This is a genomic window from Microcoleus sp. T2B6 (genome assembly GCF_036700475.1).
GTDB lineage: Bacteria > Cyanobacteriota > Cyanobacteriia > Cyanobacteriales > Microcoleaceae > Microcoleus.
On the sequence record NZ_JAUBOZ010000037.1, the window covers coordinates 1 to 57671 of the forward strand.

The window sequence follows — 57671 nt, forward strand, 5'->3', positions numbered from 1 at the left end:
GCTGCAATGAATGATGAATACATGATGCTTCTTCTCAAATCCTTTTGTCAAGGCTGATTGAGATGCTCTTACCCTGTTTATAAATTGTCGGTCATTGTTATGTATGGTTTGTGAACCCGCCCCTACAACGTTGTGGTAATTCGAGCGATATCAATATACACAATACCCGTAGATACCGTAGGGTGCGTCGCCACAGATAATCTACTTCCCAAGCTCGAAAATCTAGCAGCTAAGCACCATACAAGGGGCGGGTTTTACCCGAAATATCGATCATCGGTAGCTAAAGATATCGATAAACCCGCCGCCCACAGACTTAAGGAAACAGTTGCGAAATCTGAACTTCTATTTCTGGAAAGGCCAGCATTGACAAAACATCATCTTCATTAAATACTGTTTCTTGTCCGTAGTTTGCCTCGCCCGGTTCGCGAAAAACATAAACTTGCCGCGTGTTAACATCAAGTATCCAATAATCAGTAATTCCCGCTTTAGCATAAGCCGGTGCTTTCCGCTTGCGGTCTGTTTCTAAAGTCGTGTCAGCTATTTCTATTAATAAGAAAATATTGTCTGGTGCGGGATGAAAATCTTGGTACAGCCGAGGGTCAATTTGCACTACAGCAATATCGGGTTCTGGTTCTGAATTTATACTTAGAGTAACCGGGTCTTGGATGCGAATTAAAGCAAGTCCTGCCAGCAGACTTCTTAGATAGTCGGCTGCACAGAGATTAGTTGCTGCGTGGGGAGGCTTTTTTGCACTCCTTGAAATAATTTGCCCGTCAATTAATTCTACTCGTTCATCGGGATTGAGAATGCCAGTTTCGGTCATGCGGCGGTATTCGTCTACAGTCCACAAGCGTAAATCTGTTACAGTCATGGCACCATTTCCTTTGGCGATATTATCTATAGTCCTAGAGGCCGAAACCGCAGGGCGGTTTCATTTTCTTGTAGGGGCAAACCCCCCGTGGTTGCCCCGATGCCTGAAATGTCCATGAAATCATCTGTGGGTGGGGGCGGGCACGGGGGCACCGCCCCTACAAAAGCCTGGTTTTGCGTAGGGGCAATCCCACGCCCGGTTGCCCCGAAACAGCCCTGGCCGAAACCGGGTTTTTTATCAAAATACTCGATGAGAGACTTTAACAATGGTAAAAAATCCGGTTTCTTTGGTAGAGTCCCGGACTACTTTAAATCCAAAATCCCCAATCTAAAATCCCCAACTAAAATTGCTATGTCAGCAATCTAGATTTAGCTGTAATTGCTCCCACACACCACAAAATGGCATTGACAATTTCCGATCGCTGAATATCTTCTGCGTCTAAAAAACTTGCAAACTCTTCCTCAATATTCAAATGGTCTGCAAAATCATAAAGTATGCGCTTGTATTCAGTTGGCATCGGTATTAAAGTAGCTTTCACTAAATCGAAAAGCGCGTTCAAACAGTTGAGGATAGTAGCGGACTCGTCAAAATCTTCGGCATCGAGCAAGTACAGCGTTTCTGCAATGTCGCAAATAGCGTCTATTTGTGTGGGTGGCTTTCCCAGTTCGCTGACATCGATATTGCACAATTGGAGAGCGTTAATCGCTAGTTCTGGACGGGTAAAAAATACAAGTTGACCGCCGGCTACTAAGGGCGGCTCTTGTTCTCCATAGACAATTAGAGTATATAGATTTGGTATTTCGGTGCCGGGGTCGATCCGAAAACCGAACAGCCACAACAATTTTTCTGTATTTGGGTTCGCTGTTTGCAGTGTAGTTGGGAAAATATTGGGTTCTGACATGAATTTTTAATCCCTATAATACGCTCTTAAACTCAGTTTCTACGCAAATTTTTTGTCTTTTAGGACTTACGCAATCATTCCAGGTATGGGGGCAACCACGGGGGGTTTGCCCCTACAAAACACTATATATTGAGGCGGTGCGTAAGTCCTGTCTTTGTGAGAAATCTACAGAGAAACCTGGTTTATAAGGCAAGAGTGCGTAATCTTTTTTCTCCTATAAATTTTGCTGAATAATGTCGCAGCATTCGGCAACAGGTGCTCTTTTTTCCATTGCTGCTACTAGGGCTTCGTAAGCTGATTTGTGGCTTTCGAGCAGGTTTTTTGCTCGCAGCAAACCCCAGTTTTGTTTAAGTTGAATCTCGGAACTTGGACGGCGCAGTTGTGTTAAAATTGCACTAATTTTGGTGCGGTCTTCTGCTCCTCCTTCTGCACTGCCGTAAACAAATTTTTCGGCGACTATTCCGGCCATCCACACGGTGCAGTATTGGTCTAAAAGTTGGGCGGAAAGAGTGCCATTTTGGAGTTGAGATGCTAATTGTTCGTCTTCAAATCGGACGCCGCCTTGGGCTGTTTGACCTTGTTTAAATGCTTCCCAAGCGTTGAGGGCGTAGCTGGTTACGGGAATTCCCAACAGGTACGCTACTAGGAAGTGTCCGGCTTCGTGGTGAAGGATACGATCGCGCTTTTGTTTGGAAGTTCCCCCCAGCCAATCTAATAAAATAGTACCGCCTTGACCTTGCCACTGGAAACTGTCAAGGGTAGCAAGCCCCAACAGGCAAAAAGTGGCGATCGCAGGTACGGCTTCTGGCAAGTTGAATAGGGGCCCCAACAATATTGAAACGGTGATGGCAAAGATAGAAATAGCGATAATATTCAAAGAAGTGTCTTTCATAATGCGGAATTGGTAACTGGGAATTGCTAATGGGTAATTTGTAATAGGGAATTGGTAATGGGAAGGGGTTTTAGAGGTAAACTCAGGTACGATCGCGCGATCGGTTTGGCAGCGTCGGGTCGATCGCAGCAGCCGGGACTTCCGACAAAAACACCATCTTCCAGTTTGACGGAAAATTGTCCCTCCGAAGCCACCGATATTAAAAAGATATTAAAATAAATCAAAGTCCAGTAAAAGTGTTAGTGGAATCCTTCATGTCAGTTTTGGCAGCGATCGCAGTTTTAGGTATCTTGATTGTCGTTCACGAACTCGGCCACTTCCTGGCGGCGAGACTTCAACACATCCACGTCAACCGCTTCTCCATCGGTTTCGGGCCCGTCCTCTGGAAGTACCAAGGCCCGGAAACTGAATACGCCCTCCGCGCCTTTCCCCTGGGAGGTTTCGTGGGTTTCCCGGACGACGATCCCGACAGTACAATTCCCCCAAATGACCCGAATTTGCTCAAAAATCGCCCCGTGCTCGATCGGGCGATCGTCATTAGCGCAGGGGTAATTGCCAACTTAATTTTTGCTTACTTCCTGCTGGTGGTGCAATTGGGTACTGTCGGCGCGGCAGAAATGAACTACCTACCGGGAGTTAAAGTCCCGGAAGTCGCCGCAGAAGTCAGTTCGGCCGCGAAACAAGCGGGAATTCGATCGGGCGACGTTGTTCTGTCTGTTGACGGCAAGGAATTGGGCGCTTCCGGCGAAGCAGTCAAATTATTGGTCGCAGCAATCCAAGATCATCCCAACCAACCCCTAGCGTTGGAAATTCAGCGCCAAGAACAAAAATTTGTGGTGACAGTAACTCCTGAAGAGTCGCCCGACGGCAAAGGTCGCATTGGCGTGCAGCTAACTTCTAACGGCACTGTGGTGCGACAGAGGGCCGGATTTGTAGAGGCGTTTAGCAAGGCCGCCAAAGAATTTGAGCGCATTGTGGTGCTGACGGTTCAAGGTTTCGGGCAGTTACTTAGCAATTTCAGCCAGACTGCCGACAAGTTGTCCGGGCCTGTGGCGATTGTGGCGATTGGTGCAGGGATTGCCAAATCGGATGCTGCCAGTTTGTTTCAGTATGCGGTGCTAATTAGCATCAATTTGGCTGTGATTAATATCTTGCCTTTACCTGCTTTGGACGGCGGTCAGCTAGCTTTTCTGTTAATAGAAGGACTGCGGGGCAAGCCTCTGCCGAACCGCATTCAGGAAAATGTCATGCAGACTGGTTTGGTGTTGTTGCTGGGTTTGGGAATTTTCTTGATTATTCGCGATACAGCTAATTTGGCTGGGTTCGATTTGATGGGCAATCTTAGGCAACAATAGTCAGTAGTCAGTAGTCAGTAGTCAGTATAGCAATCCTCGCATCAGTTTCAATAACTGGTTAACTTCCAAGCTCTGCCTGGGAACCGATGTAAGCGAGGCTCTGCCTCGGCCCAGACTATGGAGGCAGAGCCTCCGGATATGCGTTACCAGGCTCTTCCTGGTAACGAGTATAATCATTTAGGATTGCTATAGTTGGTTGTTATTGGTTATTGATTATTGATTATTGGTTATTGATTATTGGTTATTTGTTGGTTGCCACTAATAACCAATAAGATTAGTCAACAGTTAAAAATTAACAGTCATTAGTCATGACAGCACTTTTGACTAATGACTAATATTCGCTCCTTAAATTTGGCAAAAAAAGCAATGATTACACAACTGCAATATCCAGAAAGATCAAAAATCATCTACCCCGATGACAACGGAGAACCCATGTCAGATAATACCGAACAGTTTCGATTAATCGTCTGGATCAAAGAAAATTTAGAACTTTTATTTGCAAGGGTTGCTGATGTTTTTGTGGCGGGTAACTTACTGTGGTATCCAGTAGAAGGAAATAATAAACTTGCTCAAGCACCCGATGTGCTGGTAGCCTTTGGCAGACCGAAAAGATATCGAGGTTCCTACCAACAGTGGAACGAAGATAACATTCCGCCACAAGTCGTGTTTGAAATTTTGTCCCCTGGCAACCGTCTAACTCCGATGATTCAAAAATTCAAATTTTACGAACGCTACGGCGTGGAAGAATATTACTTGTACAACCCTGAACAAGTGGATTTAACTATATGGCAGCGTCGAGACCAAGAATTAGAAGCTGTAGAATCGGCGGACGGTTGGGTAAGTCCCCGGCTAGGAGTGCGGTTTCAACTATCAGAAACCGCACTAGAAATATTCGGACCAAACGGAGCGCCATTTGTAAGTTTTGTGGAACTCGCTCAACTGCGAGAGCAAGCAGAATTAAGAGCTGAAGAAGAACAGCAAAGGGCCGAACAAGAACAGCAAAGGGCCGAACAAGAACGCCAAAGAGCCGAACAAGAACGCCAAAGAGCCGAACAAGAACGCCAAAGAGCCGAACAAGCAGAAACTTTGCTGGAACAAGAACGATCGCGATCGGAAGCTTTAGAAGCTCGACTCCGCGAAATGGGAATCGACCCCAATCTTTTGTAAAGGACTAATGACTAATGACTAAGGACTAATGACTAATGACTAATGACTAATGACTAAAAAGTTAAGTTTAAAACAACGATCGCTCGAAATTCTGGTTCGCCTCAAACGCCTCTATCCAGAAGCTCCTTGCACTCTCAACTACGAAACTCCCGTGCAGTTGCTGGTGGCGACGATTCTCTCGGCTCAGTGTACGGACGATCGAGTAAATCTGGTAACGCCGGCTTTGTTTAAGCGTTTTCCCGATGCGGTGGCTTTGGCAAATGCTGATTTAGAAGAATTGGAAAGTCTGGTGCGATCGACTGGTTTCTACCGCAATAAGTCTAAAAATATTAAAGGTGCTTGTCAGGCGATCGTCAATAAATTTAACAATCAAGTGCCGCAGCGGATGGAACTGCTGCTAGAATTGCCCGGAGTTGCCCGCAAAACGGCTAATGTCGTTCTCGCTCACGCTTTTGGTATTAATATGGGCGTGACGGTAGACACTCACGTCAAACGTTTGACTCAGCGGTTAGGATTGACCGAACATACCGATCCTACAAGGATCGAGCGGGATTTGATGATATTGTTGCCGCAGCCGGATTGGGAAAATTGGTCGATTCGGTTGGTTTATCACGGCAGGGCGGTTTGTAATGCCAGAAATCCGGCTTGCAATGTTTGCGAACTGGCAGATTTGTGTCCTTCTGCTAATAGTTTGGTGTTGCACCAATGTTAAGTACAGGCAAGATGCCTGTACCACAAAAATGTTGAGTTATTGTGGAACAGGCATCTTGCCTGTTGCTAAAAATGTTAATTTATTGTGGAACAGGCATCTTGCCTGTTGCTAAAAATGTTGAGTTATTGTGGAACAGGCATCTTGCCTGTTGCTAAAAATCTTGTTGACAAAAGAAATAATTCAAATAAAAGAGATCCAAAATGACAAAAATATAGTAAAATAGTAGATTGTGATTAATCTAAGGATATCAACAGATTATGGCTAAGAAGAGCATGGTCGAGCGCGAGAAAAAGCGCCAGAGACTCGTAGACAAGTACGCCGACAAGCGGGAAGACCTGAAAGACCAGTTTGACCAAGCTACCAATCAGATGGACAAAATGGCGATTCACCGCCAACTACAACAGCTACCCCGCAGCAGTTCGCGGACTCGCTTGCGGAACCGCTGCTGGGCAACTGGACGCCCCAGAGGTTACTATCGTGACTTCGGACTGTCTCGCAACATGATGCGAGAAATGGCTCACGAAGGTCTTTTGCCCGGTGTTGTGAAGTCTAGCTGGTAGCACGAAGAAAGAAGGAAGGCACGACACGGATGATGACACGGATACACGGATGATGTTTTTCTGAAATTGTCGTGTTTCTGGAGATTTATTCTAAAGAAAAAGGAAGAAGGAAGAAGGAAAAAAACTTATAAATAATCGGCAAGATTATGTTTGGGGTTGATTCTTGTTTCAGACTTATGAGTTAAATTTTCCTCCTTCTTGCTTCACTGGCCACAGCATTTATCGATGCCTAGACTATCGAGTAACAAGTCGCTGACGGCATTGGCGATCGCAAATTCGCCGTAGAAGCTTTTAGAAAAATCATAGGCCTGCATTTCGGTGACGATCGCAATTACGAGGCTGCCCACGTCATTTTCGCCTTCCATACGCTGGCGAACATAGATTTGGGCAGCTCTTTTAGCTATTTGCTGGTTGGCTGCTTCTGGGATAAACTCGGAGTCTAGCCATGCCAGCAGCGTTTGTTGGAGCCATTGGCCTTCTTGCTCAGGGTTTTTGGCGGGCGGTAAGGTAATAGGTTCAATGGTTTCAGACATGATTATTCCTAATTGCTAATGTTGACTTTGAAAAGTTAACTGAGAAATGACAACTGATAAATATATGCAATATGATATACCGACAATTATACAAGGATATGCCCAAGGCTACTTCTTGATGGCAAATGACGGCGAGGAAAGTTTGGGGTGGTATTCCAGCCGGCAGCGGGCGCTGATTCCCCTGGATGAAAGATTTACCTATCCGAAATCCCTGCGTCGCCAAATCAATCAAAATCGATTTTCGGTGGCTGTGAACCGCGATTTTGGCGCGGTGGTTGAGGGTTGTGCCGATCGCGAAACGACTTGGATTTCTAAGGAGCTCAAGAAGATTTACTGGGGTTTGTATGAGGCCGGTTGGGCTTACAGCTTCGAGACTTGGTGCGGCGACGAATTGGCGGGCGGTATTCTCGGATTGTCGATCGGCGGTGCGTTTATTGGGGAGTCGATGTTTTACCGAATTCCCGAGGGTTCTAAGGTGGCGATGGTGAAGTTGGTGGAGAGATTGCGCGATCGATCTTATCTGATGTTCGACGCTCAAATGAACAATCCGCACTTGGAAAGATTCGGAGCTTATACTGTTAAGGAAAAACTGTACAACACTCTTTTGCAAGCAGCTTTGAAGCGCCGCTGCACGCTATTTTGAATATTCTGTCAGTAGGGAAAGGGCAATGTCATTTTCGGCTCGAATAGTTGCTTCAAACAATAGTATAATTAAGCTCAGATACTTCTCGGATACAACCACTATGCAAGTCACAACCGAAGAAATTATTTATCCCAGCAGCGACGGTCAACCAATGGCAGACAGCACAATACAATACAAATTAATTGTCACAATCAAAGAAGGTTGCGAATCGCTGTTTGAAGATGACCCCAACGTGTTTGTAGCCGCCGATTTACTGTGGTATCCGGTTGAAGGTAGACCAGATATTTCTCAAGCGCCGGATACGATGGTGATATTTGGTAGACCAAAAGGCGAGCGACGTTCATACATACAATCTCGCGAAGATAATATTGCTCCCCAAGTCGTCTTTGAAATTCGCTCCCACAACGATAGTAACACAAAAATGAACAAGAAACTTTCATTTTACTATCGTTATGGAGTCGAGGAGTATTACCTTTACGATCCCGAAAGAAATCAGTTAGAAGGTTGGCAAAGAATTGAAGGAATCTTAGAACCAATTGAACCGATGGAGGGATGGATAAGTCCCAGACTGGGAGTGCGGTTTGAGTTACCAGAAGAAGGGTTAGAAATCTATCGCCCTGATGGAGAAAAGTTTCTTTCCTATTCCGAAATAAATGCAGAGCGGCTATTAGAGCGACGGCGCGCAGAACAAGAATTTCAGCGTGCAGAAGAAGCCTCGCAGCGGGCCGAACAAGAAGCTCAAAAAGCCGAACGTTTAGCCGCCAAACTGCGCGAATTGAACATCGATCCAGATAGCATCTAAGCTCGAACTAGGAGAATAAACCCGGTTTGTCAAAGAAATCGGGTTTCTGGGGATTGCAGTTATTTACTTTTTTCAGGGCGAACCGGGATATTTGGTCGATCGCCCCCCAACTAAAATCACTGATACTACAATATATAATACAGAGATGTGAGCCAAAATCCTTGGTGCTCAGAAAAATCAGAATCGAAGCCCCTTGAATGTGTAAAAATACTGAAGCAAACATTACTAAACCCTGCACGGAGCAATTGTTGTGGATTCCAGATATAACCCCCAATCCATAGAAGAAAAATGGCAGCAGACATGGGCTGAGCAAAACTTAGACCAGATGCCAGAAGATACCCAAAAGCCTAAATTTTATGCCTTATCCATGTTCCCCTACCCGTCGGGAAACCTGCACATGGGGCACGTCCGCAACTACACAATCATCGATGTAATTGCCAGACTCAAGCGAATGCAAGGCTATCGCGTACTCAATCCGATGGGGTGGGACGCTTTTGGTTTGCCCGCAGAAAATGCCGCCATCGAGCGCGGAATTCCCCCGGCAAAATGGACGTATGAAAATATTGCCCAAATGAAAGGCTTATTTCGCCGTCTCGGCATTTCCTTTGATTGGACAAAAGAAGTTACAACTTGTTCTCCCGATTATTATCGGTGGACTCAATGGATTTTCTTACAATTTTTAGAAGCAGGATTAGCATATCAAAAAGAAGCGGCAGTTAATTGGGACCCGATCGACCAAACAGTCTTAGCAAACGAACAAGTAGATAACGAAGGACGTTCCTGGCGTTCCGGTGCCAAAGTCGAGCGCAAATTATTGCGGCAGTGGTTCCTCAAAATTACCGATTACGCCGAACAGTTATTAAACGACTTAGACAAATTGCCAGATTGGCCAGAAAGAGTCAAATTAATGCAAGCTAACTGGATCGGCAAATCAGTCGGCGCTTACTTAGAATTTCCGATTGTCGGAATGGATGAAAAAATCGCTGTTTTCACCACTCGCCCAGACACAGTTTACGGCGTCAGTTACCTTGTTTTAGCGCCGGAACATCCACTAACTCAGCGCGTGACAACCGCAGACAGAAAAGCGGCCGTAGAAACCTTCATCAAAGAAGTCGCCGCCCAAAGCGAGATCGATCGCACAGCCGAAGACAAACCAAAGCGCGGTATCCCCACAGGCGGCAAAGCAATCAACCCTTTCAACGGCGAAGAAATTCCCATTTGGATTGCCGATTATGTATTGTACGAATACGGCACCGGCGCAGTTATGGGAGTACCCGCCCACGACACGCGAGATTTCAAATTTGCCAATCAATATCAACTGCCAATTAAAGTAGTAATTGTGGATGATGATGAGCTGCCATTGAGCGAAGCTTACACCGAACCAGGAATTATGATTAATTCCGAAAGCTTCAACGGCATGGATTCAATTAAAGGCAAAGCAGCGATTATTCACCATGCCGAAAATGCAGGTTATGGCAAAGCCCGCATCCAATACCGCTTGAGAGATTGGTTGATTTCTAGACAGCGTTATTGGGGCGCTCCGATTCCCGTAATTCACTGTCCCACCTGCGGGACAGTACCCGTACCCGCATCGGATTTGCCCGTATTGTTGCCGGAAAATGTACAATTTACTGGCAAAGGTTCGCCCTTGGCAAAGATGGAAGAATGGGTAAACGTTCCTTGTCCGAGTTGCGGGACTGCGGCGAAGCGGGAAACAGATACGATGGATACTTTTATAGATTCTTCGTGGTATTTCTTGCGCTATCCCGATGCTCAAAATCAAGAGCAAGTCTTCGATACGGCAAAGACAAATGATTGGATGCCCGTAGACCAATATGTCGGCGGCATCGAACACGCAATCTTGCACTTGCTGTATTCGCGGTTCTTTACCAAGGTTTTGCGCGATCGGGGTTTGATCAATTGTGACGAACCATTTAAACGCCTGTTAACTCAAGGCATGGTGCAAGCAATGGCCTATAAAAATCCTGTTACTGGCAAATACGTTCCCCCAGCAGATATAGACCCCACAAATCCCAAAGATCCTCAAACTGGCGAAGCTTTGGAAGTCTTCTACGAGAAGATGTCCAAATCAAAATACAATGGCGTTGACCCCTTGCAAGTTATGGGCAAATATGGGGTAGATACGGCGCGGATGTTTATTTTATTCAAAGCGCCCCCAGAGAAGGATTTGGAGTGGGACGACGCTGATGTGGAAGGGCAATTTCGCTTTTTAAATCGCGTTTGGCGCGTGGTTACAGAGTTTGGTGCACCCCCCCCTGCCCCCCCTTCGCAAGGGGGGGAGAAAGAGGTTTTAAGTAAACCTGAGAAGGATTTGCGGCGGGCGATTCACACTGCAATTAAGGAAGTGAGCGAAGATTTGGAGGGCGATTATCAGTTCAATACTGCTGTTTCGGAAATGATGAAACTCAGCAATGCTTTGAATGATGCTAAATGTAAAGATTCGCCAATTTATGCAGAAGGAATTAACACTTTGATTCGCTTGTTAGCGCCTTTTGCGCCGCATATTGCTGATGAATTGTGGCACAATACTGGTAACAGTGAATCGGTGCATACGCAAACTTGGCCGAGTGTGGATGCTTCTGCGTTAATTACCGATGAAATTACGCTGGTAATTCAAGTTATGGGCAAAACTCGAGGCACAATTCAAGTGCCTTCTGGTGCTGATAAAGCTGCGTTGGAAAAGTTTGCTCGCGAGTCTGAATTGGCTAAGCGTCACCTTGAAGGTAAGGAGATTAAAAAGGTAATTGTGGTGCCTGGAAAGTTGGTTAATTTCGTGGTAGCTTGAGGGTAAAAATCGCTACCTGTAGGCAAGCTATCGTTTCTACACAAACACAACCTAATCCCCTTTAAACACTATCGGGCAACTATTATTTACTATAAGAGTAGACAAGTTGCCCTTTTTTTACTAACTTTAAGGGAATTTTAGGATTGTTTAGCGGCTCGTTTCTTAGCCTCACCTTTTCTTCCCATTCTTTAAATTTAGGTTCCAGCATTTCAGGTGTAAGTTTATAAATCTCTTTGAGAGTTATGCCTTCATACAGTCCAATATACCAAGCTTCTACTCGGCGATACTTGTCAAGTATAATTTCATTCAAATGATGGTGAGTAGTGACCCCACCGCTTCTATTGAGAGCAATATTTATTGTTTTAAGTTCGTATTCTTTTCCTTCAGCATCAATAGCATCGTTTCCTTCACGTCCAGGCGATATCCGCAGCCCTAAAAGAATTAATAACTGTAAAGTCTTTCCCCCGTTATCTTGAAAAATATCCGCAATACCATATTCACTAGCCAGATTTTGCAATTCTTGGATGCTTTTCATAGCATTTTCTAGCCGTTTAGCATCTGAAATGCGTTCTGCTTCCGTGGTAACAGCCTCTTCAACAGGCTCTACAACTGACGGAGAAACTGGTTCAGCTATTAGGGTGTTAATGAGAGCTGTACTTTCGCCGCTTTGGCTAAAACTGATTAAATAAGTAGCGGGTACATCGAGCGCTTCAGCTAGAGCGAAAATAACTTCAAAGGATGGCGATCTTTCACCGCGTTCCAATAAGCTGATATAGTCAGTAGTCTTGTCTATGAGTTCTGCTAACTCGTCCTGTGTCATCCTTTTTTCTCTGCGTAACTGACTTACCTTGACTGCAAATTGTTGTCTGGCTTCTTTGTAATTCATACCCCTCACAATTCATAAAAACGAACTGAAAGTTCGCTTTTTGAATGGTACGAAGAATTTATACACAAAACAACGAACTGAAAGTACGGATTTAGTAACACTGAGAGTACGGATTTTGATATAATGACAGTAGGCTGTGTCTTTTGTACCTTAAACTAATCTAAATTAAGCATGAGTAACATTTTGCCCGCTCCAATTTACACCACCCAATACGGTCAATCTTATTTGGGAGATTCTCTTCATCTCCTGAATAGTCTTGCTAGCAATTCTATAGATTTGGTGATTACATCCCCTCCTTTTGCATTGCAACGCCAAAAGAGTTATGGAAATGAGGATCAAGATTTATATGTTGATTGGCTGCTGGGCTTTGCTCCTGAAATTAAAAGAGTTCTTAAGGATACTGGAAGTTTTGTTATAGACCTTGGAGGTGCTTATCAGAAAGGAATACCTGTACGGTCGCTGTATAATTACCGCGTACTTATTAGGTTATGTGACGAATATGAATTTAAACTTGCTCAAGAGTTTTTCTGGTTTAATCCTTCAAAACTTCCATCTCCTATAGAGTGGGTGAATAAAAAGAAAATCCGGGCAAAAGATTCTGTGAATACTGTTTGGTGGCTTTCCAAAACGAATCAACCTCAAGCGAATATTACTAAAGTCAAAGTAGAGTATTCTGAGAGAATGAAAAAACTTTTGAAAAATGCTGATGAATTTTACACGCCCAAAGAACGTCCTTCCGGTCACAATATTAGCGATCGATTTGCCAAAGATAATGGAGGTGCTATTCCATCTAATTTGCTAGAAATTTCTAATTCTGAAAGTAATTCTCAATACTTGCGTTGGTGCAAAGAGTTTAATGTTAAGGCGCATCCGGCACGTTTTCCCCAAAGATTACCGTCATTTTTTATAAATTTTCTTACTGAACCGGGAGACTTGGTAGTAGATATTTTTTCTGGTTCTAATACTACGGGTTTTGCAGCAGAAGAATTATCAAGAAACTGGATAAGCTTTGAAAAAGAAAAACAATATGTTGCTGCATCAATATTTAGATTTTTGCCTCAAGAATCTTTTGGGCAAGCGGATACAATATACAACCAATTGTTAACTGAGGAAGCATCAGGATTGATTTTACCTCAAAATAGGCTAGTTTTTGAAGTTAATAATTATTGTTTTTAATTTGGCTAAACAGCCAAAATTTTATTTGAGTTACCACAATGCTCGAAATACAAAATAGATACAGACATTGTTTGAAGTTGCTATTTTTAATAGGAAAGATTTGGGCGATCGCCTACATTGCTTCCTGTATACTCTTGTTTTTTCTGCAAACTCGTTTGATCTTTCAGCCAACACCTACAATCGCCAAAACACCGGATGCTTTTAACATCCCTTACCAAGAAGTTTGGTTGCCAGTTAAGGGTCGATCGCGCAAAATTGAAAAACTTCACGGTTGGTGGCTGCCCGCCGCAAATCGAAAATCATTAGGAACTTTATTGTACCTGCACGGCAGGGGTTTGAACATCGGTGCGAATATCAGTCAATCTTACCGCTTTCGGCAATTGGGTTTTTCTGTATTGCTGATTGATTACCGGGGTTACGGCCGCAGTCAAGGCAGTTTTCCGAAGGAATCACAAGTATATGAAGATGCTGAAGTTGCTTATAATTATTTAGTTAAGCAGCGGCAATTGTTGCCTAGCCAAATTTTATTTTACGGTCATTCAATGGGAGGTGCTGTTGCTATTGAGTTAGCAATCAGGCATCCAGAAGCTGCTGGCTTGATTGTCCACAATTCGTTTACTTCTATGGTGGATATGGTGGAAAATAATGCTTATATGCGATTTTTTCCGGTGCGGTTGTTGCTGACGCAAAGGTTTGATTCTCTGGCTAAGGTCAAATCACTGCGAATGCCGATTTTGTTTGTTCACGGGATTGCCGATCGTTTTGTTCCTGCTACTATGAGCAAAAAGTTATATGCTAGTTCTCCTGAATATAAAAAAATTTTGCTAGTTCCTAATGCTAGGCACAATAATGGAGATGCTTTTTTTAATAATCCCGAATATCGCCAAACTATTGTGGATTTTGCCGAAAAAGTAATCGATCGAAAAAAACTATGACTTACGCACTCCGCCTTCATAACCGGGTTTTTCACCGCATCTGCTGGTTACAACAAAGTTTTTTCGTAAAAAACCAGGTTTCCGAGCACCCATGCGTATAGCGGTTCTCAATAAAATGAGGTACACACCGCTCACAACTGATGCCCTATGCCCTATGCCCTATGCCCTATGCCCTATGCCCTATGCCCTATGCCCGCGAGAGCACCTCATGTTACTGAGAAAGGCTATAAGTCCTATTTAATTGTTAGTTTCAAAAAGTAATTGCACGATCGCTCCGCATTCCAATTTTAATACAGATTGAGCGCTGCCGCCATTAACGGCAATTTCTACCCAACCGTCAGAACCAGTTATGGCAATTAAATCGCCCGGTTCGGTGTCGCTGTAGGTTTTACCGCTGGGGATGCGAATTGCATCAGAACTATTGCTAATTGTCAATGACCAATTGTTACCTATAATGCAATTATTCGGGATATTAGTAATTAGATTGCCAAAGCGATCGACATATTGAATGCAGCCTGCTGCACCTGTGGCTGTAACGGCACAATTTGGTATCTCTAACTCTACTAAACTTGCAGGGTCGATCGCCCCTCCCAAGTCTTCCAACGCCACCCCGTTGGCCAAGTGAGCGCCCGCTGCTGCAAAAATATCGCGACCGTGAAAAGTGCTGCTGGGTTGAGGTGTGCGCCAGTATTGAGAATTCGTGAGTTCGACAGAGGATCTCGCACTTTCCCGACTCAACACCCCGCTAAACAACCCGTTATCCGGCCCGACAAGAAAGCAATTAGCACATTTAATCGCAACCGGGCGTCTCTTGCTTCCCACCCCCGGATCGACGACAGCAACGTGTACGGTTTCCGGCGGAAAATAAGCAAAAGCAGTCATCAAACAAAACCTCGCCGCCGCAATATTTTGAGAGGGTATTTGGTGCGTAATGTCAATGACTTTTAACTGCGGGTTAATTTGGGCGATCGCACCTTTCATCACTCCCACATAAACATCGCTTAATCCAAAATCCGTAAGCAGAGTTATAATTCTATTTTTAGACATATATCCAAAGGTAAAAATATGGTATCACAATGGGAAAACTTTCTGCAAAACTTGGGAGAATGGCACGGTTCCTTCACTCAGCTATCAACGCGAGGAGAGGTACTTCAAGATACTCCTAGCATTATTTCTCTCGAAGGCTTCAATGACAACAAAACAGTGCGATTGAAACTGCGTCGGTTTTCCCCAAATCCTAGCGGTGTCGGCGAACCGGAAGTCAGCGAACTTGTTCGAGAATATCAAAGTTTGGGACGAGATATCCTATTTTTTGAGAATGGAGCTTTTTCTCAGGGTACTATTCAACTAGCGCCTTTTTCAGAGTGCGGTGCCGAGTTGAGTTTTATCTACAATTATCGTCGGTTGCGCTTCCCTCTGACATACAATACCGACGGCAATTTATCCAAACTTATCTTAATTCGGGAAAAGCAGCTTGATAAAAATGTCCCCGAACGTCCGCCTTTAACTGTTGAAGATTTGCTGGGAGAGTGGGAGGGCGAGGCCGTGACAATGTATCCTGATTCGCGTTCTCCTGACTTTTCTTCTACCAATTTACAATTGCATTTAGAAAGTAGCGATCGCCTAGTGCACAAAATCACTTTTGGCAGTAATGCTAGTGTTATCACTTCTAGCGCCACCATAGACGGTTCAGTTCTGCACTTTAACGAAGGTGCTTCACCCGTGCAAGTTGTGCTCCTTCCTGACGGCGGTTCTTGCACTTTACCTGTCAAGATTGAATCCAGAAAACCTATATTTTTCGAGGCCGGTTGGTTGGTAGAACCTGACTTGCGGTTTCGGATGATTCGCAGTTACAATGAGCGGGGTGAATGGGTAAGTTTGACTTTAGTTAAAGAACGAAAAATTAGTCATTAGTAATTTAGTCATTAGTCATTAGTCATTAGTTAGTAGGGGCGGGTTTTACCCTAAATATTTATAGGTAACTCAGGAAATAGATAAACCCGCCCTTTGGATTTGATGCTCTTCCAGTCCACTTTACGGCGGAGGAAAGTTTATGTAGCAGCTAATTTTATTTGCGGGACTTTGTTTCCTGGGTTTGCGATTGAATCACCGCACTCCAATCATCATTGTTAACAGCCGCTTCCAAATCCTTAGCGCGTTCGCCGTCATTTTTGGCTGCTGTTTCTAACTCTTTGGTAAGACTAGAATCTGCCATTGCTTTACGCAATTTCAGCTTCTTTTCCTCATAAGCTTTTTGTTCCTCAGCAGACATTGCCGATCGCGCTGCTTGGCCTACCGTAGCCGCCCACATTTCGCTTTCAGCATCGTTTCCAGGCGGAATGCTGCCAATTTCTGCTATCCAAGCATCGCGCAAACTTTCCATTTCTTCCCGCTTCGGGAATTTGAAAGTTTGCACGCGCAGGAAAGCACAATTTTCTGCGCCATTTTGGGCGATGTGACCGTTGATTGAAAGCAGGATATTTCGCGAATAACCTACATACTGAGTGTTGCGGGAAGTGTCCATTACAGCGTAAACGCCGGCGACTTTCGCGTTAGTTGCCAAATCGCGCCATGTATCGATCGAGATTACTTGCGTACCGTCATTTTCTAATTCAGAAAGAGTCGCTGCTGCGCTGTGTTCTGAGTCGGAACTGTATAAAAAGTTGTGCAGTCCTTCATGGGCGACAGGTACGTTTTGATGTTCAATTGCTACGTCTCGATCGGCATTCACTTGATTAGCTTCCATTAAACTCAATTCCTCAAAAAATGTCAACTTTACTCATTAAATCTCACTTTCAAGGGCGGGTTTTCCAACCCACCCCACAATAAAGTTCTCTTTGTGGAACATGCATCTTGCCTGTTCTATTGTTTTTTTTGCCCTTATATAGCAATCCTAAATGAGATGTAGGGGTAGTGCTAAGAGTGCCTACCCCAGCATCATGGGGGCAACCACGGGGGGTTTGCCCCTACAAGAATTACACAAATGATGCGAGGATTGCTATAGCGGTTCTCAAAAAAGTGAGGTATGCCCACGGAGGCCACGGAGGCCACGGAGGCCACGGAGGCCACGGAGGCCATGAGTACCTCATATGAGAGATCGAGAGGCTATATATACTTAACTTACGGCAATTTGTTGCAATTCCTCGTCAGTCAATTTAACTTCGAGCGCCTGCACAGAGTCCTCAATACTCGATACTTTGGTCGCACCGGGAATCGGAACGATGCAAGGCGATTGGGCCATCAACCAAGCTAATACTATACAGTAAACTGAAACGTTTTTTTCTGCTGCTAATTTGGCGATCGCGGGCATATCTTGCAAGCTGGTGACGCGGCGGCTTCCTCCCAAAGGACTCCAGGGAAAAAATGTCAGTTTTTCGGTTTCGCAATATTCCAGAACCCCGTCTGATTCCGGCTGTCTGTGCCACGGATTGTACTGATTCTGCACGGAGACAACTTCTACTGTATCGCGGGCACGTTTGATCTGCTCTACAGAAAAGTTGGACAATCCAATAAATCGAATCATTCCTGCTTCTACTGCTTCTTTTGCAGGTGCTAGGGCTGCTTCGATGGTATAAGCGGGATCTGGCGAGTGGTACTGCCAAAGGTCGATCGGTTCCTTGCCGCCCAATGCTTCAAAACTTTCCCGAATTGTCTTGCGTAAATGGTGGGGGTTGCCATTGCGCGTCCACGCACCTTGAGGCCGCATTAAGCCGCCTTTAGTGGCGATAGTAACGGCGCGAGTATCTCCGGTGTACTGTTCCAAAGCTTTGGCAATCAACTGCTCGTTGTGGTGTTTATCAGATTGATCTTGGCAGTAGGAATCTGCTGTGTCAATTAGGGTGACACCCAAATCGAGGGCGCGGTGAATTACCGCCATTGATTGATCTTCGGGGGGCCGGCCGCTTAAGGACATTGGCATACATCCAAGACCGATCGCGCTGATAGTAAAATTACTGTTACCCAGTTTTTTTCTTTTCATTGGTTTGCCTTCTTGTGCGTGGTTTATTTCCAGTTTACATTTCAAGGATAGGTTGAGATATTACATTTATTTAACTATCTATCTAAGTAAATAGACAAAAATATTTTTTAGATAAGCTGTTTTGCCTTGAAAATGTATATTTCACTTCTCTATTCCCCAGGTGTCAAATCCTCTCCCTCTCAAACATAATAGACAATCTAGATGTGCAGCCGCTTACCTACCTACTTAACTAGCTGGAAGCGCTGGTGTAAAAGCGGAGTGCAAATTGCCAGAAGTAGCGGGAGAAAAATAACAGCCCGATCGCCAATATTCCCGCCCCTGCGATCCAAACGATTTCACCTCTCCCCAGCATGGCTTCTGCAGGCACAGTCGTCAAGAAGGCAACGGGAACTACGAAGGTGAAGAAAAATCGATAAGCTGCGGGATAAGCTGCCATGGGAAATCTACCCGCTTCTAACAATCCTTTGAGGACTTCGGTAACATTGTAAATTTTGACAAACCAAATGCTGGTGGCCCCTAACATAAACCATATACTGTAAAGAGTAATAGTTCCGAAGAACAGCGGTATTGCTGTTAAAAAATAGTTGCCGATTGCTACTCCCAATTTGTTTCCAGCATACAACAGCAATACGATGCCCAAGATTAAATCTGGCATTCCCCAAGGCGAAACTGTGTTTGCAGATAGCCAGAATTGGGAACTGATGGGTTTGAGGAGTACGAAATCGAGAGTACCTTGCTGGACTCGATCGACAATACGGCTGAGATTAGGTGCTAGAAACGTTGACGAAAACCCCTGCAAAACCGTAAAAATGCCGAGTACAACTAAAGCCTCTTCCCATTTCCAGCCCGAAAACGTGTAGCCGGTACGGTAGAACAAAAATAGCCCAAACAAGCTGCCAGTAAGATTTCCGAGGCTGCTGATGGTCGCGAGGACAAAGTTGATTCGGTATTCTAGTTCCGCTGCGATCGCCGCACCCCAGAACATTTTCAGTACGTGCAAATATCGTCCCATGTTTATAGCCATTTTTGGCCGTGTAAATACTTAAATTCCCATATTGTAAAGCTTGTGTGAAGTTAACTGCTGTACTGGCTACTCATTTCACTATAACAATAAATTATTGATACCGCTTGCCTACGTAGTTTTACTGACAAACTGTATTAAGTTATTTAACCAATTTTAAATATAAATTACAATTATTAATTAAAGTCAATCTTAAGCCCATATATTTTGGCAATTATTAAGCCGAATTCATGTCTTCACACAAAGCCTCGCTTGATACATTGGAAATACTAATATGTTACAAGTTTTAATATTATAAATATTTCAAAAACATCTAGCCATACCCAAACGCAACACTTAGGATGGGGCATACGTACTCAAAAGGAATACGTAATCAGGAATGCGTAATTATACGCACAAAAGAGGGATCGAGGAATTGACCTAGCTAACAACACGTAAGGAAAAAAAGACATGGATGCTTTAACATTATCGAGACTGGGCGTCAAGCACACCAAGAGTGCAGTAGCCGAATCGCTGCGGATCAATACAGGATACGACGTGACAAGCCCAGTCACTTTTTACGGGATTGTCAACGAGCGCTGCAATGTTAAATGCCGCCAGTGCGAGTATTGGCGACTCAAAGAATATAAAGACGAAATGACGATCGAAGAATGGCAAAATGCCCTCTTGAGCGTCAAAGACTTTGTGGGCGAATTTTCAATCAACTTTAGCGGCGGCGAACCTTATATTAAAAAAGGTTTTCTAGACTTGCTGGCCTTTGCGAATAAAAATGGCATTCACGCCGGCGTCACCACCAACGGCTATTGCATGACCAGGGAAAACGCAGCCAAAACTGTCGCTGCTCGTCCTTTTAATGTGAATATGTCCGTTGACGGGCCGAACGCAGAACTGCACGATTATTTGCGGGGTCAACCCGGATTGTTCGATCGGCTTTCTAAAGGAATCGGCTATCTGCGCGAAGAACAAGAAAAACAGAACGTCTTGTTTCCGATCAACGTCAAACCGACAATGAACCGACTCAATTTCCGCCACCTCCCGGAAATAGTCACCTGGGCTCAGGGAATTGGGGCGACGACGGTGAACTTCCAATCCGTCAACCGCTGGACGCCAGAAACATACGAGGAATTGTGGATTGAAAAAGAAGACATGGAGGAATTTTCACAAGTAATCGAGCGGCTAATTGAAATGAAGAAGAACGGCGCTCCGATTATGAACAGCGATGAAGTGTTGCGATTGATGATTCCTCACTTTGCCGAAGAAACAGCTCCTGATTCAACTCGTCCTTGTCGCGTTGGACTGCGAAATTACTGGATTGATACGCGCGGCGATGTGAAATTGTGCGATGAGTTTCCGGTGATTGGTAATGTGAAAAACGCCAGCGCCCGCGAGATTTGGTACGGCGAAAAAGCTCAGGAAGTCCGCCGCGATACTTTGAATTGCGGCAAGCTTTGTCTGATTACTTGTGTTTCGCAGAAGACGATTTTGGACAAGGTGAAAATGGGGATGAAGTTATTAAAGAATTGAGGTTTGACCAGTGTTAATATTGCTTCTGTTCATGGTGGCCGGGTTTTATCAGAAACCCGGTTTTTTGTTTAATGAATTGTATTCCTGTTCGGTTGGGCTAAAGGATGCGGGAATGCCGTTTCCCTACGAATACAATGTTTTGTATCAGTCGTAGGGTGGGTGACGGTGAAAAATCATTGCACCGCAGCCCTTTACTAAGCTGTTCTGCATTTAAATTGTCTGTCAAAAAACAATCTAACTCTTGTGGGGTGGGCGTCCCGCCCGCCCTGAATATGCAATTTAAAGGCGCGACAGCTTATTGACTCTCACGCACCGCTTTACCTGGGCAATATTTTTCTTACCAGCCGCAGGATTCTGGGGGATATTTTTCTCGCCAGCGGCAGGCTACCCAGTATCAGCAGGCCGAATATTAAACCGAAAAGCAAACTCCAGATAATCGTCGCGGTGAAGGGATGAAGCGGGAGGGAAAAATCGGGTTGCTATTTAATCGGTGTATCTTTGATTAGGGGATAGCTGACCCAAAAGATTTGTCCGCCGCCGATCGCAGTTCCGACAAAAATATGATATTCTCAAGTTGGCGAGATCGCTTTTTCTCTTTGTCTTCCTTCTTCCTGCCGATTTCCATTTGTTCTCGCTCGCGCTAACATTCCCTCTCTTGCTGCTCCCGGTTCAATTCCACCTGTGCGATTGCCACCATCCCGCGAATTGTGGATGTTGTGTGCTGGAACAAATCTTGATTAGGAATCAGGTAGTTTAAGTATTTTTCAATATCCCTTTCCATGCCAAAAGAGCGATCGACCTTCCCAGACACAATAGCGAGCGCATTGCTTTTACTCAATCAGTATTGAAAACATCCTGCAAGTTACGATAACCACTAATAACGCGCAAAATCTCAATACCATCACCAACTATTTGATAAAAAATGATGTATCCCATCAATGGCACACCACGTAAACTGGGAGAAAATTGTGAATACGATCGCCCCAAATATGGAAACTGTGCAATCTGCTGACATTTTTTACCAAATCCTTCCACAAAGCGCTCTCCTGCATCCACGCTTTGCGCCAAAAAGTAATCGGAAATTTCGGATAAATCTCGACTCGCTTCGAGCGTAATAAGCAAGCGATTCATGCTCTTAATTCTCTGGCTTTTTTCACTTTATCTCTAAGTTGAGCTAATACATCGTCTGGATTGAGCAACTCACCCCGTTGTGCTTGTTCTCGTGCTATATCGATTTTCTTCCCAGTTTCTTGTACCCACGCTAAATAGTTTGGGTTGTTGCCGTCATCGGATAAAGTAACATCATCGATTAATAACAGCAAGGCTGTGTTAATTGCTTCTTCAAGGGAGGGATATTGACCGTGCTTTACTAAAGCTTCAAGGACTTGGGTTTGCTCTTGGCTCAAGGTGATTTGCATTGTTACCTCGGATGGGGGCAAGGGTTGGACAATACTTCTACTGTATCGTATTTTATTACAAAAATGCGTGAAGCGAAGCTATCCCGTAGGGAATCGCTCTTGACTGTGGCAGATAGAAAAAGGCGATCGCCCGCGCATTGAGAAATAGAAATAAAGGATCTCGTCCTTTCCATATCAAAAAGAGCGATCGCCTGGGGGTTGAATTAGTAGGTTAGTCGATCGCACTAGCTCTACTTTTTGCCCAAAAAATGCCATTACCAACTAAAAGTTAAAATCTGTCTCGATCGGCAACTACTTACCGCGCCCTGGCTTACAGTCTGCAAAGCCCAACGCTAAGCGAGTCGATCGAGACAACTGGCGATCGCCATTTCCACGACAGCTTCGATGGGATACTCAATAGCCGCCGCGCGGGTAATGAGGGCGATGCGGATGCGATCGGGTAGGTAAGCGAGGATGGATTGAGCGTCAGCCGGAATTTGGCGGGCTGCTTGCGGTTGTCCGTCGCTCATCAAGATTGGGAGCGATCGCAACTGAGCGCTGCTAATCTGAAGGATGCTATTATAGATTAACAGTTACCAAGAAACTGGGTCTAAAGCCCCGTCCTTATAGGACGGCTTTAATTATAAGTAATATGAATAATTATTAAATATACAGACTTGTAAGTAAAAGTTTTAGCAAAAGTGAGAGACTATTCCAATGATAGTTTTAGAGTTTAAGTTGAAGGGCAAAGCGGAACAATATCGAATCATAGACGACATGATTCGGACGGCTCAATTTGTCCGAAATAAAACTCTTAGACACTGGGTAGACAATCAAGGAATTAAGTTAGTAGACCTGTACAAACAATGCGCCGTGATGGCGAAAGAGTTTGAATGGGCAGGCAAGCTTAATTCGATGGCACGTCAGGCTTCCGCCGAACGTGCCATTTTTGCTATACAACGTTTCTTTGCTAATTGCAAAGCTAAGAAACCAGGAAAAAAAGGCTACCCGCAGTTCAAGAAATACACCCGATCTGTGGAATATAAAACTTCGGGATGGGAGCTTTCTACCGACAAGAAATGTCTAACATTTAAAGACGGCTTTGCTGCCGGAAAATTCAAGTTAATTGGTAGTCGGGATTTGCATTTTTATGCGCCTGGTGAGATTAAACGAATCAGAATTGTGCGCCGCGCCGATGGATACTACGCCCAATTTTGCATCAATGTGGAGAGGAAAGAGGAACTTGTTCCGACTGGTAAAGCCACTGGGATAGACGTTGGGTTAAACCACTTCTATGCTGATAGCGACGGCGAAACAGTTCCTAATCCTCGGTATCTCAGAAAAAGCGAAAAAGCTTTGAAGAGATTGCATCAGCGAGTTTCTCGGAAAAAGAAAGGTTCCAAGAACCGAAAAAAAGCGATTAACAAGTTAGGAAGAAAGCACCTGAAAGTCAGTAGGCAGCGTAAAGACTTCGCCATAAAGACGACGCCCGGCGTGGTAAAATCTAACGATTTTATAGCCTACGAAGACCTTCAGGTGCGGAACATGGTGAAAAACCATAAGCTCGCTAAATCAATTAGCGATGCAGCTTGGTCACAAACTTGATCATTATTTGGAATATTTTGGAAAAGTGTATGGCAAAACAGTTATTGCTGTTCCACCACAGTACACTTCCCAGGATTGTTCAAACTGTGGCAATTTAGTTAAGAAAACCCTGTCAACTCGAACCCATATTTGTGATTGTGGTGCGGTATTAGATCGCGACCATAACGCCGCAAAAAACATCCTAGCAAAAGGGTTGAAGCAGGCAAAAATCAATTTAAATACGGTGGGGCACACCGGAATTCACGCTGGGGGACAGACCGATCTCTACTTGCTGGTGGTAGCAAAACAGAGATAAGTTCGACTGGCTGATCCAAGAATCCTCGTGCCTTTAGGCCGAGGAGTGTCAATATGTCTTTATAGGTAAATGACATGAACGCTAAAGAATTGCTCCTTAAAGAAATGGATAATATCCCCGAATTTATATTAGAAGAAGTTTGGGATTTTCTGCAATTTCTCAAAGCAAAGTATGATAAAGATAAGTTAGAAGCAAGCCTGCTGAGTGAATCTTCTTTGCAAAAAGACTGGTTAAGATTAGAGGAGGATGAAGCATGGCAGAATTTGTAAAAGGTGATGTGATAGTTGTTCCTTTCCCATTTTCAGATTTAACACAAGCCAAGCGCCGACGCTCTAGTAATAGCAACTTTGGCAGGAGACGATCTAATTCTTTGTCAAATTACTAGCCAGACGCTCGCCGATCGCTATGCTATTAGCCTTCAAAGTAGTGATTTTAGTGAGGGTGGACTTAACCAAACTAGCAACATTAGACCTAATCGCTTGTTTACCGCTGAGCGATAAATTATACTTTATAAAGCTGGTAAGCTTAAACCTGAGAAGTTGAACGAGGCGATCGCCAAGATAGTTGAAATTCTTCACCAGTAATTCTCTATTGTCCAGCGTTCCTCAGCTCAAAATGCTGTTTGACTACATTGTGTTGTGCGATCGCCTGCGCGTTGAGAAAAAGACATAAAGTGCGATCGACCTTTCGATGTCAAAAAGCGATCGCACTCACACTCTCAACCAAAGATCGCCCCTCTCATTCCACTCATGGCGATCGCCCCATTACCTATAATTTTAATTAACATCCTGTCCCTCCCTTAAGCAGGGCTGGGGGGACAGGATGGGAGGGGAAACGAGCCTTAAAGCGATCGATAAACGCGATAGTTAATTTCCGGGAAAATATTATCAATCTCCTCAACCTTCTCCAACCAACCCGAATCAACTTTCCCTTCTTTCACTTCATCGTAAAGCTTGTGAAAGCGCATTAAGTGCGATCGAGTCCGGCGCACTGCATAGGGCACCATCGTCCCTGTACGCATGATAAATGCCCAGTCAGAAGATTGAGCTAGCAGCACTTCCCGCGCCGCCTGGTTCAAAGCGCGCCACTGCAATTCATCCGCAGGTTCCATGCTTCCCAACTCAATCATCCGTTCCGCAGCTTTGTGCAAGTGCGGGTAAATCCAAGCATTGGTATCGTTGAGCCAATATTCGTGGAAACCCCGGAAACCCCAGCTAGACTGAGACGGGCGGCACACTTGCTGAGTCGGATTTCCCCGCAAATAATCGGCTAAGTGCGTCATCTCGTAGGTATTTTGGTCGTACCAACTCTTGCGGAACAGGTAATCTAAGAACCAAGGCCCTTCGTACCACCAGTGACCGAAAAGTTCGGCGTCGTAAGGCGAAACAATAATCGGCGGACGCTGCATAATCCCGTTGAGGTGTTCGACTTGGCGTTCCCGGTTGAAAGCAAAGTTGCTGGCGTGTTCGGCTGCTTTTTCCCTTGCCCAGTATGGATCGTACAACTGTTTATCGCCTAAACCCAATCCGCGACCGGTGATTTTGTGATATTTAATCCCGGTATTTTTCCGCTGGCCGTTGGGCATGATGTAGGGCTTAATGTAATCGTAGTCAGCTTCCCAACCCAAATCTTTGTAGAATTCGCGGTATTCGGCCGCGCCTGGATAGCCGACTTCGGAAGACCAAACCTGCTGCGAGGATTCGTGATCCCGACCGAAGGCTGCGACTCCGCATTCGGTGAAAATGGGGGCGTAGCTGCCGTAGCGGGGACGCGGGCGGGCGTAGAGGATGCCGTGACCGTCTGTGAGAAAGTAGCGGAGGCCTGCGTCGGCTAACATCCGCTCTAAGCCTTCATAGTAGGCGCATTCGGGCAGCCAAATGCCTTTTGGTCGGCGGCCGAAGTTTGCTTCGTAGTTGTCGCAAGCTACTTGAATTTGTGCCCAAACTGCTTCGGGGTACATTTTCATCAGCGGTAGGTAGCCGTGGGTGGCACCGCAGGTGATGATTTCGAGGTTGTTGGTATCTTGGTGTTCTTTGAAGGCTTTGACTAAATCTCGATCGTACTTTTCCCAAAAGTTGCGGACTTGAGAGAAATGGGCGGCGTAATGTTCTGCCAAGTAGCGGAGGTGCCCGTTTCCGCTGTTGTGTTCGATTTCGAGATCCGCTAATTCTTCGAGTTTAGCCAAGTGGTCGTCGAAGCGGTCTTGCAGCAAGGGGTCGCGCAGCATTGCCACCAAGGGCGGCGTCATGCTCATGGTAATTTTAAAGTCGATGCCGTCGCGCTTGAGCCCTTCAAAGACTTGCAGCAGGGGAATATAGGTTTCCGCGATCGCCTCAAACAGCCATTCTTCTTCTAAAACGTAGTCGCTTTCGGGGTGGCGAACAAAGGGCAAGTGGGCGTGGAGAACGAGGGCGAGGTAGCCAATAGTCATAATGATTTGGATGCCGTAGTTATTAACTGACGCCTGTTAGGGACAGCTTTAAAATATTTTAAGATTTTATGCTGAAACGGGACTCACAAAATGCCGTGTTTTTTTAACTCCTCGCTCCTGTTGTCCCCCGCTATAACTGTACCCAGTGTCTTCGGTGGGATGAAAGGCAGGGAGATTGTAGGTACGGAAATCTCCAAATCTTTATTTTTGTAGATATTTTACTGAAATGTTTATAATACAGTAAGGAGGCAATGAGATGCTGCATACTGCTATCAAGGTTCGACTTTATCCAACATTAGAGCAACAAGCCCTACTGTCTGGGCACTTTGGCTGTGCCAGATGGTGGTGGAACTATGGTCTAAATAAGTCAATTGAGACTTATAAAGAAACGGGTAAAAGCCTTGGTCAGTCAGCACTCAATGCCTTTTTACCAAAACTCAAGAAAACCGAAGAAACACTTTGGTTGTCTGAATGTTACAGCCAAGTTTTGCAAGCAACAACGCTCAACCTCACAACCGCCTATAAAAACTTTTTTGCAGGTCGTGGTAGGTTCCCGCGCTACAAGTCAAAGCATGGTAAGCAATCGATTCAGTATCCTCAAAATGTCAAGGTACTTGATGGGTTTATTCAGTTTCCGGGCAAGGTCGGCAAAGTTAAAGCCAAGTTGCACAGGAACATAGAAGGAACAATCAAAACCGTAACGGTTAGTTTAAATCCTTCTGGGAAATACTTTGCCTCAATATTGACGGAGAGTGAAGGCGACAATCCGACTGTTTCAACGGTCGGCAAAGTAATTGGAATTGACTTGGGATTGACTCATTTTGCTATTACGAGCAATGGCTGCAAAGTCTCTAAGTATGATAACCCTAAGCATCTAGCCAAACACGAGAAAAACCTCAAACGCAAGCAACAAAAGCTAGCTAAAAAACAGAAAGGAAGTAATTCAAGGAACCAAGCTAAAAAGACGGTAGCTAAAGTGTACGAACGGGTAAGTAAATCCCGTCAGGATTTTCTACATAAGCTTTCGAGAAAGCTCGTCAATGAAAACCAAGTTGTCGTAGTAGAGAATCTTAATGTCAAAGGCATGGTACGCAATCACAATTTAGCTAAAGCCATATCTGATGTGGGATGGGGAACCTTTATCAATTTCCTAGCTTACAAGCTAGAGAAAAAAGGTGGCAAGTTGGTTGAAATTGACCGCTGGTTCCCCAGCTCCAAGCTCTGCTCTAATTGCTATTACCAGATTGATAAGTTACCGCTTGATATTAGGGAGTGGACTTGTCCTAATTGCGGTACTCGTCATGACCGTGATGGTAACGCCGCAACAAACATTAGATCCGAAGGCATCAGGATACTACAGACGGATGGAACAGCCGTTTTTGCTAACGGAGGGGAAGTAAGACCAAAGATTGGACGCAAGTCTGTTCTGAGGCATTCCTCTGTGATGTTAGAAGCCCACACTATAATCGTTTCGATTTAGTGTGGGTAGTTCACTGGCCTTTCTCTAACAAACTAAATGTCAGCAAATTCTGATTTTCTGCTTGCTGTCGGATTAGGGCTGCTGCTGTTTGAGAGTCTACTGCCTTTGAGAAAAAGAATCCCTGGGCATACTCACATTTTAACCCTTTTAGTATAGATAGTTGCGAAGCTTCTTCGACTCCTTCGGCTACTACATCCATGCCTAAATTGTGCGACAAAGTAACGATCGACCGCACAATTTCTGTCGGGTCAATCCCTCCTTTACTGAAATCGAACTCACCTCCCATCCTGCTAACAAAAGAGCGGTCTATTTTTAAGGTATTGGTGGGGAATCGGTGCAGGTAGGAGAGCGAGGAATAGCCGGTGCCGAAGTCGTCAATGCACAAGTGTATGTTTCTGGTTCTGAGCTGCACCAGCATTGCTGTTACTGATTCGGAATTTTCTATGAGTACGCTTTCGGTAATTTCTAGTTTTAAACTGCTGCCGTCGAGGTTAGTTTCTTGAAGAACTTGGTCGATGTATTCGATTAAATCTGGCTGAGAAAACTGTTTGACAGAAATGTTGACGCTAACGCTTAAGGGGGGGTTGCTGGGAAATAGCTGCTGCCACTGGCGGATTTGGTGGCAAGCTGTGCGGAGTACCCAGCGGCCCAGGGGTACGATCAAGCCGGTTTCTTCGGCAATGGTGATGAATTCACCGGGGGAAACTAAGCCTCGTTCTGGATGCTGCCAGCGCACTAGGGCCTCAAAACAGGTAATTGTGTTATTGGCGATCGACACGATCGGCTGGTAGTGAATAATAAACTGGGGCGCTGCGGATAAGGGAGGTAAGGCTGATTCTGGGGATGGGGCCAAGTCTTCTTCTTTCGCCTGGTCTCTAATTGATTCGATCGCCCGCCGCAGGTCGTTTTCTAGCTGCAACAGCCGCAAAGCGTGGGCGTGCATGGAACTGTTGAAAACTTCGTGTCGGGCTCTGCCGAGTTCTTTGGCGCGGTACATTGCTGTGTCGGCGTCGCGCAGCAGGGTTGTCGGTTCCAGGTATTCGCCAGAACTCAAAGCTATGCCGATGCTAGCGGTGATAAATACTTCGTGTCCGTCTAGAAGGAGAGGGGAGGTGATTTTCTTTTGCAGGCGGTTGACAATGGTGGTAGCTTCATTGATGCCCTCGATGTCTTCTAGCAACAGCACAAACTCGTCTCCTCCGAGGCGGGCCACTGTATCTCCGGGCCTCAGACAAGCTTCCAGACGCCGCGCGATCGATACTAGCAGTTGATCCCCGATGGCGTGGCCGAGGGAATCGTTGACTACTTTAAATCTATCTAAATCGAGAAACAGCACGGCAAACAAGTAGTCTTTGCGCCGTTTGGCCAGCCTCAGAGCGTGTTCCAGCCGATCGGTAAATAGCGATCGGTTGGGCAATCCGGTGAGGGCGTCGTGAAAAGCATCGTGCAGCAGTTGTTCTTCGGCGAGTTTGCGCTGAGTGATGTCGTGACAGTTAATCACGATTCCCTCGACTGCGGGATCGTACAGCAAGTTGGTGGCTACAGCTTCTACATAACACCAGGAACCGTTGCGGTGTCGGACTCGGTACTCAACTGGGCACTGGCTTCTTTTGGGGTTTTCAATGGCTTTGTGGAGGGTTTCGGCGATCGTGGCGCAGTCGTCGGGGTGAACTATTTCTAAGGCGCTGCGCCCGATCGCCTGGTGGGGCGGGTATCCTAAAATTCGCTTAACCGAAGGGCTGATGTAGCGGAAGATTCCTTCGGCGTCGAGAATGATCGTGATGTCTGTGGCGTTTTCAATCAGCGATCGAAATCGCTGTTCGCTTTGGCGCAGGGCTGATTCTGCTTGTTTGCGATCGCTGATGTCGAGCGCTACTCCGTCTATAATTACGTCGCCGTTTTCGTTTTTGGAAAATTTAGCGCTGTCTTGCACCCACTTGACCTCCCCAGATCTCAGAACGATGCGGTACTGGCGATCGCACGGCAAAAGACTCGCTCTCGATGCTGCTACGCCACTGTCAGACGAGCTTTTGTCCTCTGGATGGATGATTTCGGTCAATAGTTCCGGGTGGGAAATCACTTCTTCGGCCGCGAACCCAGTAACCTCGCGCACGCCCGGACTGATGTAGGGCATGGAGATTTTGCCATCTGGATGCAGCACGGTGCGGTAGACTGAGCCGGGAATGTTGGCTGCCATTGTGGCTAGCTGCTGCTGGATGCCGCAGACTTCTGCTTCGGCGCGCTTGCGTTCTGCAAGTTCGGTTTGGGCTTGTTGGTAGAGTTCGGCTTGGTGGATCGCGATCGCGCACTGATCGGCTATGGCTTTGAGTAGTGACAGTTCTTCTGCGCTCCAACAGCGCGCCCGATCGCACTGATAGAGGCTAATTCCTCCCAAAAATGACTGCTGGTAGAGCAGCGGGGCGATCGCGACGGAGCGAAACCCTACCAACCCTGCTGATTCTTGCAGGGACGGGCACAGGGTGGATAATTCGTCGATAATCAGGGTTTCCCCAGCCGCGAGTCCGGATCGGTAGTGCTCGGCCACTTTGCAATTTAGCCCGACAAACCCTTCTCTGTCGGATGCTTTGCTGATGTAGCGAACTCTGATGCCGCCTTCAGCATCTGGCTGCAAGATGGCGCAGGCGCTGATGTCTAGAGCTTCGTGCAGTTGATCTGCAGTGGTTTGGAGCACTTCGTCGAGTACAAGGGTGAAGCGCATGGCTTGGAGGATGCGGTTGACGATCGCTTCTCGCTGAGCTTGCCGCTGAATTTGGACGATCGCTTCTTGTTGCTGGCGCCGCATTTTGTATTCTTGGAGCGATCGTTCTAAGACTGTTGGCAACCTAAACAGCCGCCCTTTTAATACATAATCGGTCATTCCGGCTTTTATGCACTCAACGGCAGCTTCTTCTCCCAAACTTCCCGTTACTAAAATTAAGGGTATGTCTTGCCCTAATTCCTGCATTAATTTCAACACTTCTAAACCGTTGAAGCCGGGGAGGCGGTAATCTGAGAGTACAGCATCGTACTTGCAATTCTGGAGCAGTTTTCTGCACTCTGTTGCTGTTTCTGCCGTCTCGCACTTAAAATTTACCCCCCCCGCTTCTAAGGCGAGCACTATTAATTCCATATCTTCTGCCATGTCTTCGATAATCAACAAGTTTAATGTTGATTCCGCTACCATTTTTAGTAGATAGTTAGTCTGATTTATATCTAACATAAGGTATTGGGTAGGTTTTCAATTGGTTATTCGTGTTTTTGCTAGTAATTATTTAGACGGAATTTGGTGGTTAATTTTATCTCGATATTTTTAGTTATTTTTAGCAAAATCAATTATATACTCTACTCGCAAGACCTTTATTTAGCACTGCCAGTCGAGGGCTGACCGAACCGATTGGGGATCATCCCAATTTTTAAAAGAGCATTTTTTAGGAGTACGAACATCTTGCACAGCCCGGCCTAGAGCTTTCGCTTCCATGCCTAACAGTGAACACTGCTGTCACACCAAAATTCTGATGCTCTCACCGATTGTGACTTATTTAAGTGTATAAGAGTTTTAAATTTAGAATTTAAAACTCTTATACACTTAACTTACGAATCTATATTACCGTTTGAGATTGTTTGCGCTAGTTTAAAGTAAAACGTGGCTCCTTGACTAGGTAGGCTTTCAGCCCAAACAGTGCCGCCGTGGCGGTGAATAATCCGCTGGACGATCGCCAAACCGATGCCCGTACCTTCAAATTCTCTCTGGGAGTGCAGCCTCTGAAAGGCTCCAAACAGGCGATCGGCATATTCCATCGGAAAACCCACGCCGTTATCCTTGACAAAAATCGTCCCATCAGGTAAACCCTCAATAACTATTGTAGCCGGAGTGCGTCCGCGGCTGAACTTGACGGCGTTGCTAATCAAGTTGCTGAACACCTGTTGCAGCAAGGTTGGATCTCCCATTACTGTCGGCAAATCTCCGACGGCAAATTCAACGCTGTGGGGAGTTTGGGCCGGATCTGCGACGGTTGGTGGTTTAGTCAATTTAATCGCATTTTGTACCAAACGGCTCAGATCGATCGGAATTTGCCTCAACTCGGTGCGAGTCACCCGCGACAGGGCGAGCAAACCGTCAATCAACAGGCTCATTTTTTGGCTACTGTCTTCAATTACTTCCATATAGTGAACTATTTTGCGATCGCTCAAAGCCTCCGTTAATTCTAGCCGCTGTTTCAAGGCTTCTACAAAACCTGAAATGTGTCGCAAAGGTGCGCGCAAGTCGTGGGAAACTGAGTAAGAAAAAGATTCTAATTCTTGATTGGCAGCTTCTAATTGCTCTGTCCGTTCTGACAAAGCTTGTTTTGTCTCTACCAACTCAGTGATATCGCGAGAAGTCCCAATTAAAGCATAAACCTCGCCCTCGATATTTCTCAGGGGAATTTTAAAAGTATCGTAGTAAGTAGTGTCGCCAGATATCACAAATTTATCCTGCAAGTGCAGAGTTTCCCCTGTTTCAAATACCTGCGAATTTTCCCTAGAGAATTTTGCGGCTATTTCTGGGGCGAAACATTCAAAAATAGTTTTGCCCTGCATCTCTTTTCTGCTATTTAATCCAGCAGTTTTGGCCACAGATTGGTTGACAAAAGACAGGCACATGTTCTCGCGCTCTACCACAAAAATGTGATCGGGCAAAGCATCAAAAAAAGTTTCTAATTCTGCGGTACGCTGCGCGACTTGAGCTTCTAAAGTTTCGTTGAGTTCTTTAAGTTCAGCTTCTACTCGTTTGCGTTCGGTAATATCTTGACCAATGCTGATACACCTGCCGTCCGAAAGACGAACATTGGCCCAAGAAGTGTCGATAATTCGCCCGTCTCTAACTTTTGTCTTGAAGTCGCTCCAGTTCGGATTTGCTGCTTCAATTTCATCCCAAACATATTGACGGTCTTCTGGCTGCAGATAAAATTCGGCCAAGATATCCCGGTTTGTGATTTCTGCCAAACTCCAGCCTAGCACTTCTTCCCAGTGGCGGTTTACCCAGTTTATTTGACTGTTTTTGTCCAAGAATGCGAGCATGACTGGCACGTTGTCGAATATAGTTTGCAGCAGTTCTTTTTGCTGTTTTAATGATTCTTCGGCTTGTTTGCGATCGCTGATGTCGAGTACGGAACCGATAAATTGTAAAATTTGTCCGTCTGGGGTTCTTTTGAAAATTTTAGAGCGATCGTGTACCCAGCGCCATTCCCCATTTTTGTGTTTGATTCTGTAGTCTCTGTCATCCGTTTCATAGGGATTCCTGCTGTGTTTGAGTCGCTCCATACCTGTAATTAGCTTTAAAATATCATCGGGATGAACTAAGTTAGCTACAGCGTCTTTACCCAAATCTCGCAATTCTTGGGGAGTGTATCCCAGCATGGCTGTGACCGATTCATTTGCATACATATTTTTGCTGTCAACTGCATCGTAAATGTATAGAAAGTTAGGTATAGTTGTAACAATACTCTCTAAAAGTTGCTGGTGTTTTTGCAACTCCAATTCTGCCTGCTTGCGCTCGCTTAAGTCCAGCACAAAACTGACGCCTAACTGCTTCGTTCCTTCTAAAAATGTGCTGCCCAGCAGCACGGGAACGCGGCTACCATCGGAGCGTATAAATTCTTTTTCAAAGGGAAGAACCGTATTTCTAGCCTTCAGTTCTGCCACTTTTTCTGTATCTAAACGCACGTATTCGGGCGGTGTCATTTCTTGCCAGTTAACTCTTCCGGCAAGCAGCTCCTCCCGCGTATAGTTGACGGTGTTTAAAAAAGCGGCGTTGGCATCTGTAATGCTGCCGTTAAGATCCCAAAAAATTAGACCGATCATGTTAGAATCAACGATGGCTTTAAATTGGGATTCACTTTGTCGCAACTGATCTTCGACTTGTTTTAGTTCTGTGATGTCGCGGGCGATGGATAAAACTGTTTCTACGGAATTGTCTTCAGCAAACTCGGGAATGACTCGACAGTGGTAATGTTTTATGCCATCGGGACTAGGAAACTCAAATTCTATGGTTTCTTGTTTGCCGGTGTCAAAAACTTTCAAAAAAGTCTCGTCCCACAGGTCGCACAAGTGTGGTGGCATTCCTGATTCTCTGTTGCTTTTGCCAATCAATTTTGCGGCGGGTTTTCCAGTGGTTGATTCTACTGCTGGGTTGATGTAAAGGATGCGTAGGTTGCGATCGAACCGAGCGATAATATCGGTCGCATTTTCCGCTAGGGTGCTGAAAGCTTGTTCGCGCCGATGCAGTTCTTCTTGAGTGCGGTGGAAATCGGTTATGTCTCTGGCAAAAGATAGAATAGAAACTAATCTTCCCGATTCATCGATTAGTGCAGAATTGTACCATTCGCAGTAAATTACCGAGCCATCTTTGGTATAGTTGCGGTTGTGGCAAACATTGCGGGGTTCTCTGCTTTGTAACAGTTGATTTGTGACGGCGCACACTTGCTCGAAGTCTTCTTGATGAACTATTGACCATTCGTGCCAGTATTTGCCCATTACTTCTGCTGCACTCCAGCCAAATATTTGTTCTGCCATTGGCGACCACCGCACTACCCGAAATTCGCTGTCCCACTCTACCACTGCCATTGGTGAGTTTTCTAGATGAAATTCCCGCCGCGAGTTGGCTTTTTTTATTTGAGTTTGAAGTTGCTGCCGGAGTTGCTTTGCCTCGGCCAAGCGGTCGCTGAGTTCCTGTGTATTTGCTGAGCCCGCGTTGGCAATGTGAGCAATGGTTTCTGCTGTTTGTTTTTCGAGTTCGTTCCAAGCGAGTTCGAGGGCTGATTCCGCCGGCTCTACCTCAGTGATGCTGTTGAGAAACAGTGTGGCACTTTTAACTGGAATTTCACGCATAGTTTTGACACTTAGGCCAGTGTTACTTTGAGAATTCAAAATTAAAGCTTAAAAATTAAAAATATAGAATTTCCTGTTAAATTATACATTTTTAATTTTTAGTCTGTGCGTGGAGCCCGATCGTTGGAGGCGAGCGGCGTTATTAAAGACTGCCAGTAAAAGGATTTGGGGTGTAGATCGATCGGCAATTGTGGTGGATCGATCTAAAACTCTCCTGGGTAAGGAAAGGGTGCGGGCAGGAGCTGACCCTAAGTATATTTTTGCACAGACTTGTTGTTTGAGGGCGATCGAAAGGAGATCGGCGTGGATCGGGGCGTCGATCGCATCGCAACTCTGTAGCAGGGCATTGTGTGTGCCGCACGCTGTCTCTACTAAACGAAAGGCGCTTTTCCCGATTCCGGCAGGGGTTTAAACCAGCCCGAATGCGGGTGTGAGGGGCTTGTTGACACCAATGAAACCGCCCCTACCTACAAATACTCTCCAATCACTTTGGTCAATAAAAAGCTAAAATAAAATCTAAAGTTATTTCAGTCTTTTAAATCGCTTATGACTGCTGCTGCACCCTCTTCGATAAAAAACCAAACTCAGTACGAAGCCATTATCGGTCTCGAAACTCATTGTCAATTGAGTACGAATACTAAAATTTTCTCCAGTTCTTCTACAGAATTTGGCAATGCCCCAAATACTAACATTGACCCAATTTGTATGGGAATGCCGGGAGTGTTGCCAGTATTAAATCAAAAAGTTCTGGAGTATGCGGTGAAAGCAGGGCTGGCTCTCAACTGCTCCATCGCACCTTACAGTAAGTTTGACCGCAAGCAATATTTCTATCCCGATTTGCCGAAAAATTATCAAATTTCTCAGTTCGATTTGCCGATCGCTACTAACGGTTGGCTAGAAATTGAACTGGTGGATGAGACGGGAAATTCTACTAGAAAAAAAATCGGGATCACTCGCCTGCACATGGAGGAAGATGCCGGAAAATTGGTTCACGGCGGCAGCGATCGGCTCAGCGGTTCAACTTATTCAATGGTGGATTACAACCGCGCCGGTGTGCCTCTAATCGAAATTGTTTCGGAACCGGATTTGCGATCGGGCGCGGAAGCTGCCGAATACGGTCAAGAATTGCGCCGGATCGTGCGCTACATCGGTGTTGGCGACGGGAATATGCAGGAAGGTTCGCTCCGGTGCGACGTGAATATTTCGGTGCGCCCGGTTGGCCAAAAAGAGTTCGGCACGAAGGTGGAAATTAAAAATATGAACTCTTTTAATGCCATCGAACGGGCGATCGATTACGAGATCGAGCGGCAAATTCAAGCTGTGGAAAATGGCGAAACCATCATCCAAGAAACCCGGCTTTGGGATGAAAACAAGCAGTGTACTTTCAGTATGCGGATTAAGGAAGGTGCGAGCGATTACCGGTATTTCCCGGAACCGGATTTACCTCCGATCAAAGTTTCAGCCGAGCAATTGCAGGATTGGCAAGCTCAACTGCCGGAATTGCCGGCAATGAAGCGCAATCGCTACGAAACAGAGCTCGGTCTTTCTCCCTACGACGCGCGGGTGCTGACTGACGACAAAGCGGTGGCGGAGTATTTTGAAAAATCGATCGCCGCCGGTGCTGTGGCTAAACAAGCTGCCAATTGGGTGATGGGCGATATTACTGCTTATCTGAAAAATGAAAAGCTGGCGATCGCAGAAATTCCTTTCCAACCGCAGGATTTAGCCGAACTGCTGGGGTTAATTGAGGCCGGCACGATCAGTGGCAAAATTGCTAAGGATATTTTGCCGGAGTTGCTGGCAAACGGTGGTTCGCCTCAGAAGTTCGTTGAGAGCAAGGGTTTGATTCAAATTTCGGATACTGGGGCGATCGATCGGGCGATCGATGCCGTGTTAGCCGCCAATCCCAAGGAGCTCGAACAGTACCGAGCCGGTAAAACTAAGCTGCTGGGCTTTTTTGTCGGCAAGGTGATGAAGGAAACGGGCGGCCGAGCCGATCCCAAACTGACCAATGAGCTGCTGGTGGCGAAGCTTAACGCCCCAGGCTAAGCAAGTCGTTAAGGGGCAGGGCTGTTTCATTCTCACCAAAAACATGAATTTTGTAGGAGTAGGGGTAGCACTGCCCCTACTGAGAATGAAACAGCCCTGCGTTAAGGGGATCGTGTAGCAGATACAGCGGCGGGCGATCGGTTTTTCCTGAGCTCGCCATTCTCGCGGGATCGTAACTTTATAATTGATCTACATTTCTTTACAACATCTTCACGTTTGGGGGTAACACCCCTCATCCCTGTTGTGTTATATTGTGTTATGTAGATGCACCCTGATGGCAGAGGGAGTTACTTAGGTAGCTCTCTCTTTTTTTGTCTTTTTTTTTGCACGGACGTGAAAATACGGATGGGGGAGAGGTCGATTTAATGATGTGTCTCTCTGTTAGTTGCATTCACAGTCTCCATCTTTCAACTCAGCGATTATTTTTTCCGTCTTTCTAGTAGCACGGCGCTGCCCGTAAAGCCGTGCAGCAAAGCTTGTAATTATCGCTACTAAGTCTTGCATCAACTCATCTTTCCCGTTATCGGCTAGATTAACTATTTCCAATTTGACTCCTAACCGAAGAAGTAATACGCCTAAGTAATTTGTACCAAATCGACCCAAGCGGTCTTTGTGTTCAACCAACAGAATATCGTAGTCATTCTGCTGTAGCAGTGTTTCCAACTGCTTTCTGTGATCGTTCAATCCGCTGCCGATTTCTTTTACATTTCTAACGATTTGATAACCGTTAGCAATTGCGTATTCAGTAAGCCGCTCTGATTGGCGGTTAAGGTTTTCTTTGTTTTCGGAGGAAGAAACTCTGCTATAAATAGCGACTCGATTCTTCTTGACCTCGGTGGATGATGTTTGTGGCACGTAATCCACGATGATTAGACCACTTTCTGTTTGTCGCGCTGGATGGGGTAGTTTATTTGCCTTCCACCACCGCCACGCAGTTGTGTAACTTATGCCTATTGCTTTGGCGTAGTCAGGTAGTTTCATTTTTCACCTCCTGACTACATATTACAGTTCTTGCTTACTATTGCTTATAAGCTTAATGAAGTTTTACAATACCGATTCCCGATTACTGATTACCGATTAGCAATTACCGCTTTGAGTCGATTAATATCAACTTTAGTTATTAACTAATTTTGACAGTATGAGCGAACAAGCTAGCGAGCTAATCAAGCAGGGGATTTCGCAATATCAGGCGCGTCAATTTGAGGCGGCGCTCGGTTCTTGGCAGGAAGCGCTGGGGCTGTATCGCTCAATGGACGATAAGCGCCGATCGGGTGCGGCGCTGGGTAATATGGGCGTAGCTTACGAAGCGCTGGGAAATTATGCTCAGGCGATCGACTGCTACCAGCAACATTTGGTGTTAGCGCGGGAAATTGGCGATCGCCGGGGTGAGGCAAATGCTTTGGGAAATCTGGGCAATGCTTGCTGTGCTCTTGAGGATTTTTCTGGTGCTATTGATTACCAGCAACAGCGTTTGGCGATCGCGCGGGACACTGGCGACGGGCGCTCTGAGTTGGAAACTTTGGGTAATTTGGCGCTAGCTTACGATGCTAAGGGAGATTTGCCTGGTGCGATCGAATGCTATCACCAGCAGTTGTCGATCGCGCGCACCAGCAAGGACGATCGCATTGAGCGCAATGCTCTCAAGAATTTGAAGCTCGGTTACAAGTATTTAGCAGATTACGAGAAGGCCGACGAGTACCGACAGCAGCAATTGGCGATCGTGCGGGAACTGTTTTTAATTGATAAAAATAAGAGTTTTGTACAACTTGCAGAAACAGTTGGTTTGAATCCGATTGAGGATTTTGCTGGGGCTAATTTAAGCGGTTTTGACTTGCACTACGCTGATTTTAACGGTGCGGATTTGCGCGAAACCAACCTCCGGGGAGCCGATTTGACTTTGGCCGATCTCAGCGGTGCTTTGCTGAGCGCTGCTATTTTAATTGATGCTAATTTGTGCAATGCTAATTTGCGGGATGCTGAACTCAGCAGCGCCAATTTGAGCGGTGCTGATTTGCGGACAAAGCTGCCGAGGGCGAATTTGAGCGGTGCAAATTTAACCGACGCTAATTTGAGCAGTGCTTATTTACCGAATGCGATTTTAGTAAATGCAAATTTGACAAATACTGATTTCAAAAATGCTGATTTAAGTGGTGTTAATTTGAGTGGTGCGAATTTAAAGGGTGCTGATTTAACCCGCGCTGATTTGAAAAATACGGTGGTTAAAAATGCGAACTTTTCTGGTTGTGTGGGAATTTCGGAAGCCCTGAAGGTTGAATTAAGGGCACGGGGCGGGATTTTTGAGTAGAATTAATTGGAAAGGTTGGTAATTGTAGAGGGTAAGAAAAGCTATGACTGCCGTAACTGTAAAACGATTCTCGATCGCCGAATATCACCGTTTGGGAGAACTGGGATTTTTCGCCCCCGATGACCGAGTTGAATTGATTCGCGGAGAAATTATTATCAAGGCGACTAAAAGTACGTTTCACTCTGTTTGTAATTCGCTACTGTTAGGAGAATTGTACCCACTGCTGGAAGAACGAGCGATCGTGCGCGGTCAAGAGCCGATTATTTTGTCGGCTGATAGCGAACCAGAGCCTGATGTTGTTATTGCTCGCAATCGTTCTGATAATTATTTATCTTCTCACCCGGAGCCTCCTGATATTTTGCTGGTAATTGAGGTTTCCGATTCTACTTTGAAATACGACAGGAGAACCAAGTTATCTCTCTATGCTGAATCGGGAATTTCTGATTATTGGATATTTAATTTGGTAGATATTCAACTGGAAATGCACAGCGAACCTTATCAAAAACAAAGAGGTGGTTTCGATTATCGAGTCAAACGAGTGCTTTTGCCGAATGAGGTTGTGGTAATTCCAGGTTTCCCCGATTTGTCTCTCGATTTATCTGCGGTATTTCCGGCGCAGATGGGTGAGTGAAGGTGAGGAGTGCGTAGGCCGGGGCCGGGGCGTAGCCATCGCCCGGATTGATGATATAATGCAAAAGTGCGATTGAACTCTTCACCAAAGTAGCACTATGACCGCTAAAACTCTCGCCCCACCCGAACAAATTGTCCAGCTATCGGGTATCAGTTGGCAAACCTACGAAAATTTGCTTGCCGAAATCGGCGATCGGCAAATTCGACTGACATATAATCGCGGCCATCTTGAAATTATGGTACCTTCTCCAGAACACGAACGCTTCAAACAAGTATTGGGTCGATTTGTTGAAACCTTAGCGGAAGAATTAGAGGTGAGAATTGAACCTCTTGGATCTACCACATTTAAACGTCCTGAACTTAGCGGTGTAGAACCTGATGAATGTTTTTACATCCAGAATATTAGTGCAGTTAAAGGCAAAAAAAGAATTGACCTGACTCAAGATCCGCCGCCGGATTTAGTGGTGGAAATTGATATTACCAGCCGTTCGGAAAATACCTTGCAGGTTTATGCGGATCTGGGAGTGCCGGAAGTTTGGATTTATAATGGACTGCGACTCAGAATCAACAGATTAGAAAATGGAGAATATGTTGAGAGCGAGATCAGTTTAGCATTTCCCAGCTTACCGATATTAGAGATTGTCAGATTTTTGGAACAAGCAGAAACAATGGACTATTTGGAATTAGTAAAAGCATTTCGGAATTGGGTAAAAAGCCAAATTCAGCAAAATCAATGAAGGGCGGAGGAAGTTAAACAAAATTTACAATTTTACAAAAAAAAAAGCGGTGGTGTGATAAAATAGAGATCATAAACTAATTTAAATATCAATTACAGGCTGGTAGTGCCAGCAATTCTACCCGATATGCGATCGCTAGAGTCTCACAACAAATACCCAGATTGCTTGTGGATGCAATTAGAAGCAATTCCAGTTCCATCGGTTGCACCCCAAACCCAGCAGCTCGACATTCACTTGAGCCTGAATTTTAACGAGCATTGGGAACCCCTGCTAGGTGGTCGCGTCAAATTTGGTCTGCAAGGCGGGACGCTCAAACTATATCTAGAAAACTGCGAAATACCCGTAGCATCACGTCAGTTAGTCGGTTCTTTCAAGCTTTTGCCAATAGGAGAGACCCTGCCCATTCAAAGCAGTGCAGAAATTTTAGTAACCGAAAGTCAGCGGGGAGTTCAGGGCGGGGAGAAGGTGGAAAAAACTAAGGAGACAGAGAGCATATTTTGTCACGTTTCCACAATCAGCGATGATAGAACGCCAGCTTGGATTTTTGCAGTAGAACAGGGCAAATCAGTATTAAAAGGTTTGCTAAAAAGTGCGAAGCTGGGAGAATTAGCTGCCAAAGAATTTCGGATGGCAGCAGCTTTTGAAGTTGCTAAAGAAGATATTTATCTCACAGATGCTGAGGGTTTGTGGCCGCACGAAATCACGCCAAATCAACATTCGATTTTAGAAAGAATCCTGACTATATACCTGCAAGCAAATAAACTCCAACCTGCCCTCAGTTGGGCGCTATTGTCCTACAATTTGCCTCCGGTTGAACCGCGCGAAGTGGAAATTGTGCCGGAAGCTGAATCGGAATTGCAGGAAATGGTCGATCGCATTATTTCCGCTGAAACCGACAACTTTGTAGAGTTGGCCCAAATCGCCAATCTCAACCCCGCACTAGATTTCGCGGGTGGTAGCTTGCGCGGAACGACTTTAAGTGCAGTGGATTTTAGCAGCGCAAATCTCGATCGGGCAAATTTCCGGGGCGCAACCTTAAACGATGCCGATTTCAGCGACGCCAACCTGCAAAATGCCAAATTCGGCGGTGCAGATTTGAGTGGGGCTTTCTTAGGAAATGCTGATTTAAGCGGTGCAGATTTGCACAAAGCAAGTCTGGCTTTAGCTAACCTCAGCGGTGCCAATTTGAGCGGCGCAAATTTGCTGGAAGTGAACTTAACAAATACTAATTTCAGTGGTGCGAATGTCGAGTCAGCCAGATTCGGGAATAATTCAGGAATGGATGAGGAGATGCAGGTAAGTCTACAGCAGCGAGGCGCGATTTTTGAAGAGGTTTAGTAGGTAAGTGCGCGATCCATTTTATTCATCCGCCTCCATTGTGGCACGGGCATCACGCCTGTGCGATGGAATTTCACCTTAAAACTATCGCCTCTCAAGAAAGTAGCTTCTTAATCCTTAAGTCTGTAACTAAATTTATAGAGGGCGATGAACCGTAGCTCTTAAGAGGGGAAACAGGCATTTCTTGCCAACACTGACGGCAAAACCAGTATACTTGACTGTGGCGAAGGTGACGCAGCATTTGATTCGTGCAGCAAGGACAGCTTGTCATAAAAACCTCTTTTTTATCGACGAAAGTGTATTTTTCTCTTGTTGCCAAGTGCTGTAAGCTGGGTTGAAGCAGCAACTCTATGAATTTAGAGATAAATTATTAAGAATCCTGCGTCTGCCCTACCGGGGAGTGTCAATCATCCCATCCCAAAATCTCTGCCACTTTTCCCGGCAGGGTGGTGGGTTCAAATGGTTTGCGAATTACCCCAGCAACACCCATTTCGGCAAAGTTGGCTATATCGTTTGGCATAACTCTTGCTGTCAGCAGAATCACTGGAATCGATCGAGTAATCGGATCGGATTGGAGGATCTCGTACACAGCAAACCCATCCATTCCCGGCATTGATATATCCAGCAAAATAGCATTAGGTCGTTCTGTTTGTAGGATTTGTAAACATTCTTGTCCTGATTCGGCCACCAGGGTGTTCCATCCCGCGAGGTCTTCCAGGCACAACTGTACCAGTTCGCGGAGGTGTTCTTGGTCATCAACGATGAGAATTTGCTTCCCTATCATCTTGTTTTGGGGCAGGAGACTGCCATCATAATTAGCTAATTGCAAAGTGTTCATTTTATTGGGGTTGATTATAAATCAATTTTTCGGTTGCCAATTGGGTCTCAAATACACATCTTTAAGCAATCGCTCAAATTTGCAGTTGAGAGTTGAATCCGAACTTCGGATGGCGGAACTCTCAATTCTTTAGCAAGCTGAATTGTTAAACCATCCGAGTGTATTTCAATTTCAGAGATTTCAGGATGTACGCGGTGGGGCAACGGGATGAGACTTTGAAATCCACTAGGAAGGAAATAACCTTCTACTCCAGCCACTTCGGTAGGTTGACCTTGGATTAAAACAGTTTCTGGAGTGATTTGGAGATTCAATTTGACAAGATGAATGTCAGAAATGTGAACTTTAACGATAAGTGTCGCATCCTTTTCTTGAACTTTAATGCCTGCGATCGGTGTTTCCTCTGTATGAGCAATCCAAAGTGTGGATTGCTGACAACCAGTGGGCAAACCGGAAAATGAATCTGCGAGATCCTGATTTATATCATTCAAAGCCTGAAAAGCATTCATCGAGTCTCCTCCTAATGCAAAGAACTTTTAGCTGCATAACAGGAGACTAAATAGCAACGGTAAGGAATTGGTAAAGATTCCGTTATTGTTACAAAACTTCACAAAACTGGTAAAATTTATTCATTCCATCCCAAAATCTCTGCTACTTCTTCCGTCAGGGTGATGGGTTGGATGGGTTTGGCAATTACCCCAGCTACCGCCATTTGGGCAAATTTAGCCCGATCGCTGGGCAAAACTTTCGCTGTCACCAGAATCACTGGAATCGATCGGGTTATGGGATGGGATTGGAGGATCTCGTACACCGCAAACCCATCCATTCCCGGCATAGATACATCTAGCAAAATAGCGTTGGGTTGTTCTATTTGCAGTATTTGTAAACATTCCTCTCCCGATCCTGCCCCCACTGTTTCCCATCCGCCTAAATCTTCTAAGCAGGCCTGCACAAGTTCCCGAAGGTGTTCTTCATCGTCAACAACTAGAATTTGTCTGTCAGTCATGGGATTTTGGATTGGATAATTTGGATTTTGGATGGATGCTACAGATTAATCTCAGGGTTCTTCAATGGTGGCTAAGGGTAGGGTAAAGTAAAATGTGCTGCCTTCACCTAAGATACTTTCCGCCCAGATTTTGCCGCCATGCTGCTCAACTATACTGCGACAGATTGGTAAACCTAAACCGGTGCCTCCTTTTTCACGGGAGTCGGAGGCATCGACTTGCTGAAATCGCCCAAAAATGAGTTCTAGTTTATCGGCAGGAATGCCTCGTCCGCGATCGCTAACTTGGAACAGCACAAAGTCTGTCTGGTTTTCGGCACTCAGATGAATTGTGGAATCCGCAGGTGAGAATTTAATCGCATTACTGAGCAAATTTGTTAAGGTTTGGACGATCGCATCTCCTGTTGCCCAGACTTCGGCATCCGTGGGGGTAACGATTAATGATATCTGCTGTTGAGTAGCGATCGCCTGAATGCTATCTACTGCTTGCTGCATCAAATCGGCAGCTTTGCAAACGGTTTTCTCCACAATTGCCCGCCCGGAGTCTAGGCGCTCCAAATCTAAAATATCATTAACCAGGTTCACTAAACGATTGGTATCGAGGAGGGCAATTTCAATCATGCGTCTAGATTTTTCGGGTTTTTTATCATAAACCCCACTTTTTATTAGTCCCAATGACATTTGAATTCCTGTCAAAGGAGTGCGAAGTTCATGGCTGACAATGCCAATGAACTCATCTTTAATGTGTTCGAGCCTTTGTCGTTCGGTAATATCTTCCCCAATGCTGATAGTTCCAATGATTTTTCCCTCTGAATCTTGCAGAACGGTATTGTTCCAAGCAATGAACCGTTCTTCACCCGATTTTTTCAAGATGGGATTTTGATAATAGACATGATATTTCTGGGCTAAAACTTCCGAAAAAACAACTTTAATCGATTGTTGAATAGAACGGGGTAATAATTCTTTAAACCAATTTTTTCCGATAACCTCGGGGTGAGTATATCCTGTGATTTGTAAGAAGAAAGGATTAACGTAATTGACATTTCCCCCTATATCAAGTCCGACAACAATCAACTGCACGTTATCCAAAAGCGATCGCCAGCGTCGTTCGGCTTCTCGGATCGTGGCTTCGGCTTGCTTACGTTCTTGCAGTTCTAGGTGAAGTTGTCGGTAGAGCTTGGATTGCTGAATGGCGATCGACAATTGGCTGGCAATCTGTTCAAGTAAGTCTATTTCCCATGATTGCCATTGACGAGGTGCCTTATTTTGGTAGATAGCTAACAAACCCCAGAGATTTTCTCTCAAAAATATCGGGAAAACTGCATAACTTTTGGCTTGAAATTGTTCAACTAGCTCGATATGACAGGGTTGAAGTTCAGCGCTGTAAATATTATTAATAACAAAATTTTCATGATTGCGGAATCGACCGCCGTGAGTTTCTTGCAGATAGGTATCTGCACAATTTTTTTGGAGATCGCTTCCTATCAGTTTTACCCAATCCTCACCAACTGACTCCACGACAAAATCACCACTCCAATCAGGATTAAAGCGGTAAATGGTAGTGCGATCCGTTTGTAATGTCTGCCTGATTTCAGTAACAGCAGTATTTAGAACGGCATTCAGATCCAAAGATTGGCGAATCCCTTGAGTAATCCTCCAGAGCAAATTTTCCTTTCGGGATTTCTGTAGTAAGGCTACTGCCGCCTCTTGTCGAAGTTCTTCGAGGTGCTTCGCTACTGTGATATCTTGATGAACTGCCACCAGAACATCGCCATAGTCTGAATGATTGAATACACAGCAAGTCGCACTACACCAAAATGGAGTCCCATCTTTCTTGACATTATGAACTTCATAGCTAAATTCACCCCTTTGTAAAACGGCAGACCGAATGGCTTGATTTGTATCTTCAGGACTCACCGATGCGCTGCCATAGTTGAGAATTGAAACGTGCTGACCGTTGAGTTCGCCAGAGTCATAGCCAAACATCTGCTCAAATTTAGGATTGGCATAGACAATAACTGCATTATCTGTTCTTACTAAACAAATGCCTTCGGCCATGTTGCGGGTAATGACAGCCTGAAGCTCCAGCATTTGTTCGGCTTGTTTAAGCTTAGTCAGATCGCGCAGACTAACGATTACCCCTACAATATTTTCGCCTGCATCACGTAAAGGTATATAAGTAACGCTCAAAAATTGCCTGACTAAATTGGGAGAATCAAACCAGTTTTCATACTGAATTTTTTCGCCCGTCAAACATCTGTCTAACCGAGGTTTTATCATGTTATCGAACACGTCTGCACCCAGGATATTTCTAACAGAATTTCCGATAACTTCGCTTTCAGATTTGTTGCACCAATTCAAATAAGCTTGATTGACTATTTGATAAATATAGTTACGATCCATCAACACAATCCCATCTGTTGTATTGAATACGATGCGTTCATATTGGCGGAATGCTTCTTCTGTACGTTTGCGATCGGTGATATCAAATAAGCTAGAACGACTCATCATGAAGTTACCTGCTTCATCATAAATTGCTGTAGCATTTAAGTTTACCCAAATGGGTTTTCCGTTTTTATTCAACATCTGAAACTCTAAATTATTGATATATCCTTGTTTTTTAAATAAGGGAAAGTTGTGATAAAAAATATCTTTACTTTCCAGCGTAATTAAATCAACAAATTTCTTTTTGTGCACAATTTCATCGCGGGTATAGCCTAACCACTTCAGTTCCGTATCATTAATCATAATTATTGTTCCTGCTGCATCTAGGGAATGATAGCCACAGGGAGCATTATTATATAGGTCTTCAACTTGAGTGATATAGTGTTGCAAGCTATCGTTGACTTCAGTGAGTTCTCGTGTCCGTTCTATGCCTGGTTGTTCGAGTTCAGTATGGAGTTGCTGTAGGGAAATTCCTGCTGGTTGGCGCTCCCTCTGTTCCGTTTGTACTTGCTCAAATAAATCCGCTTGCTGAATGGCAATTCCAGCTTGAGTTGCTAGCTGTCGCATGAGTTCAATTTCTGATGGTTGCCATTCGCGAGGTGCTGCACAGTGATGGGCAATCAATAATCCCCAAAGTTCTTCTCCCTTAAGGATAGGAATAACCAGGTTAGCTCTAACTTGAAAAGTGGTCAGGAATTCCCGGTGACAAGTATCAATTGGGGCAGTATAAATATCAGATTTAGAGGTAAATAAGCCTTGTTTGAAGGGTTCGATATAGTTTTCACCCACGCAAGGATCGTGTATCTGAGTGGATAAGATTGCTGTCCATTCTGAACCAACTGACTCTACCAACACCTTTCCGCTCCAGTCGGGAGCAAATTGGAAGATAATTACGCGATCGCATTGCAGAATGTTTCTGAGTTCCGTTACCGTCGTGTCGAGAATATCTTCTAGTTTGAGGAATTCGGAGAGAGAAAGTGCTATTTTAGCAAGGATTTCTTGTTGCTGTTGTTGCAATTTCCCATTATTCTCATCAGTATGTTCTATCATTAATCTACTTAATTAATTAATTAATTACATTTTTTAGATTGAGGCAGAAACCGGGTTTTTAGCCATCGTGCGTAATACCAATTTAATGTGAAGTTGCACATATCTCGATCCCCCTAAATCCCCCTTAAGAAGGGGGACGAAAGATCGGAATCTTGTCCCCTCCTTATTAAGGCAGGGCGGTTTCATTCTTGGTAGGGGCAATCCCCCTGTGGTTGCCCCCATGTCCCAAACGCCTGTGAAATCGTCTGTGGGTGGGGGCGGGCACGGGGGCATCGCCCCTACAAAAGCCTGATTTTGGTGAGAATGAAACCGCCCCCCTTAATAAGAGGGGGGGACAAGAGTGTTCTCAAAGTCAACCCCTACTCCCCTTATCAAGGGGGATTTAGGGGGATCTAGACTGGGCTACCCGCGAGAGATACAGAGGGGTTTCAGGCTTAAGTTGACACGCTTTGGTAGGGTGGGCACCGCGCATCGGTAGCTAGCACAGTACCCGGATTGTGAACTGTATCCGAAATAGCAAAACAGATTGTTGAGAGTTTATAGTTAAGAAATTATAAGTTTTGCGTTAATAAATTACGATTAAAAGTCTGCCGCTCGCATGAGGAATAGCGGCCAAATTATGAGTTATGATTTATCAGTTTGGATTGGAACTAACAAATCCCAATTACCAAATTTTAAGTACAAATTACTAATTGCCAATCATCGCTACAAATCATGCCAAACTCAATGTTAAATAACGACCCGTTGTGGTTCAAAGACGCGATTATTTACGAAGTACCAGTTCGCGCTTTTGCAGACAGCAATGCAGACGGCATCGGCGACTTTAGAGGACTGACAGAAAAACTGGATTACCTGCAAAACTTGGGAGTAACAGCAATTTGGGTACTGCCATTTTTTCCCTCGCCGCTCCGAGACGACGGCTACGATACATCTCACTATACTACCGTCAACCCGATTTACGGCACATTAGAGGACTTTAAAGACCTTTTAGAAGCAGCGCACCAACGGGGAATTCGCGTCATTATTGAGTTAATTGTTAACCACACTTCCGATCAGCACGCTTGGTTTCAGCGAGCGCGCCGTGCCCCGAAAGGCAGTAACGAAAGAGATTTTTATGTGTGGAGCGACACGCCGGAAAAATATCAAGATGCTCGGATTATTTTCAAAGATTTTGAAACATCTAATTGGGCTTGGGATGCGGTAGCAAAAGCTTATTACTGGCACCGTTTTTATTCCCACCAACCAGATTTGAATTACGACAATCCGGCCGTCCGCCAAGCCATCTTAGATGTGGTAGATTTCTGGTTGGCGCTGGGAGTAGACGGACTGCGAATGGATGCGGTGCCTTACCTGTACGAGCGCGAAGGTACTAACTGCGAAAACCTGCCAGAAACTCACGTATTCTTGAAGCACTTGCGGAAGCACGTAGATGAGAAATTCCCGAACCGGATGCTGCTTGCTGAGGCGAATCAGTGGCCGGAGGATGCAGTTCAATATTACGCGGCCGGCGATGAATGTCACATGAACTTTCATTTTCCGCTGATGCCACGTTTATTTATGGCTTTGTATATGGAAGATAGCTTCCCAATTAGCGACATTCTCCAGCAAACTCCGCAGATTCCCAATAACTGTCAGTGGGCATTATTTTTGCGGAATCACGATGAATTGACGCTGGAAATGGTGAGTGATGAAGACCGAGATTATATGTATCGGGTTTACGCTCAAGACACTCAGGCGAGAATTAATTTGGGCATCCGCCGCCGCTTGGCTCCTTTGATGGGAAATAACCGCCGCCGCATCGAGTTGATGAATGCTTTGCTGCTGTCTCTTCCGGGTACGCCGGTGCTTTACTACGGCGATGAAATTGGCATGGGAGACAATATCTATTTGGGCGATCGCAACGGGGTGAGAACTCCGATGCAGTGGAGCGGCGATCGCAATGCCGGTTTCAGCCGTGCTAACCCGCAACGGCTTTACGCGCCGCCAATTGTTGACCCTGAATATCACTACGAATCTATTAACGTGGAAGCGCTGCGGGCGAATCCGAGTTCTCTTTGGTGGTGGATGAAACGCCTGATTGCAATTCGGCAGCGTTTCCAAGCATTCGGCCGCGGAACTTGCGAGTTCCTGTACCCGGAAAACCGCAAAGTTTTAGCTTTTGTTCGCACTTATCAAGACGAACACATCCTCGTAGTGGCTAATTTGTCGCGCTTCGTCCAGACGGCAGAATTAGACCTTGCGCCCTTTAAAGGTGCTGTTCCGGTGGAGATTTTCGGCCGCACAGAGTTTCCTGCCGTTGGGGAGCAGCCTTACTTTTTGAGCTTGAGCCCTCACACTTTTTACTGGTTTACTCTTACTGCTAAACACGAAGATTTTTCGTTGCACGGTCATCCTACAGACTTGCCTAGTTTGGCGGTGATAGGCAATTGGAAAACAGCTTTTGCTACAAGTCAGTTAAGCGATATGCTGCTTAATCTTTTGCCGGGATACCTGCGGCGCAATCGCTGGTTTAGCGGTACAGACAGGACAATTCAATCATTAGAAATAAGTGATGTTGTACCGGTTGAATGTAAAGATAGTGCGGGGGAGCAATCTCAAGTTTACATTCTGTTCTTGCAGTTGAATTATACTGAAGGTATGCCGGAAACTTACGTTTTGCCTTTAGGGTGGGAAGAGATTAAAGGCGAGGTGGACGATCGGGCGATCGCGCGCCTGCAATTCCCAGAAAGCAACAAGGAAGTCGGGGTACTATTTGATGCTGCTGGGGACAAAGGTTTTCTGAGCGCGCTGCTGGGGACGATCGCCAATTCTCGCAGTTACAGAGGTGTTGCAGGTCAACTGCTAGGAATTGCCGACAGTGCATTCAAATCAGAAGAAGAGTTAGCGCAGCTCGAACCTCACCTGTTCAAAAAAGAACAAAGCAATACATCCGCAGGTTACGGCGACCGCTTCGTCCTGAAAATATTGCGAAAAATCGAGGAAGGAATTAACCCCGAATTAGAAATCGGACGCTTTTTAACAGAGCGCAACTCGATCCAACACTACGCTCCAATTGCCGGAGCATTGGAATATCACACACCAGCAAAACAAGTCCTTACAGTCGGAATCCTACAAAAATTAATCCCCGACAGCGTAGATGCTTGGTCTTATACATTAGACACGCTGCGCGACTATTTCGAGCAAGTAATGACAGTAGAAGCAAAGCATTCCGGCGAGAATTTATCTACTGCCCCCGAAAATTATTTGCCGAACGCTTTGACCGGACAAAGCCAGCGGCAGCAAAACTCGCTAGTAGCCGATTTATCCCTAGAAATTCCGGCATTAGCTCGCGAACTCATCGGCTCTTACTTAGCATCAGCGGAACTTTTAGGTAAGCGGACAGCCGAACTTCACCTCGCTTTAGCTGCTGACACAGAAAATCCCGCTTTTGCCCCAGAAAGCTTCACCTCCTTTTACCAGCGTTCCATCTATCAATACATGAGAAATGTGGCCGGAAGAACTTTGCTGGATCTGAAAAAACGGATGTCCAAACTGCCGCCAGAAATACAAAAATCGGCGCAAAAGCTGCTCAACCGCGAAGATTTGCTCATGGAACGTTTCAAGTCTATTTTGAACTTGAGAATCACGGCCGATAGAATTCGCTGTCACGGGGACTTTCATTTTGGGCAAGTTCTTTATACAGGCAAAGACTTCGTAATTATTGATTTCGGAGGAGAACGCGATCGACCCTTAAGCGAGCGGCGGATGAAGAGGTCGCCCCTGCGAGATGTTGCGGGAATGCTGCAATCTTTGAGTTACGCTGTTACTTTGGCACTCCGCAATGAAGTAGAAAGTGGGATGATTCGCCCGGAAAATCTCCCGGAGATGCAGCAGTGGGCGAACGTTTGGCACCGCTGGGTCAGCCTCACTTTTGTTAAGAGCTATTTGGCAACAGCAGCCGATGCAGATTTCTTGCCCAAATCTATACCGGAACTACAAGTTTTGCTAGATGCTTACATTTTGGAAAAAGCGGTTGGCGAGCTAGCCTACGAACTTAATTACCGCTTGGATTGGGCGCACATTCCCCTTCAGCGGATTGTAGAATTGCTGAATTTATAAGGGCGGGTTTATCTATACTCGTTAGGGTGCGTGACTTTCTAGCCACTCAAGTGGCAGCCAGATTCTTGAGAGTCACGCACCTTACATCACGAAATCTGCTTTGATAACGATTTTATCGGCGAATATAATTCGCTCCTATACAAACAAAGTCCGTGCAACCCCAGACTAGAAGAAAAGATGGTAAAAAACCGATTTCCTATTACTTAAAATAAAGAGCGGCTTGATACAAAACTTGTTCTTGATGCGTTAACAAAGTGCAGTCAGAAAGCGGGTAAGCCACACAAGTAACAGCGTAGCCCGCTTGCAATTCTGACGGCTTCAAAAACTTTTGTTCGCTTTGGTCGATTTCACCGCTCAGCAGTTTGGCAACGCAAGCAGAACACTCTCCTTGCTTGCATCCATTCGGCAAGCGGATGCCGGCATCTTCTGCCATATCTAAGATATACTGGTCGTCTGGTACTGCGATCGTGCGATCGAGCGCGAGAGCCTCATTCACCAACCGAACTTGATAAACAGCCATTTTTTTCTTATTCCTCGCGAAAGGGCGGGTTTACGATGCTGTTAGTCCTAGCAAATATTTCGGGTAAAACCCGCCCCTACAGCTAGAAAGGGCGGATTTATATCGTGTATATCTAGACAAGTGCTTCTTGATAATCGAGATTTTCATCTAGATAAATAGCCCGAATATCCTCCGGCAAGTTGGATTCTAAACTTTGATATCCTTTTTGCAGCAAAGCCTTTACCTGAGCGGGCGAAATAGCTTCGCCTTCTGCTTGCAAATAAGCTGCAATTCGAGTTTCGCTCCAGCGGAAAGTCTGAGCCATCAACACCACTAAACGCGGCAGCGGCGCTAACAATTCTAAGGCTTGTTTGACGTAACACCACAGGGGAGGCGGAGCCGATTGCAAAGAGTAGTGAATCGACTCAACAGGGGGCAATTCAGCTTGATTTATGCAGACTGCGGTGACATTAATCAGCCAGTTTTGGAGACTGAGATTTTCGCCATCAGACTCTTGGATTTCGCGGCGCAAATCGAGGCCTCGCAGTTCGTGATAGATGTGCAGCCAAGTGTGGGCAAATAGGTAATCTCCTTGTACGGGCGATCGCACGGAATGGCGAATCAGGGAGTGTACAATTTGAGCGTAGCGGCAAAAAATTGCCGTGAAGAACCTACCTTGATCGGGATGGTTTTGAAACAAAGTCAATAATTCCTGATCGCTGTGGTGAAACAGGGATTTGACCACAGGATGGTTGAATTCGGAAAAATTAGGTGTTTGCACAATTGTTCTGGAAAGGTTTGGAGAATAAATGCGGGTGCAGCCCGATTCTACAACACGATATACATTTGATGCAAGTGCTTAAAAAATATGTTGATACTTAAGTCAATTAATTATATAATATCGCCAAATGTTTATATTCCATGAAGGAGTCCAGAAGCATGAGCAACTTGAAACAAGTTAGCATCTATACTCGCGGTATAACTACGCCGAGCGGTGCTGGTGGATATGGGGCAATCTTGCTGTATGAAAATCATCGCAAGGAACTATCCGGGGGATTTCAGTTAACTACACACCATCGTATGGATATTATTGCTGCAATTGAAGGTCTAAAAGCACTCAAAACAAGATGTAAAGTGACGCTATACAATAACAATGGCTACCTTGTAGATGCTATTGCCAACAATTGGGCGCTGCGCTGGCAAGCTAATAACTGGAAAAATAGCGAACACAAACCTACTGCTAACGTAGATTTGTGGGAGCAACTACTCCAATTCTGTTCGCAACACGACGTGGAGTTTATTAGACTTAAGCAATCTGCAGGCAACCAAGAGTATCAACGCTGCAATTATATTTCCAGACAAGCGGCCAATCAACAAAACTTACCAGCAGATGAAGGCTATCAACGGTGAACCCCGCTAGGGAAACCATATCCTCCGCCCCCCGGTGTCTCAATGACAAACACATCCCCCGGCTGCATTTCCACAGTCGCCGTACTCCCCAAATTCTCAACTTTTCCATCAACCGTTTCAACATAATTCCGTCCAACTTTCCCCGCTTCACCCCCATTCAAACCGCAAGGAGAAATCACCCGCCGCCCCGATAAAATTCCCGCCGTCATCGCCTCCCGAAACCGTACTCGCCGCACAACTCCATTACCGCCGCGATGAGATCCATTCCCCCCGCTATTAGCCCGAATTGCAAAACTTTCTAACAACACCGGAAACCGCCATTCTAATACTTCTGGGTCAGTTAAACGCGAATTAGTCATGTGAGTTTGAACCGCATCCGTACCATCAAAATCTGCACCAGCACCCGAACCGCCACAAATAGTTTCATAATATTGATAGCGCTGATTTCCAAAGGTAAAATTATTCATAGTTCCCTGAGAAGCAGCCATCACTCCCAAAGCACAATACAAAGCATCGGTAATATTCTGCGATGTTTCCACATTTCCGGCCACTACCGCCGCTGGATAGCGAGGATTCAGCATACAGCCTTCGGGATTGATGATTTCGAGAGGTTTCAAACAGCCCGCATTTAGAGGAATATCGTCATCTACCAAGGTGCGGAAAACATACAAAACAGCGGCTTTGCACACCGCAGCGGGAGCATTAAAATTGTTGGTTTGTTGAGCAGAAGTGCCAGCAAAATCTATTTTTGCACTGCGCGCAGATTTGTCAATTGTAATCGCTACCTTAATTTGTCCGCCACTATCCATCGGATAAGTAAATTCGCCATCTTGCAAAACATCAATTACCCTGCGTACCGACTCTTCCGCATTGTCTTGTACGAAGCCCATATAAGCTTGCACTGTCTCTAATCCATAATGTTCTACCATCTTGAGAAGTTCTTCTGCGCCGCGCTTGTTAGCAGCAATTTGTGCTTGCAAATCGGCTATATTTTGAACGGAATTGCGAACAGGAAACTTACCCGATGTCAGAATTTCTAGTAATTCTTTTTCTCGAAAATAGCCCTCGCTTACTAACAGGAAATTGTCAAGCAATACACCTTCTTCAGTTACTGTGGTACTGTTAGGAGGCATGGAACCGGGAGTGATGCCGCCGATGTCGGCGTGGTGTCCCCGCGAGGCAACATAAAACAAAGGAAGGGAGGAATCACGATCGAATACTGGAGTAATAACGGTGATATCTGGTAAATGCGTGCCGCCGTTGTAGGGATTGTTAGAAACATAAACATCGTCCGGTTGAACCGCATTGCCTTGTGCTAAAATTAAAGCTTCAACGCTTTCGCTCATCGAGCCTAGATGTACGGGAATGTGCGGCGCGTTGGCAACTAATTGCCCGTTTTTGTCGAAAATTGCACAGGAAAAGTCGAGACGTTCTTTGATGTTGACTGAGGAACTTGTGTTTTGCAATGTGACGCCCATTTGTTCCGCTATCGCCCGAAACAAATTATTAAAAATTTCCAGCAAAACCGGATCGGATTTAACCGCAGATAAACGCGAAGGAACGCGGATATTATCTGCGTCCATCTGCGTGCATCTGCGGTTCAAAATTAAATCATTATTTTCGGTGATTTCCGCTTCCCAGCCCGGTTCTATGATATTAGTTCCCGTAGCTTCAACAATCATAGCAGGGCCTTCTATGCAGTCGCCAGATCGCAAATCGTCTCTCTGATAAACAGGCGTTTCCCGCCAGCCGCCACCCACATACATTTGCACCGTTGAAATTGGTTGCACGGGCAAGATGCCCGTGCCACTAGAGGGGGAAATTGTGGATGCTTCCGGCACATCCAATGTCTGCAAAATTGGTTGCACAGGCAAGATGCCTGTGCCACAAGAGGGGGAAATTTGGGATGCTTCCGGCACATCCATTGTCTGCAAAATTGGTGGCACAGGCAAGATGCCCGTGCCACAAGAGGGGGAAATTTGGGATGCTTCCGGCACATCCATTGTCTGCAAAATTGGTGGCACAGGCAAGATGCCCGTGCCACAAGAGGGGGAAATTGTGGATGCTTCCGGCACATCCATTTTTTCTACAACTTCCACCGAAACCGCTTCCACAATCAGCGGTTTTTCTGGCATAATAAAACTGTAACGCTGTCGGTGGGCTGCTTCAAATTCAGCCTGCATGACCTCAATATTGTCAGCAAAATTGACCGCCAAAACCGAGTCACTTCCCTGATATTTTAAGCGCAACTTGCTAACAACTAAAACCTCTGACTCATTCTCTGTGTTCTCTGCGCCTCTGCGGTTCAATTCCCTCTTTCCATCTACCTCCAATTCGGCTAAAATATGATGCAAATTGGGTAATAATTCTGCATTTAATTGTTGCTCGATCGCCCTTTCGCGAATAGCCCGCACATCAGCCAAACCCATACCGTAAGCCGACAACACACCCGCATAAGGGTGAATAAATACCCGTTTCATCCCCAAAGCATCGGCGATCGCACAAGCGTGTTGGCCGCCCGCACCGCCGAAACAGCACAATGTATACTCCGAAACATCGTAACCGCGCTGAAGCGAGATTTTTTTGACAGCATTTGCCATCTTTTCCACAGCGATCGCCAAAAAACCCTCCGCCACCTCTTCGGCCGTCCTCTCGCCCCCAATTTCCCCCGCTAATTGCCCAAATTTTTGCTTTACTACGTCAGGGGCGATCGGCAAATCTCCATTCAATCCAAATACTTTCGGGAAAAAATCCGGTTGAATTTTCCCCAACATCACATTGCAATCAGTCACCGTCAAGGGGCCGCCTTTGCGATAGCAAGCGGGCCCAGGATTGGCTCCCGCCGACTCCGGCCCGACGCGGTAGCGAGCCCCGTCAAAAAAGACAATTGAACCGCCGCCGGCTGCTACAGTGTGAATTGCCATCACGGGCGATCGCAATCTCACCCCAGCAATTTCCGTCTCAAATTCGCGTTCGTATTCCCCGTTAAAATGGGCAACATCTGTGGAAGTTCCGCCCATATCAAAGGTAATAATTTTATCAAAACCTGCCTTTTTGCTCGTTTGAACTGCACCGACAATACCGCCTGCTGGGCCGGATAAAATACTGTTTTTTCCTTGAAATTGTGCCGCGTCTACTAAGCCGCCATTCGATTGCATAAACATTAATTTAGGGGACGGGCACGGGGAGGAGGAGGAGGGCGGGCACGGGGAGGGCGGGCACGGGGAGGAAGAGGGCGGGCACGGGGGCACCGCCCCTACAGATAATTGACTGGTTACTTGTTCGACGTATCGACGTAAAATCGGAGATAAATAAGCATCGACAACCGCAGTATCTCCCCGCGAAACCAGTTTCATCAGCGGGCTGACTTCGTGAGATACTGAAATTTGAGTAAAGCCAATTTCTTTCGCTATTTTAGCAACTTGTTTTTCGTGTTCCGAGTAGCGGTAGCCGTGCATGAATACGATCGCACAACTGCGAATTCCCTCATCGTATGCTTTCTGCAAAGACGGGATAAATTCGGGATTGACAGCAGTTAACTCCTCACCTTGAGCGCTGTAGCGTTCTGCAACTTCAATAACTCGATCGTACAGCATCTGGGGCAAAACAATGTGACGCGCGAAAATATTGGGGCGGTTTTGATAGCCAATTCTCAGCGCATCGCCGAAACCTTTAGTAATTAACAGAATTGTGCGATCGCCTTTTCGTTCCAGCAAAGCATTTGTCGCCACCGTCGTCCCCATTTTAATCGCTTCAATTTCGGCGGCGGGTATAGCTGCGTCGGCGGGAATTCTCAAAATATCGCGAATTCCTTGAACTGCGGCGTCGGTGTAGCGTTCTGGGTTTTCCGACAGCAGCTTGTGAATGACTAACTTACCGTCGGGACTCTTGGCGACAATATCGGTAAAAGTGCCACCGCGATCGATCCAGAATTGCCAGCGAGTGCGATCGGGAGAAGTAGGATTCATATCTCTTTTTTTTGAAATTTTTGCTTGATTAATTTACAATTATTCAACAAACTTCTGTTCGAGTCAATTCATAAAATTCCTAACTTCGGGTCATAAAAGTCATAATTTCTGGTCGATCAAACTAGGAGGCGCTCGATCGTGTTAATTATAGATGTCGAATGCCCTTGACTAACCCCTGACAAACACCAGCCAGAAAATCCAAATCCAAAGTCTCAATCCTATCGCTTTCTCGATGATAATGCGGATTTCGCATATTAGCAGTATCAGTCACCATAATAGCCGGATAACCATTATCCCAAAAAGGAACATGATCGCTGCGGCGAGTATCCGGCACAATTAAACCTCGATTCGGCACCGGCAGCCACTCGCAGGGCTGACCAGATTTGCGAATTTTACCACTCAAATTAATCAAATCGGGAACCGTCCGCAAAGTGCCAATTAAAGCAATAAAATTACCACTATTTGG

At 45.5% G+C, this 57671-nt stretch carries 50 protein-coding genes and 1 pseudogene (1 of these 51 running past the window's edge); 24 read left to right on the forward strand and 27 right to left on the reverse strand.

Annotation, left to right across the window (positions count from 1 at the left end; all coding sequences use genetic code 11):
• Nucleotides 1-313: 313 nt before the first annotated feature.
• The 3 genes from QUA00_RS17410 to QUA00_RS17420 all read right to left on the reverse strand — a co-directional run bounded on the left by QUA00_RS17410 (nt 314) and on the right by QUA00_RS17420 (nt 2664).
• Nucleotides 314-871 (reverse strand): Uma2 family endonuclease, encoded by a 558-nt coding sequence (locus QUA00_RS17410; protein ID WP_333144973.1) that lies wholly within the window; start codon nt 869-871, stop codon nt 314-316.
• Nucleotides 872-1220: 349 nt separating this feature from the next.
• Complete coding sequence (locus QUA00_RS17415) at nt 1221-1772, reverse strand: hypothetical protein (protein WP_333308202.1); 552 nt, start codon at nt 1770-1772, stop codon at nt 1221-1223.
• A gap of 214 nt (nt 1773-1986) precedes the next feature.
• Nucleotides 1987-2664, reverse strand: coding sequence for an ATP-dependent Zn protease (locus tag QUA00_RS17420; RefSeq protein WP_333410423.1), 678 nt, complete (start codon nt 2662-2664; stop codon nt 1987-1989).
• A gap of 57 nt (nt 2665-2721) precedes the next feature.
• Here QUA00_RS17420 and QUA00_RS17425 point away from each other — a divergent pair, with 57 nt between their 5' ends.
• From QUA00_RS17425 to rpsN, 5 genes are all read left to right on the forward strand, one after another.
• Nucleotides 2722-2883: a hypothetical protein gene (locus tag QUA00_RS17425; RefSeq protein ID WP_333410425.1), complete on the forward strand. Its 162-nt coding sequence runs from the start codon at nt 2722-2724 to the stop codon at nt 2881-2883.
• Between the two features lie 35 nt (nt 2884-2918).
• Entirely contained in the window at nt 2919-4019 is a 1101-nt protein-coding gene (rseP, locus tag QUA00_RS17430) for an RIP metalloprotease RseP (protein WP_333410426.1), read from the forward strand.
• Between the two features lie 366 nt (nt 4020-4385).
• Nucleotides 4386-5186: a Uma2 family endonuclease gene (locus QUA00_RS17435; protein ID WP_333410479.1), complete on the forward strand. Its 801-nt coding sequence runs from the start codon at nt 4386-4388 to the stop codon at nt 5184-5186.
• 49 nt (nt 5187-5235) lie between these two features.
• Nucleotides 5236-5898 carry an endonuclease III gene (gene nth / locus QUA00_RS17440; protein ID WP_333410428.1) on the forward strand — a complete coding sequence of 221 codons (663 nt, stop codon included), beginning with the start codon at nt 5236-5238 and terminating at the stop codon, nt 5896-5898.
• 257 nt (nt 5899-6155) lie between these two features.
• Nucleotides 6156-6458 carry a 30S ribosomal protein S14 gene (gene rpsN, locus QUA00_RS17445; RefSeq protein WP_333055623.1) on the forward strand — a complete coding sequence of 101 codons (303 nt, stop codon included), beginning with the start codon at nt 6156-6158 and terminating at the stop codon, nt 6456-6458.
• A gap of 203 nt (nt 6459-6661) precedes the next feature.
• Here rpsN and QUA00_RS17450 read toward each other — a convergent pair whose 3' ends face one another.
• The gene (locus tag QUA00_RS17450; RefSeq protein WP_332953433.1) at nt 6662-6991 is read right to left on the reverse strand and encodes a hypothetical protein; all 330 of its coding nucleotides are present in this window, start codon (nt 6989-6991) and stop codon (nt 6662-6664) included.
• A 46-nt stretch (nt 6992-7037) separates the two neighbouring features.
• On the opposite strand from QUA00_RS17450, the gene aat reads away from it, so the two are divergent.
• The 3 genes from aat to leuS all read left to right on the forward strand — a co-directional run bounded on the left by aat (nt 7038) and on the right by leuS (nt 11242).
• Nucleotides 7038-7634 (forward strand): leucyl/phenylalanyl-tRNA--protein transferase, encoded by a 597-nt coding sequence (gene aat, locus QUA00_RS17455; RefSeq protein WP_445300766.1) that lies wholly within the window; start codon nt 7038-7040, stop codon nt 7632-7634.
• Between the two features lie 100 nt (nt 7635-7734).
• Entirely contained in the window at nt 7735-8436 is a 702-nt protein-coding gene (locus tag QUA00_RS17460) for a Uma2 family endonuclease (protein ID WP_333285019.1), read from the forward strand.
• A gap of 250 nt (nt 8437-8686) precedes the next feature.
• On the forward strand, nt 8687-11242 hold the full coding sequence (leuS, locus tag QUA00_RS17465) for a leucine--tRNA ligase (protein WP_333144981.1): 2556 nt from the start codon (nt 8687-8689) through the stop codon (nt 11240-11242).
• Between the two features lie 82 nt (nt 11243-11324).
• Here leuS and QUA00_RS17470 read toward each other — a convergent pair whose 3' ends face one another.
• Nucleotides 11325-12128: a helix-turn-helix domain-containing protein gene (locus tag QUA00_RS17470; RefSeq protein ID WP_333144982.1), complete on the reverse strand. Its 804-nt coding sequence runs from the start codon at nt 12126-12128 to the stop codon at nt 11325-11327.
• Nucleotides 12129-12299: 171 nt separating this feature from the next.
• Here QUA00_RS17470 and QUA00_RS17475 point away from each other — a divergent pair, with 171 nt between their 5' ends.
• Together QUA00_RS17475 and QUA00_RS17480 are read left to right on the forward strand one after the other, a co-directional pair.
• Nucleotides 12300-13304 (forward strand): site-specific DNA-methyltransferase, encoded by a 1005-nt coding sequence (locus QUA00_RS17475; RefSeq protein WP_333144983.1) that lies wholly within the window; start codon nt 12300-12302, stop codon nt 13302-13304.
• A 38-nt stretch (nt 13305-13342) separates the two neighbouring features.
• Nucleotides 13343-14239 carry an alpha/beta hydrolase gene (locus tag QUA00_RS17480; RefSeq protein WP_333144984.1) on the forward strand — a complete coding sequence of 299 codons (897 nt, stop codon included), beginning with the start codon at nt 13343-13345 and terminating at the stop codon, nt 14237-14239.
• Nucleotides 14240-14476: 237 nt separating this feature from the next.
• Here the strand turns inward: QUA00_RS17480 and QUA00_RS17485 are convergent, their stop codons facing one another.
• Nucleotides 14477-15286 carry an SAM-dependent chlorinase/fluorinase gene (locus QUA00_RS17485; RefSeq protein ID WP_333144985.1) on the reverse strand — a complete coding sequence of 270 codons (810 nt, stop codon included), beginning with the start codon at nt 15284-15286 and terminating at the stop codon, nt 14477-14479.
• A gap of 18 nt (nt 15287-15304) precedes the next feature.
• On the opposite strand from QUA00_RS17485, the gene QUA00_RS17490 reads away from it, so the two are divergent.
• Entirely contained in the window at nt 15305-16153 is an 849-nt protein-coding gene (locus QUA00_RS17490) for a DUF3598 family protein (RefSeq protein WP_333144986.1), read from the forward strand.
• Between the two features lie 154 nt (nt 16154-16307).
• On the opposite strand, the gene QUA00_RS17495 is transcribed toward QUA00_RS17490, so the two are convergent.
• The 3 genes from QUA00_RS17495 to QUA00_RS17505 form a co-directional block, all read right to left on the reverse strand.
• Nucleotides 16308-16985, reverse strand: coding sequence for a GIY-YIG nuclease family protein (locus QUA00_RS17495; protein ID WP_333144987.1), 678 nt, complete (start codon nt 16983-16985; stop codon nt 16308-16310).
• 369 nt (nt 16986-17354) lie between these two features.
• Nucleotides 17355-18218: an aldo/keto reductase gene (locus tag QUA00_RS17500; protein ID WP_333144988.1), complete on the reverse strand. Its 864-nt coding sequence runs from the start codon at nt 18216-18218 to the stop codon at nt 17355-17357.
• Between the two features lie 229 nt (nt 18219-18447).
• Nucleotides 18448-19230 carry an ABC transporter permease gene (locus tag QUA00_RS17505; RefSeq protein ID WP_333410432.1) on the reverse strand — a complete coding sequence of 261 codons (783 nt, stop codon included), beginning with the start codon at nt 19228-19230 and terminating at the stop codon, nt 18448-18450.
• A gap of 459 nt (nt 19231-19689) precedes the next feature.
• Between QUA00_RS17505 and QUA00_RS17510 the strand changes: the two genes are divergently transcribed.
• Entirely contained in the window at nt 19690-20763 is a 1074-nt protein-coding gene (locus tag QUA00_RS17510) for a radical SAM protein (RefSeq protein ID WP_333144990.1), read from the forward strand.
• Nucleotides 20764-20773: 10 nt separating this feature from the next.
• A complete protein-coding gene (locus tag QUA00_RS17515; protein ID WP_333144991.1) occupies nt 20774-20917 on the forward strand; it encodes a hypothetical protein in 144 nt (47 codons plus the stop codon).
• Between the two features lie 348 nt (nt 20918-21265).
• Here QUA00_RS17515 and QUA00_RS17520 read toward each other — a convergent pair whose 3' ends face one another.
• The 5 genes from QUA00_RS17520 to QUA00_RS17540 all read right to left on the reverse strand — a co-directional run bounded on the left by QUA00_RS17520 (nt 21266) and on the right by QUA00_RS17540 (nt 22690).
• Entirely contained in the window at nt 21266-21388 is a 123-nt protein-coding gene (locus tag QUA00_RS17520; RefSeq protein ID WP_333144993.1) for a hypothetical protein, read from the reverse strand.
• 15 nt (nt 21389-21403) lie between these two features.
• Nucleotides 21404-21601, reverse strand: coding sequence for a hypothetical protein (locus QUA00_RS17525; RefSeq protein WP_333144994.1), 198 nt, complete (start codon nt 21599-21601; stop codon nt 21404-21406).
• The gene (locus tag QUA00_RS17530; RefSeq protein WP_333144995.1) at nt 21598-21894 is read right to left on the reverse strand and encodes a type II toxin-antitoxin system RelE/ParE family toxin; all 297 of its coding nucleotides are present in this window, start codon (nt 21892-21894) and stop codon (nt 21598-21600) included. The genes QUA00_RS17525 and QUA00_RS17530 overlap by 4 nt, the downstream gene beginning before the upstream one ends.
• On the reverse strand, nt 21891-22181 hold the full coding sequence (locus tag QUA00_RS17535) for a hypothetical protein (protein WP_333144996.1): 291 nt from the start codon (nt 22179-22181) through the stop codon (nt 21891-21893). Before QUA00_RS17535 ends, QUA00_RS17530 begins: the two co-directional genes overlap by 4 nt.
• A gap of 332 nt (nt 22182-22513) precedes the next feature.
• Complete coding sequence (locus QUA00_RS17540) at nt 22514-22690, reverse strand: hypothetical protein (protein WP_333144997.1); 177 nt, start codon at nt 22688-22690, stop codon at nt 22514-22516.
• Nucleotides 22691-22877: 187 nt separating this feature from the next.
• Between QUA00_RS17540 and QUA00_RS17545 the strand changes: the two are divergent.
• Nucleotides 22878-24060: pseudogene (locus QUA00_RS17545) on the forward strand (RNA-guided endonuclease InsQ/TnpB family protein).
• Nucleotides 24061-24134: 74 nt separating this feature from the next.
• Nucleotides 24135-24329 carry a hypothetical protein gene (locus tag QUA00_RS17550; RefSeq protein WP_333148313.1) on the forward strand — a complete coding sequence of 65 codons (195 nt, stop codon included), beginning with the start codon at nt 24135-24137 and terminating at the stop codon, nt 24327-24329.
• A gap of 93 nt (nt 24330-24422) precedes the next feature.
• Here QUA00_RS17550 and QUA00_RS17555 read toward each other — a convergent pair whose 3' ends face one another.
• On the reverse strand, nt 24423-24638 hold the full coding sequence (locus tag QUA00_RS17555) for a hypothetical protein (RefSeq protein WP_333148311.1): 216 nt from the start codon (nt 24636-24638) through the stop codon (nt 24423-24425).
• A gap of 44 nt (nt 24639-24682) precedes the next feature.
• On the opposite strand from QUA00_RS17555, the gene QUA00_RS17560 reads away from it, so the two are divergent.
• The gene (locus QUA00_RS17560) at nt 24683-24844 is read left to right on the forward strand and encodes a hypothetical protein (RefSeq protein WP_333148309.1); all 162 of its coding nucleotides are present in this window, start codon (nt 24683-24685) and stop codon (nt 24842-24844) included.
• Between the two features lie 57 nt (nt 24845-24901).
• On the opposite strand, the gene QUA00_RS17565 is transcribed toward QUA00_RS17560, so the two are convergent.
• Complete coding sequence (locus QUA00_RS17565; RefSeq protein ID WP_333036521.1) at nt 24902-26491, reverse strand: glycoside hydrolase family 57 protein; 1590 nt, start codon at nt 26489-26491, stop codon at nt 24902-24904.
• Between the two features lie 256 nt (nt 26492-26747).
• On the opposite strand from QUA00_RS17565, the gene QUA00_RS17570 reads away from it, so the two are divergent.
• A complete protein-coding gene (locus QUA00_RS17570) occupies nt 26748-27971 on the forward strand; it encodes an RNA-guided endonuclease TnpB family protein (protein ID WP_333410436.1) in 1224 nt (407 codons plus the stop codon).
• A gap of 10 nt (nt 27972-27981) precedes the next feature.
• On the opposite strand, the gene QUA00_RS17575 is transcribed toward QUA00_RS17570, so the two are convergent.
• Nucleotides 27982-31155 (reverse strand): EAL domain-containing protein, encoded by a 3174-nt coding sequence (locus QUA00_RS17575; RefSeq protein WP_333410438.1) that lies wholly within the window; start codon nt 31153-31155, stop codon nt 27982-27984.
• Nucleotides 31156-31562: 407 nt separating this feature from the next.
• Nucleotides 31563-34838 (reverse strand): PAS domain S-box protein, encoded by a 3276-nt coding sequence (locus QUA00_RS17580; RefSeq protein ID WP_333410440.1) that lies wholly within the window; start codon nt 34836-34838, stop codon nt 31563-31565.
• Nucleotides 34839-35384: 546 nt separating this feature from the next.
• Between QUA00_RS17580 and gatB the strand changes: the two genes are divergently transcribed.
• The gene (gene gatB / locus QUA00_RS17585; RefSeq protein WP_333410441.1) at nt 35385-36887 is read left to right on the forward strand and encodes an Asp-tRNA(Asn)/Glu-tRNA(Gln) amidotransferase subunit GatB; all 1503 of its coding nucleotides are present in this window, start codon (nt 35385-35387) and stop codon (nt 36885-36887) included.
• Between the two features lie 381 nt (nt 36888-37268).
• Here the strand turns inward: gatB and QUA00_RS17590 are convergent, their stop codons facing one another.
• On the reverse strand, nt 37269-37868 hold the full coding sequence (locus tag QUA00_RS17590; protein ID WP_333410442.1) for an IS607 family transposase: 600 nt from the start codon (nt 37866-37868) through the stop codon (nt 37269-37271).
• Between the two features lie 157 nt (nt 37869-38025).
• On the opposite strand from QUA00_RS17590, the gene QUA00_RS17595 reads away from it, so the two are divergent.
• The 4 genes from QUA00_RS17595 (at nt 38026) to QUA00_RS17610 (ending at nt 41897) form a co-directional block, all read left to right on the forward strand.
• Complete coding sequence (locus QUA00_RS17595) at nt 38026-39192, forward strand: pentapeptide repeat-containing protein (protein WP_333410444.1); 1167 nt, start codon at nt 38026-38028, stop codon at nt 39190-39192.
• Between the two features lie 43 nt (nt 39193-39235).
• On the forward strand, nt 39236-39823 hold the full coding sequence (locus QUA00_RS17600; RefSeq protein WP_333410446.1) for a Uma2 family endonuclease: 588 nt from the start codon (nt 39236-39238) through the stop codon (nt 39821-39823).
• 97 nt (nt 39824-39920) lie between these two features.
• Nucleotides 39921-40559: a Uma2 family endonuclease gene (locus QUA00_RS17605; RefSeq protein WP_333410448.1), complete on the forward strand. Its 639-nt coding sequence runs from the start codon at nt 39921-39923 to the stop codon at nt 40557-40559.
• Nucleotides 40560-40664: 105 nt separating this feature from the next.
• Nucleotides 40665-41897 carry a pentapeptide repeat-containing protein gene (locus tag QUA00_RS17610; RefSeq protein ID WP_333410450.1) on the forward strand — a complete coding sequence of 411 codons (1233 nt, stop codon included), beginning with the start codon at nt 40665-40667 and terminating at the stop codon, nt 41895-41897.
• A gap of 403 nt (nt 41898-42300) precedes the next feature.
• Here the strand turns inward: QUA00_RS17610 and QUA00_RS17615 are convergent, their stop codons facing one another.
• The 4 genes from QUA00_RS17615 to QUA00_RS17630 all read right to left on the reverse strand — a co-directional run bounded on the left by QUA00_RS17615 (nt 42301) and on the right by QUA00_RS17630 (nt 47230).
• Nucleotides 42301-42681 (reverse strand): response regulator, encoded by a 381-nt coding sequence (locus tag QUA00_RS17615; protein WP_333410481.1) that lies wholly within the window; start codon nt 42679-42681, stop codon nt 42301-42303.
• Nucleotides 42682-42782: 101 nt separating this feature from the next.
• Nucleotides 42783-43241 carry a hypothetical protein gene (locus tag QUA00_RS17620; RefSeq protein ID WP_333410451.1) on the reverse strand — a complete coding sequence of 153 codons (459 nt, stop codon included), beginning with the start codon at nt 43239-43241 and terminating at the stop codon, nt 42783-42785.
• A 116-nt stretch (nt 43242-43357) separates the two neighbouring features.
• A complete protein-coding gene (locus QUA00_RS17625; protein WP_333410453.1) occupies nt 43358-43738 on the reverse strand; it encodes a response regulator in 381 nt (126 codons plus the stop codon).
• A 51-nt stretch (nt 43739-43789) separates the two neighbouring features.
• Entirely contained in the window at nt 43790-47230 is a 3441-nt protein-coding gene (locus QUA00_RS17630) for a PAS domain S-box protein (protein WP_333410455.1), read from the reverse strand.
• A 714-nt stretch (nt 47231-47944) separates the two neighbouring features.
• On the opposite strand from QUA00_RS17630, the gene treS reads away from it, so the two are divergent.
• Nucleotides 47945-51328 carry a maltose alpha-D-glucosyltransferase gene (gene treS / locus QUA00_RS17635; RefSeq protein WP_333410456.1) on the forward strand — a complete coding sequence of 1128 codons (3384 nt, stop codon included), beginning with the start codon at nt 47945-47947 and terminating at the stop codon, nt 51326-51328.
• A gap of 199 nt (nt 51329-51527) precedes the next feature.
• Here the strand turns inward: treS and QUA00_RS17640 are convergent, their stop codons facing one another.
• Both QUA00_RS17640 and QUA00_RS17645 read right to left on the reverse strand, forming a co-directional pair.
• Nucleotides 51528-51848, reverse strand: coding sequence for a 2Fe-2S iron-sulfur cluster-binding protein (locus QUA00_RS17640; RefSeq protein ID WP_333410458.1), 321 nt, complete (start codon nt 51846-51848; stop codon nt 51528-51530).
• Nucleotides 51849-51960: 112 nt separating this feature from the next.
• Nucleotides 51961-52608: a sigma-70 family RNA polymerase sigma factor gene (locus tag QUA00_RS17645; RefSeq protein WP_333321432.1), complete on the reverse strand. Its 648-nt coding sequence runs from the start codon at nt 52606-52608 to the stop codon at nt 51961-51963.
• A 158-nt stretch (nt 52609-52766) separates the two neighbouring features.
• On the opposite strand from QUA00_RS17645, the gene QUA00_RS17650 reads away from it, so the two are divergent.
• Nucleotides 52767-53237: an RNase H family protein gene (locus tag QUA00_RS17650; protein WP_333410461.1), complete on the forward strand. Its 471-nt coding sequence runs from the start codon at nt 52767-52769 to the stop codon at nt 53235-53237.
• Here the strand turns inward: QUA00_RS17650 and QUA00_RS17655 are convergent.
• A complete protein-coding gene (locus QUA00_RS17655; RefSeq protein WP_333410462.1) occupies nt 53228-57205 on the reverse strand; it encodes a hydantoinase B/oxoprolinase family protein in 3978 nt (1325 codons plus the stop codon). The two genes, QUA00_RS17650 and QUA00_RS17655, sit on opposite strands and share 10 nt — an antisense overlap.
• Before the next feature lie 145 nt (nt 57206-57350).
• Nucleotides 57351-57671 carry the final stretch of a M20/M25/M40 family metallo-hydrolase gene (locus tag QUA00_RS17660; protein WP_333410464.1) on the reverse strand. The gene runs 528 nt beyond the window's last position, so only the last 321 of its 849 coding nucleotides appear in the window; its start codon lies off the right edge, out of view; its stop codon occupies nt 57351-57353.

Bases quoted from the DNA above. Each gene is read 5' to 3' on its own strand.
- QUA00_RS17410 (WP_333144973.1), bottom strand. From the start codon at position 871: ATGACTGTAACAGATTTACGCTTGTGGACTGTAGACGAATACCGCCGC.
- QUA00_RS17415 (WP_333308202.1), bottom strand. From the start codon at position 1,772: ATGTCAGAACCCAATATTTTCCCAACTACACTGCAAACAGCGAACCCA.
- QUA00_RS17420 (WP_333410423.1), bottom strand. From the start codon at position 2,664: ATGAAAGACACTTCTTTGAATATTATCGCTATTTCTATCTTTGCCATC.
- QUA00_RS17425 (WP_333410425.1), top strand. From the start codon at position 2,722: ATGGGAAGGGGTTTTAGAGGTAAACTCAGGTACGATCGCGCGATCGGT.
- rseP (WP_333410426.1), top strand. From the start codon at position 2,919: ATGTCAGTTTTGGCAGCGATCGCAGTTTTAGGTATCTTGATTGTCGTT.
- QUA00_RS17435 (WP_333410479.1), top strand. From the start codon at position 4,386: ATGATTACACAACTGCAATATCCAGAAAGATCAAAAATCATCTACCCC.
- nth (WP_333410428.1), top strand. From the start codon at position 5,236: ATGACTAAAAAGTTAAGTTTAAAACAACGATCGCTCGAAATTCTGGTT.
- rpsN (WP_333055623.1), top strand. From the start codon at position 6,156: ATGGCTAAGAAGAGCATGGTCGAGCGCGAGAAAAAGCGCCAGAGACTC.
- QUA00_RS17450 (WP_332953433.1), bottom strand. From the start codon at position 6,991: ATGTCTGAAACCATTGAACCTATTACCTTACCGCCCGCCAAAAACCCT.
- aat (WP_445300766.1), top strand. From the start codon at position 7,038: ATGACAACTGATAAATATATGCAATATGATATACCGACAATTATACAA.
- QUA00_RS17460 (WP_333285019.1), top strand. From the start codon at position 7,735: ATGCAAGTCACAACCGAAGAAATTATTTATCCCAGCAGCGACGGTCAA.
- QUA00_RS17470 (WP_333144982.1), bottom strand. From the start codon at position 12,128: ATGAATTACAAAGAAGCCAGACAACAATTTGCAGTCAAGGTAAGTCAG.
- QUA00_RS17475 (WP_333144983.1), top strand. From the start codon at position 12,300: ATGAGTAACATTTTGCCCGCTCCAATTTACACCACCCAATACGGTCAA.
- QUA00_RS17480 (WP_333144984.1), top strand. From the start codon at position 13,343: ATGCTCGAAATACAAAATAGATACAGACATTGTTTGAAGTTGCTATTT.
- QUA00_RS17485 (WP_333144985.1), bottom strand. From the start codon at position 15,286: ATGTCTAAAAATAGAATTATAACTCTGCTTACGGATTTTGGATTAAGC.
- QUA00_RS17490 (WP_333144986.1), top strand. From the start codon at position 15,305: ATGGTATCACAATGGGAAAACTTTCTGCAAAACTTGGGAGAATGGCAC.
- QUA00_RS17495 (WP_333144987.1), bottom strand. From the start codon at position 16,985: ATGGAAGCTAATCAAGTGAATGCCGATCGAGACGTAGCAATTGAACAT.
- QUA00_RS17500 (WP_333144988.1), bottom strand. From the start codon at position 18,218: ATGAAAAGAAAAAAACTGGGTAACAGTAATTTTACTATCAGCGCGATC.
- QUA00_RS17505 (WP_333410432.1), bottom strand. From the start codon at position 19,230: ATGGGACGATATTTGCACGTACTGAAAATGTTCTGGGGTGCGGCGATC.
- QUA00_RS17510 (WP_333144990.1), top strand. From the start codon at position 19,690: ATGGATGCTTTAACATTATCGAGACTGGGCGTCAAGCACACCAAGAGT.
- QUA00_RS17520 (WP_333144993.1), bottom strand. From the start codon at position 21,388: ATGGAAATCGGCAGGAAGAAGGAAGACAAAGAGAAAAAGCGATCTCGC.
- QUA00_RS17530 (WP_333144995.1), bottom strand. From the start codon at position 21,894: ATGAATCGCTTGCTTATTACGCTCGAAGCGAGTCGAGATTTATCCGAA.
- QUA00_RS17535 (WP_333144996.1), bottom strand. From the start codon at position 22,181: ATGCAAATCACCTTGAGCCAAGAGCAAACCCAAGTCCTTGAAGCTTTA.
- QUA00_RS17540 (WP_333144997.1), bottom strand. From the start codon at position 22,690: ATGAGCGACGGACAACCGCAAGCAGCCCGCCAAATTCCGGCTGACGCT.
- QUA00_RS17550 (WP_333148313.1), top strand. From the start codon at position 24,135: ATGAACGCTAAAGAATTGCTCCTTAAAGAAATGGATAATATCCCCGAA.
- QUA00_RS17565 (WP_333036521.1), bottom strand. From the start codon at position 26,491: ATGACTATTGGCTACCTCGCCCTCGTTCTCCACGCCCACTTGCCCTTT.
- QUA00_RS17570 (WP_333410436.1), top strand. From the start codon at position 26,748: ATGCTGCATACTGCTATCAAGGTTCGACTTTATCCAACATTAGAGCAA.
- QUA00_RS17575 (WP_333410438.1), bottom strand. From the start codon at position 31,155: ATGGTAGCGGAATCAACATTAAACTTGTTGATTATCGAAGACATGGCA.
- QUA00_RS17580 (WP_333410440.1), bottom strand. From the start codon at position 34,838: ATGCGTGAAATTCCAGTTAAAAGTGCCACACTGTTTCTCAACAGCATC.
- gatB (WP_333410441.1), top strand. From the start codon at position 35,385: ATGACTGCTGCTGCACCCTCTTCGATAAAAAACCAAACTCAGTACGAA.
- QUA00_RS17590 (WP_333410442.1), bottom strand. From the start codon at position 37,868: ATGAAACTACCTGACTACGCCAAAGCAATAGGCATAAGTTACACAACT.
- QUA00_RS17595 (WP_333410444.1), top strand. From the start codon at position 38,026: ATGAGCGAACAAGCTAGCGAGCTAATCAAGCAGGGGATTTCGCAATAT.
- QUA00_RS17600 (WP_333410446.1), top strand. From the start codon at position 39,236: ATGACTGCCGTAACTGTAAAACGATTCTCGATCGCCGAATATCACCGT.
- QUA00_RS17605 (WP_333410448.1), top strand. From the start codon at position 39,921: ATGACCGCTAAAACTCTCGCCCCACCCGAACAAATTGTCCAGCTATCG.
- QUA00_RS17615 (WP_333410481.1), bottom strand. From the start codon at position 42,681: ATGATAGGGAAGCAAATTCTCATCGTTGATGACCAAGAACACCTCCGC.
- QUA00_RS17620 (WP_333410451.1), bottom strand. From the start codon at position 43,241: ATGAATGCTTTTCAGGCTTTGAATGATATAAATCAGGATCTCGCAGAT.
- QUA00_RS17625 (WP_333410453.1), bottom strand. From the start codon at position 43,738: ATGACTGACAGACAAATTCTAGTTGTTGACGATGAAGAACACCTTCGG.
- QUA00_RS17630 (WP_333410455.1), bottom strand. From the start codon at position 47,230: ATGATAGAACATACTGATGAGAATAATGGGAAATTGCAACAACAGCAA.
- treS (WP_333410456.1), top strand. From the start codon at position 47,945: ATGCCAAACTCAATGTTAAATAACGACCCGTTGTGGTTCAAAGACGCG.
- QUA00_RS17640 (WP_333410458.1), bottom strand. From the start codon at position 51,848: ATGGCTGTTTATCAAGTTCGGTTGGTGAATGAGGCTCTCGCGCTCGAT.
- QUA00_RS17650 (WP_333410461.1), top strand. From the start codon at position 52,767: ATGAGCAACTTGAAACAAGTTAGCATCTATACTCGCGGTATAACTACG.
- QUA00_RS17655 (WP_333410462.1), bottom strand. From the start codon at position 57,205: ATGAATCCTACTTCTCCCGATCGCACTCGCTGGCAATTCTGGATCGAT.